This window comes from Achromobacter sp. DH1f (assembly GCF_000633435.1).
GTDB lineage: Bacteria > Pseudomonadota > Gammaproteobacteria > Burkholderiales > Burkholderiaceae_B > Achromobacter > Achromobacter deleyi.
This window is the reverse complement of record NZ_AYMF01000010.1, coordinates 228,499-283,436: the sequence shown is the minus strand read 5'-3', so window position 1 is coordinate 283,436 and position 54,938 is coordinate 228,499. Positions and strand designations below refer to the sequence as shown.

The 54,938-nt window shown below is 66.7% G+C and carries 55 protein-coding genes, 4 tRNA genes and 1 riboswitch (2 of these 60 only partly in view); of the genes, 30 read left to right on the top strand and 29 right to left on the bottom strand.

Annotated elements, in window-relative coordinates:
- A protein-coding gene (gene murB / locus U858_RS0109125; RefSeq protein ID WP_025136857.1) for a UDP-N-acetylmuramate dehydrogenase crosses the window boundary here: on the bottom strand, positions 1-953 show its 5' portion. 85 nt of this gene lie to the left of the window's left edge; only the first 953 of its 1,038 coding nucleotides appear in the window; its start codon is at positions 951-953; its stop codon lies beyond the left edge, outside the window.
- 36 nt (positions 954-989) lie between these two features.
- Positions 990-1,226 (bottom strand): hypothetical protein, encoded by a 237-nt coding sequence (locus U858_RS35900; protein ID WP_198529711.1) that lies wholly within the window; start codon positions 1,224-1,226, stop codon positions 990-992.
- A gap of 21 nt (positions 1,227-1,247) precedes the next feature.
- Between U858_RS35900 and U858_RS0109120 the strand changes: the two genes are divergently transcribed.
- Together U858_RS0109120 and U858_RS0109115 are read left to right on the top strand one after the other, a co-directional pair.
- A tRNA-Gly gene (locus U858_RS0109120) sits at positions 1,248-1,323 on the top strand.
- Positions 1,324-1,434: 111 nt separating this feature from the next.
- Positions 1,435-1,749, top strand: a complete 315-nt coding sequence (locus tag U858_RS0109115) for a hypothetical protein (RefSeq protein WP_029953676.1) — start codon at positions 1,435-1,437, stop codon at positions 1,747-1,749.
- A 48-nt stretch (positions 1,750-1,797) separates the two neighbouring features.
- Here U858_RS0109115 and U858_RS0109110 read toward each other — a convergent pair whose 3' ends face one another.
- Together U858_RS0109110 and U858_RS0109105 are read right to left on the bottom strand one after the other, a co-directional pair.
- The gene (locus U858_RS0109110) at positions 1,798-2,412 is read right to left on the bottom strand and encodes an FMN-dependent NADH-azoreductase (protein WP_025136856.1); all 615 of its coding nucleotides are present in this window, start codon (positions 2,410-2,412) and stop codon (positions 1,798-1,800) included.
- Positions 2,409-2,855, bottom strand: a complete 447-nt coding sequence (locus tag U858_RS0109105; RefSeq protein WP_025136855.1) for a GNAT family N-acetyltransferase — start codon at positions 2,853-2,855, stop codon at positions 2,409-2,411. Before U858_RS0109105 ends, U858_RS0109110 begins: the two co-directional genes overlap by 4 nt.
- A 130-nt stretch (positions 2,856-2,985) precedes the next feature.
- Between U858_RS0109105 and U858_RS0109100 the strand changes: the two genes are divergently transcribed.
- Positions 2,986-4,401 carry a PLP-dependent aminotransferase family protein gene (locus tag U858_RS0109100; RefSeq protein WP_025136854.1) on the top strand — a complete coding sequence of 472 codons (1,416 nt, stop codon included), beginning with the start codon at positions 2,986-2,988 and terminating at the stop codon, positions 4,399-4,401.
- Positions 4,402-4,464: 63 nt separating this feature from the next.
- Here U858_RS0109100 and U858_RS0109095 read toward each other — a convergent pair whose 3' ends face one another.
- Positions 4,465-4,944, bottom strand: a complete 480-nt coding sequence (locus U858_RS0109095) for a carboxymuconolactone decarboxylase family protein (protein WP_025136853.1) — start codon at positions 4,942-4,944, stop codon at positions 4,465-4,467.
- Between the two features lie 188 nt (positions 4,945-5,132).
- On the opposite strand from U858_RS0109095, the gene U858_RS0109090 reads away from it, so the two are divergent.
- The 5 genes from U858_RS0109090 to U858_RS0109070 all read left to right on the top strand — a co-directional run bounded on the left by U858_RS0109090 (position 5,133) and on the right by U858_RS0109070 (position 6,664).
- A tRNA-Gly gene (locus U858_RS0109090) sits at positions 5,133-5,208 on the top strand.
- Positions 5,209-5,395: 187 nt separating this feature from the next.
- A tRNA-Gly gene (locus U858_RS0109085) sits at positions 5,396-5,471 on the top strand.
- A 54-nt stretch (positions 5,472-5,525) separates the two neighbouring features.
- Positions 5,526-5,599: transfer RNA gene (locus tag U858_RS0109080), tRNA-Cys, on the top strand.
- A gap of 133 nt (positions 5,600-5,732) precedes the next feature.
- A complete protein-coding gene (locus U858_RS0109075) occupies positions 5,733-6,047 on the top strand; it encodes a hypothetical protein (protein ID WP_232786518.1) in 315 nt (104 codons plus the stop codon).
- Positions 6,048-6,049: 2 nt separating this feature from the next.
- Entirely contained in the window at positions 6,050-6,664 is a 615-nt protein-coding gene (locus U858_RS0109070; protein ID WP_025136851.1) for a DUF2946 family protein, read from the top strand.
- 35 nt (positions 6,665-6,699) lie between these two features.
- On the opposite strand, the gene U858_RS0109065 is transcribed toward U858_RS0109070, so the two are convergent.
- Both U858_RS0109065 and U858_RS0109060 read right to left on the bottom strand, forming a co-directional pair.
- The gene (locus U858_RS0109065; RefSeq protein WP_025136850.1) at positions 6,700-7,152 is read right to left on the bottom strand and encodes a nuclear transport factor 2 family protein; all 453 of its coding nucleotides are present in this window, start codon (positions 7,150-7,152) and stop codon (positions 6,700-6,702) included.
- Positions 7,153-7,254: 102 nt separating this feature from the next.
- Positions 7,255-7,656 carry a DoxX family protein gene (locus U858_RS0109060; protein WP_025136849.1) on the bottom strand — a complete coding sequence of 134 codons (402 nt, stop codon included), beginning with the start codon at positions 7,654-7,656 and terminating at the stop codon, positions 7,255-7,257.
- Positions 7,657-7,790: 134 nt separating this feature from the next.
- Here U858_RS0109060 and U858_RS0109055 point away from each other — a divergent pair, with 134 nt between their 5' ends.
- From U858_RS0109055 to U858_RS0109035, 5 genes are all read left to right on the top strand, one after another.
- Positions 7,791-8,723, top strand: a complete 933-nt coding sequence (locus tag U858_RS0109055) for a LysR family transcriptional regulator (RefSeq protein WP_025136848.1) — start codon at positions 7,791-7,793, stop codon at positions 8,721-8,723.
- A 10-nt stretch (positions 8,724-8,733) separates the two neighbouring features.
- Positions 8,734-9,315, top strand: a complete 582-nt coding sequence (locus U858_RS0109050; RefSeq protein ID WP_006393199.1) for an NUDIX hydrolase — start codon at positions 8,734-8,736, stop codon at positions 9,313-9,315.
- Entirely contained in the window at positions 9,312-10,094 is a 783-nt protein-coding gene (gene aat, locus U858_RS0109045) for a leucyl/phenylalanyl-tRNA--protein transferase (RefSeq protein ID WP_025136847.1), read from the top strand. Before U858_RS0109050 ends, aat begins: the two co-directional genes overlap by 4 nt.
- Positions 10,095-10,172: 78 nt before the next feature.
- A complete protein-coding gene (locus U858_RS0109040; RefSeq protein ID WP_025136846.1) occupies positions 10,173-10,928 on the top strand; it encodes an arginyltransferase in 756 nt (251 codons plus the stop codon).
- A 52-nt stretch (positions 10,929-10,980) separates the two neighbouring features.
- Entirely contained in the window at positions 10,981-12,024 is a 1,044-nt protein-coding gene (locus U858_RS0109035; protein ID WP_025136845.1) for a quinone-dependent dihydroorotate dehydrogenase, read from the top strand.
- A 121-nt stretch (positions 12,025-12,145) separates the two neighbouring features.
- Here U858_RS0109035 and phaP read toward each other — a convergent pair whose 3' ends face one another.
- The gene (gene phaP / locus U858_RS0109030) at positions 12,146-12,724 is read right to left on the bottom strand and encodes a TIGR01841 family phasin (protein WP_006393195.1); all 579 of its coding nucleotides are present in this window, start codon (positions 12,722-12,724) and stop codon (positions 12,146-12,148) included.
- 383 nt (positions 12,725-13,107) lie between these two features.
- Between phaP and U858_RS0109025 the strand changes: the two genes are divergently transcribed.
- A complete protein-coding gene (locus U858_RS0109025) occupies positions 13,108-14,085 on the top strand; it encodes a tripartite tricarboxylate transporter substrate binding protein BugD (protein ID WP_025136844.1) in 978 nt (325 codons plus the stop codon).
- A 123-nt stretch (positions 14,086-14,208) separates the two neighbouring features.
- On the opposite strand, the gene U858_RS0109020 is transcribed toward U858_RS0109025, so the two are convergent.
- The 3 genes from U858_RS0109020 to U858_RS0109010 form a co-directional block, all read right to left on the bottom strand.
- On the bottom strand, positions 14,209-15,072 hold the full coding sequence (locus tag U858_RS0109020) for an IclR family transcriptional regulator (protein ID WP_025136843.1): 864 nt from the start codon (positions 15,070-15,072) through the stop codon (positions 14,209-14,211).
- A gap of 160 nt (positions 15,073-15,232) precedes the next feature.
- Complete coding sequence (locus U858_RS0109015; RefSeq protein WP_025136842.1) at positions 15,233-16,045, bottom strand: molybdopterin-binding protein; 813 nt, start codon at positions 16,043-16,045, stop codon at positions 15,233-15,235.
- 46 nt (positions 16,046-16,091) lie between these two features.
- Positions 16,092-16,895 carry an EI24 domain-containing protein gene (locus U858_RS0109010; RefSeq protein WP_025136841.1) on the bottom strand — a complete coding sequence of 268 codons (804 nt, stop codon included), beginning with the start codon at positions 16,893-16,895 and terminating at the stop codon, positions 16,092-16,094.
- A 63-nt stretch (positions 16,896-16,958) separates the two neighbouring features.
- On the opposite strand from U858_RS0109010, the gene U858_RS0109005 reads away from it, so the two are divergent.
- Complete coding sequence (locus U858_RS0109005) at positions 16,959-17,342, top strand: thioredoxin family protein (protein ID WP_025136840.1); 384 nt, start codon at positions 16,959-16,961, stop codon at positions 17,340-17,342.
- Between the two features lie 92 nt (positions 17,343-17,434).
- On the opposite strand, the gene U858_RS0109000 is transcribed toward U858_RS0109005, so the two are convergent.
- The 3 genes from U858_RS0109000 to U858_RS0108990 all read right to left on the bottom strand — a co-directional run bounded on the left by U858_RS0109000 (position 17,435) and on the right by U858_RS0108990 (position 20,400).
- Positions 17,435-18,937, bottom strand: a complete 1,503-nt coding sequence (locus U858_RS0109000) for a DEAD/DEAH box helicase (RefSeq protein WP_025136839.1) — start codon at positions 18,935-18,937, stop codon at positions 17,435-17,437.
- A 381-nt stretch (positions 18,938-19,318) separates the two neighbouring features.
- Complete coding sequence (locus U858_RS0108995) at positions 19,319-19,654, bottom strand: AzlD domain-containing protein (RefSeq protein ID WP_025136838.1); 336 nt, start codon at positions 19,652-19,654, stop codon at positions 19,319-19,321.
- Positions 19,651-20,400, bottom strand: coding sequence for an AzlC family ABC transporter permease (locus U858_RS0108990; RefSeq protein ID WP_025136837.1), 750 nt, complete (start codon positions 20,398-20,400; stop codon positions 19,651-19,653). The genes U858_RS0108995 and U858_RS0108990 overlap by 4 nt, the downstream gene beginning before the upstream one ends.
- A gap of 183 nt (positions 20,401-20,583) precedes the next feature.
- Here U858_RS0108990 and U858_RS0108985 point away from each other — a divergent pair, with 183 nt between their 5' ends.
- The 4 genes from U858_RS0108985 to U858_RS0108970 all read left to right on the top strand — a co-directional run bounded on the left by U858_RS0108985 (position 20,584) and on the right by U858_RS0108970 (position 23,373).
- Positions 20,584-21,504, top strand: a complete 921-nt coding sequence (locus U858_RS0108985) for a branched-chain amino acid transaminase (protein WP_025136836.1) — start codon at positions 20,584-20,586, stop codon at positions 21,502-21,504.
- 77 nt (positions 21,505-21,581) lie between these two features.
- A complete protein-coding gene (locus U858_RS0108980; RefSeq protein ID WP_025136835.1) occupies positions 21,582-21,800 on the top strand; it encodes a zinc-finger domain-containing protein in 219 nt (72 codons plus the stop codon).
- A 35-nt stretch (positions 21,801-21,835) separates the two neighbouring features.
- The gene (locus U858_RS0108975; RefSeq protein WP_025136834.1) at positions 21,836-22,258 is read left to right on the top strand and encodes a nuclear transport factor 2 family protein; all 423 of its coding nucleotides are present in this window, start codon (positions 21,836-21,838) and stop codon (positions 22,256-22,258) included.
- 14 nt (positions 22,259-22,272) lie between these two features.
- The gene (locus U858_RS0108970) at positions 22,273-23,373 is read left to right on the top strand and encodes a YheT family hydrolase (RefSeq protein ID WP_025136833.1); all 1,101 of its coding nucleotides are present in this window, start codon (positions 22,273-22,275) and stop codon (positions 23,371-23,373) included.
- A gap of 41 nt (positions 23,374-23,414) precedes the next feature.
- Here U858_RS0108970 and U858_RS0108965 read toward each other — a convergent pair whose 3' ends face one another.
- Complete coding sequence (locus tag U858_RS0108965) at positions 23,415-24,938, bottom strand: M48 family metalloprotease (RefSeq protein ID WP_025136832.1); 1,524 nt, start codon at positions 24,936-24,938, stop codon at positions 23,415-23,417.
- Between the two features lie 57 nt (positions 24,939-24,995).
- Between U858_RS0108965 and galU the strand changes: the two genes are divergently transcribed.
- Positions 24,996-25,847 carry a UTP--glucose-1-phosphate uridylyltransferase GalU gene (gene galU, locus U858_RS0108960; RefSeq protein WP_025136831.1) on the top strand — a complete coding sequence of 284 codons (852 nt, stop codon included), beginning with the start codon at positions 24,996-24,998 and terminating at the stop codon, positions 25,845-25,847.
- Positions 25,848-25,917: 70 nt separating this feature from the next.
- Here the strand turns inward: galU and U858_RS0108955 are convergent, their stop codons facing one another.
- From U858_RS0108955 to U858_RS0108930, 5 genes are all read right to left on the bottom strand, one after another.
- Entirely contained in the window at positions 25,918-26,787 is an 870-nt protein-coding gene (locus U858_RS0108955) for a cytochrome c oxidase assembly protein (RefSeq protein WP_025136830.1), read from the bottom strand.
- Positions 26,788-26,873: 86 nt separating this feature from the next.
- The gene (locus U858_RS0108950; protein ID WP_025136829.1) at positions 26,874-27,980 is read right to left on the bottom strand and encodes a porin; all 1,107 of its coding nucleotides are present in this window, start codon (positions 27,978-27,980) and stop codon (positions 26,874-26,876) included.
- 57 nt (positions 27,981-28,037) lie between these two features.
- Positions 28,038-30,839, bottom strand: a complete 2,802-nt coding sequence (gene mgtA, locus U858_RS0108945; protein ID WP_025136828.1) for a magnesium-translocating P-type ATPase — start codon at positions 30,837-30,839, stop codon at positions 28,038-28,040.
- 422 nt (positions 30,840-31,261) lie between these two features.
- Complete coding sequence (locus tag U858_RS0108940) at positions 31,262-31,594, bottom strand: hypothetical protein (protein ID WP_029953673.1); 333 nt, start codon at positions 31,592-31,594, stop codon at positions 31,262-31,264.
- A gap of 455 nt (positions 31,595-32,049) precedes the next feature.
- Positions 32,050-33,054, bottom strand: a complete 1,005-nt coding sequence (locus tag U858_RS0108930) for a sodium:calcium antiporter (protein WP_025136826.1) — start codon at positions 33,052-33,054, stop codon at positions 32,050-32,052.
- A 2-nt stretch (positions 33,055-33,056) separates the two neighbouring features.
- Positions 33,057-33,296: riboswitch (yybP-ykoY riboswitch) on the bottom strand.
- Between the two features lie 134 nt (positions 33,297-33,430).
- Between U858_RS0108930 and U858_RS0108925 the strand changes: the two genes are divergently transcribed.
- Positions 33,431-34,774, top strand: a complete 1,344-nt coding sequence (locus U858_RS0108925; protein ID WP_025136825.1) for an aminopeptidase P N-terminal domain-containing protein — start codon at positions 33,431-33,433, stop codon at positions 34,772-34,774.
- Positions 34,775-34,802: 28 nt separating this feature from the next.
- Here U858_RS0108925 and U858_RS0108920 read toward each other — a convergent pair whose 3' ends face one another.
- Entirely contained in the window at positions 34,803-35,267 is a 465-nt protein-coding gene (locus U858_RS0108920; RefSeq protein ID WP_025136824.1) for a hypothetical protein, read from the bottom strand.
- Between the two features lie 80 nt (positions 35,268-35,347).
- Between U858_RS0108920 and U858_RS0108915 the strand changes: the two genes are divergently transcribed.
- The 6 genes from U858_RS0108915 to ruvA all read left to right on the top strand — a co-directional run bounded on the left by U858_RS0108915 (position 35,348) and on the right by ruvA (position 40,804).
- Positions 35,348-36,517, top strand: coding sequence for a UbiH/UbiF/VisC/COQ6 family ubiquinone biosynthesis hydroxylase (locus U858_RS0108915; protein ID WP_025136823.1), 1,170 nt, complete (start codon positions 35,348-35,350; stop codon positions 36,515-36,517).
- A gap of 82 nt (positions 36,518-36,599) precedes the next feature.
- Entirely contained in the window at positions 36,600-37,622 is a 1,023-nt protein-coding gene (gene dusB / locus U858_RS0108910) for a tRNA dihydrouridine synthase DusB (protein WP_042884647.1), read from the top strand.
- A gap of 36 nt (positions 37,623-37,658) precedes the next feature.
- On the top strand, positions 37,659-37,898 hold the full coding sequence (locus tag U858_RS0108905) for a helix-turn-helix domain-containing protein (RefSeq protein ID WP_006217670.1): 240 nt from the start codon (positions 37,659-37,661) through the stop codon (positions 37,896-37,898).
- A 99-nt stretch (positions 37,899-37,997) separates the two neighbouring features.
- A complete protein-coding gene (gene purH, locus U858_RS0108900; RefSeq protein ID WP_025136821.1) occupies positions 37,998-39,587 on the top strand; it encodes a bifunctional phosphoribosylaminoimidazolecarboxamide formyltransferase/IMP cyclohydrolase in 1,590 nt (529 codons plus the stop codon).
- Positions 39,587-40,135 (top strand): crossover junction endodeoxyribonuclease RuvC, encoded by a 549-nt coding sequence (gene ruvC, locus U858_RS0108895; RefSeq protein WP_025136820.1) that lies wholly within the window; start codon positions 39,587-39,589, stop codon positions 40,133-40,135. Before purH ends, ruvC begins: the two co-directional genes overlap by 1 nt.
- Positions 40,136-40,231: 96 nt before the next feature.
- The gene (ruvA, locus tag U858_RS0108890) at positions 40,232-40,804 is read left to right on the top strand and encodes a Holliday junction branch migration protein RuvA (protein ID WP_025136819.1); all 573 of its coding nucleotides are present in this window, start codon (positions 40,232-40,234) and stop codon (positions 40,802-40,804) included.
- Between the two features lie 31 nt (positions 40,805-40,835).
- Here the strand turns inward: ruvA and U858_RS0108885 are convergent, their stop codons facing one another.
- From U858_RS0108885 to U858_RS0108865, 5 genes are all read right to left on the bottom strand, one after another.
- Positions 40,836-41,756 carry a complex I NDUFA9 subunit family protein gene (locus tag U858_RS0108885; protein ID WP_025136818.1) on the bottom strand — a complete coding sequence of 307 codons (921 nt, stop codon included), beginning with the start codon at positions 41,754-41,756 and terminating at the stop codon, positions 40,836-40,838.
- A gap of 115 nt (positions 41,757-41,871) precedes the next feature.
- The gene (locus U858_RS0108880) at positions 41,872-42,837 is read right to left on the bottom strand and encodes a threo-3-hydroxy-L-aspartate ammonia-lyase (RefSeq protein ID WP_025136817.1); all 966 of its coding nucleotides are present in this window, start codon (positions 42,835-42,837) and stop codon (positions 41,872-41,874) included.
- Between the two features lie 93 nt (positions 42,838-42,930).
- Positions 42,931-44,004 carry a Holliday junction branch migration DNA helicase RuvB gene (gene ruvB / locus U858_RS0108875; protein ID WP_025136816.1) on the bottom strand — a complete coding sequence of 358 codons (1,074 nt, stop codon included), beginning with the start codon at positions 44,002-44,004 and terminating at the stop codon, positions 42,931-42,933.
- A 103-nt stretch (positions 44,005-44,107) separates the two neighbouring features.
- Positions 44,108-45,664, bottom strand: coding sequence for a sensor histidine kinase KdpD (locus tag U858_RS0108870; protein ID WP_025136815.1), 1,557 nt, complete (start codon positions 45,662-45,664; stop codon positions 44,108-44,110).
- Complete coding sequence (locus U858_RS0108865) at positions 45,664-46,365, bottom strand: response regulator (RefSeq protein WP_025136814.1); 702 nt, start codon at positions 46,363-46,365, stop codon at positions 45,664-45,666. The genes U858_RS0108870 and U858_RS0108865 overlap by 1 nt, the downstream gene beginning before the upstream one ends.
- 254 nt (positions 46,366-46,619) lie before the next feature.
- Between U858_RS0108865 and U858_RS0108860 the strand changes: the two genes are divergently transcribed.
- Both U858_RS0108860 and recQ read left to right on the top strand, forming a co-directional pair.
- The gene (locus tag U858_RS0108860) at positions 46,620-47,879 is read left to right on the top strand and encodes a hypothetical protein (RefSeq protein ID WP_025136813.1); all 1,260 of its coding nucleotides are present in this window, start codon (positions 46,620-46,622) and stop codon (positions 47,877-47,879) included.
- Positions 47,880-47,973: 94 nt separating this feature from the next.
- Complete coding sequence (gene recQ / locus U858_RS0108855) at positions 47,974-49,803, top strand: DNA helicase RecQ (RefSeq protein ID WP_025136812.1); 1,830 nt, start codon at positions 47,974-47,976, stop codon at positions 49,801-49,803.
- Positions 49,804-49,818: 15 nt separating this feature from the next.
- On the opposite strand, the gene U858_RS0108850 is transcribed toward recQ, so the two are convergent.
- Positions 49,819-50,874: a cytochrome d ubiquinol oxidase subunit II gene (locus U858_RS0108850; protein WP_025136811.1), complete on the bottom strand. Its 1,056-nt coding sequence runs from the start codon at positions 50,872-50,874 to the stop codon at positions 49,819-49,821.
- Positions 50,871-52,214: a cytochrome ubiquinol oxidase subunit I gene (locus U858_RS0108845; protein ID WP_025136810.1), complete on the bottom strand. Its 1,344-nt coding sequence runs from the start codon at positions 52,212-52,214 to the stop codon at positions 50,871-50,873. Before U858_RS0108845 ends, U858_RS0108850 begins: the two co-directional genes overlap by 4 nt.
- Before the next feature lie 137 nt (positions 52,215-52,351).
- Between U858_RS0108845 and U858_RS0108840 the strand changes: the two genes are divergently transcribed.
- Complete coding sequence (locus tag U858_RS0108840; protein WP_025136809.1) at positions 52,352-54,118, top strand: glutamine--tRNA ligase/YqeY domain fusion protein; 1,767 nt, start codon at positions 52,352-52,354, stop codon at positions 54,116-54,118.
- Positions 54,119-54,685: 567 nt separating this feature from the next.
- Here the strand turns inward: U858_RS0108840 and U858_RS0108835 are convergent.
- Positions 54,686-54,938, bottom strand: partial view of a tripartite tricarboxylate transporter substrate binding protein gene (locus U858_RS0108835; protein WP_025137201.1) — the 3' portion only. 743 nt of this gene lie beyond the right edge of the window; 253 of the gene's 996 nt are visible here — the last part of the coding sequence; its start codon lies off the right edge, out of view; it ends in the stop codon at positions 54,686-54,688.

Below are 54,938 nucleotides of genomic sequence, written 5' to 3'. Positions count from 1 at the left end.
TCGGCAGCCGTAGCCCCGCCCCGGTTCACCAGCACCAGCGCCTGGCGGTCATGCACGCCGGCCGCGCCCAGGCTGCGGCCCTTCCAGCCGCATTGGTCGATCAACCAGCCGGCCGCCAGCTTGTAGCGCCCGTCCGGCTGCGGATACGACACCAATCCTGGGTGTTCGCCTGCCAGCGCGTCGCGCTGCGCGGCCGAGACGATCGGATTCTTGAAGAAGCTGCCCGCATTGCCGGTAACCGCAGGGTCAGGCAGCTTGGCGCGCCGGATCTCGCAGACGGCTTCGAAGATATCGCGCGCCGTCGGCTCGCCCTGGGCCAGCCGTGGATGGCGTTGCAAGTCGGGATAGCCCAGCACCGGCTGCCACGGACGCGGCAGGCGCAAGCGCACCGACACGATCACCCAACTGCCCGGCGGCTGATGCTTGAACACGCTGTCGCGGTAGGCATAGCGGCAATCCGCCGCGCGCATCTCGACATAGCGGCCGGCATGCACATCCCAGGCGGTCAGGCTGTCGAACCGGTCGGCCAGCTCGACGCCATAGGCGCCGATGTTCTGCACGGGCGCCGCACCCACCGTGCCGGGAATCAAGGCCAGGTTTTCCAGGCCGTCCCACCCCTGCCGCACACATTCGGCCACGAAGCCATGCCAGGTCTCGCCGCCCGCGGCCTCCACCAGCCAGGCATCTGGCGTGGCCTGCAACAGGCGCACTCCGCGCAGCGCCACCCGCGCCACCAGCCCCGGCATGGCCTGCGGCAACACCAGGTTGCTGCCGCCGCCCAGCACCAGCAGCGAACCGCTGCGAGCCGCCAGCGCGGAAAGCGCCGGCAATTGGGTGGGGTCGTCCACGGACACGTAAGCCTCGGCCATCGCGGCCAGGCCCAGCGTATTCAGGGCGGAAAGGTCCTGTTGCCGGGGTACCAGCACAGGCGCCGTAGCGGGGGAATTTGACATGGATACTACTGGTTATGCTATATTTTTGGTCTTCGCTCATATTACTTGATTGAGCTTGGCAGCACGGCTCAGCCCGATATTGCCCAGTTCAGCGCGATCCGCCAGCCCCGGCAACCGCCTGCGGCCAGCACGATCGGAAAAAATCATGTAGAATGCGCGCCTTCTGATCGATAACCAAGTTGATCGGGCAACACCGGAAAAGGTACCCGCCAAGGGCAACCGAACCGGGGTTGGCAATAAAAAATGGTTTGCACGCCGCAAGGCAACCAGCATCGCTGGACTCTGCGAACCCATGCGGGAGTAGCTCAGTTGGTAGAGCGCAACCTTGCCAAGGTTGAGGTCGCGAGTTCGAGACTCGTCTCCCGCTCCAGATTTTGATGCGCAGCGCGTTTCACCACCGCTGCGTAAATTGACGAAAGGGCCTGCGGGCCCTTTTTTCATTGGTGCGCCAGATCGCCGCATGTAGCGAGGGATTCCCGATATGCAAGCACGCAACGACATCTGCGCCAAATATGGCCTGGCTGACACGCCTCCCGAAGACATGATCGCTGTCGCCATGCCCACGCTGGGCCAGATGCCCATCTACGGCACCCGTATCGCCCTGCCGCAAAGCGGCACTATCAGCTGGTTCATCCATTGCGGTGCACACTCCGATGCGCAAGACTTCTACCAGCCGGTCCACACCGCGCACCTGACCGAGCTGCTGCCCCAGGCCATCAACTACCTGCACCTGCCACCCGGGGCGAAGTTCATCATTGACGACCAGGGCTACGAAGACGTGTGGATGGATCAGTAGCCGGCAGCCCGCCGCTGACCCGATAGCGGCATGGGCTGCGAGCCGGCCCTATTGCGAGAAATGTCCGACGATCTGCTCCTGCGCGCGCAGCCTGGCCGCCTCCAGTGCCTGGCCACCCATGGCGGTGCCTTCCACCGAAAAGAAGGTCAGGCTCTTTAAGCCGATCGTGGCCAGGGCCACTTTCAGGTATGGCGTCAGGAAGTCGGGCTGCCGCGCATCCGGCCCCGAGAACAATCCGCCCGACGACGCGGCGACAAACACCGGCCGGTCGGCCAGCACGCCGATCTTGCCTTCGCGCGTCACGCTGAAGGTGCTGCGCACCCGCACGACGTGATCGATCCAGACCTTCAGCGCCGACGGCACGGTGTAGTTGTGCATCGGCGTGGCGATGACGACATAGTCCGCATCAGACAATGACTGGATCAGTTGATCGGATTGGCGCAGCGAGCCGCGACCGCACACATCACTGGCGGGGTCGGCGGGCGAACCCAACGCGCGGGCGTAGTCCACATCCACATGCGGCAGCAGGTTGGCGTCGATTTCGACGATATCGCGGCCGCGCACGAGGTCGTGCCGAGCCAGGTGCTCCACCACGATTTGGGACAGCCGATGGCTTTCCGAGCCCACGCCGCGCGGGCTGCAAGTCAAACGCAGGATGCTCATGCCGCCTGGCCTCCCAGCACTTTCGAGAAACGCATGGCGCCGGTCAACAGGCCCTGGCGGAAATAGAAGCGCTGCGCCAGGGCGTTGGCCAGGCCGGTGTCCAGCACCAGCTTGGCGCACCCGGCCTCGCGGGCGATGCCTTCCAGCGCCTGCAGCAGGCGGGCGCCGTGGCGGCCACCGCGGCTGCGCTCGGTGGTGACCAGGTCGTCCACATACAGGAAACGGCCGTAGATCAGGTTTTCCTGGTAGCGATAACCCGCCAGCGCCACCGGCTCGCCATCTTCCCAGACGGCCAGCAGCGCGTAGTTTTCAGCGCGCATGCGGGCGACGCGGGCGGCGAAATCGACCGGGTCGGCCAGATGCGGGCGCAATTGCTGCATGACCGGAAAAGCAGCGCGCAGCTCGTCGGCGGTTTCTAGGTGGCGGATGTTGGGGTCACTCATATCTTGATCGTCCTGTCCTGGCAGTCTTGCCGTGAATCGGGCCTGCGGCCGGAACCGACCGAAGCAGACACCATGCTAGTCAGCCCATGCCATAATTTGAAGAACCATAAATTGAACTTTGGACTAGGCCATGACGCGGTCTCCCATTGACAGCCTTCCGCCTGCCGCCGCCAGCGACGAACCGCTCTACCGCCAGATCTACGACCGCTTTCGTGGGTCCATCGCCCAGGGCACCCTGAAGCCGGGCGACCGGATTCCGTCGGCGCGAGCACTGGCCAAGGACCTGGGCGTGGCGCGCGGCACGATCGAGATGGCCTACTCGCTGTTGCACGCCGAAGGCTATGTGCAGCCGCGCGGCCAGGCCGGCACCGTGGTGACGCCGGGGCTGCAGGCGCAAACCGTGACCAAGCCGGCGCCCACCCCGGTCAAGCCGGACCCTGACACCTGGCGCCACCCGCCGTCGGTATTGCCCTTCCAGATGGGACTGCCAGCGCTGGATGCATTTCCGCGCAAGATCTGGGCGCGGCTGGGCGCCCGCCACCTGCGCGCCACGCAGGCGGCCGACCTGTCATATCCGCCGGCCGACGGGCTGCCCGCGCTGCGTACCGCAATCGCCGCCCACCTGCAGGTGGCGCGCGGCATCCATTGCACGCCCTCGCAAGTGTTCATCACCTCCGGCTATCGCGAAAGCCTGAACCTGGTGATCCAGGCCTTGCTGCAACCGGGCCAGCAAGTGTGGGTCGAAGATCCGGGCTACCCGCCCACGCGCGAACTGCTGACCCACGCCGGCCTGGAACTGGCCCCGATCGAGGTGGACGCCGAGGGCATCATGGTCGCGCGCGGCATCGAGCAAGCGCCACAGGCCAGTGCCGCGGTCGTGACGCCCGCCCACCAAAGCCCGCTGAGCGTGACCTTGTCGCTGACCCGGCGCCAGGCGCTGCTGGAGTGGGCCGAACGCAACCAGCGCTGGATCGTGGAAGACGACTACGACGGCGAATACCGCTACATCAGCCGGCCGCTGCCGGCGCTGAAAAGCCTGGATCGCCATGGCCGCGTGCTGTACGCGGGCACGTTCAGCAAGGTCATGTTTCCCGGCATCCGCCTGGCGTACCTGGTCGTGCCCGAAGCGCAGATCAGGCGTTTCGAGGACGTCAATCGCGTGCTCGGCAATGGCATCCCCGGCCTGACCCAGGCGCTGGTCTGCGCGTTCATGACCGAGGGACATTTCGCGCGGCACATCCAGCGCATGCGGCGGCTGTATTCCGAGCGCCGCGAGGCTACGGCAGCCGGATTGTCCCAGGTATTCGGTCCGGACATGCCCATCAATCCACAACCGGGCGGCATGCATCTGCTGGTCAGGATGAAGGGACACCACATCGACCGCCCGCTGGCCCGCCGCATGGTCGAGAACGGCATCTATGCGCACGCGCTGTCGCGCTGGTCGACGGCCGCGCCCTGCGGCTCGGGACTGTTGATGAGCTTTACCAACATCGAATCGCAGGAACGGGCCGAACAGCTGGGCCGCAGGATTCTTGCGCTGATGTGAACAAGGCCTGCCCCGACGGGCAGGCCTTGGCAGACCACGATACGGGCCAACGCCCGCCGCGCCTCAGTTCAACCCGGCCTTGTCCAGGCCGAATGCGGCATCCGCCGAGCCTGGCTCGGTGCGGAAGGCGACGTTCAAGCGATTCCAGCCGTTGATGCCCACGACCAGGAAGGTCAGGTCCGAGATTTCCGCTTCGGACAACTGGCTGCGGACCTGTTCGTAGACCGCATCGGACACGCCATGCGGATGCAGCACGGTCAGGGCTTCGGTCCATTCCAGCGCGGCGCGCTCGCGTGCGCTGAACAACGTGGACTCGCGCCAGATGGCGATATGGTGCAGGCGCAGTTCGCGCTCGCCGCCGATCTTTGCCTGCTTGACGTGCATGTCCAGGCAGAAGCCGCAGCCATTGATCTGCGAGGCGCGGATGGTCACCAGGTCATTGAATTCCTTGATGACGGCCTTCTTTTTCAGGGAGGCGCTGAAATCCAGGTAGTGCTTGGACAGTTCGGCGGACACCTCGAAGTAATTCAAACGCTGGCTCATTTCACTCGTACCTTTCTTCAATGGGTTGCGGACGACACCGCGTACCGACATAGTGCAATGCCACCGCCTGGCGAGAAAGCGCCAAGAAGCGCAATTTGGGCTGGGCCATGATGCGCCCCCGCTTCGTTGACCCTTGGCGGATTTGATGTATACTCTCGCCTCTTCAAAGCAGTACCGCAGTGCCCCGCGCGGGAGTAGCTCAGTTGGTAGAGCGCAACCTTGCCAAGGTTGAGGTCGCGAGTTCGAGACTCGTCTCCCGCTCCAACACTTACGCAGCAGGCCGTTTTCATTTCGGCGGCGACGTTGTTGGAAGATCCGGTTTCCGGCTCACGCATCGGCACAATTCGGAAAACTGTGTATAATCGCTGTCTTTGGTGGACACGGCCTTTTTTTATAAAGCCCCGCCAAGACAAGTGAAGTCAGGCTTGAAAACAAGCCCAGCAGTACCCAAGCGGGAGTAGCTCAGTTGGTAGAGCGCAACCTTGCCAAGGTTGAGGTCGCGAGTTCGAGACTCGTCTCCCGCTCCAAATACAAAAAGGAAGCACCGGCCAACACCGAGCTTCCTTTTTTCTTGCAGTACTGGCGCAATGGCAGAGTGGTTATGCAGCGGATTGCAAATCCGTGTACGTCGGTTCGATTCCGGCTTGCGCCTCCAGTATCTCCCCCTCCTGCAGTACCCCTCCCCTGCATCTCGTTACCCATCCCTACGCCCGGTCAATCGATTGGTTGCTAAGGTGACGCCGTTTTCATTGAACGACGAAGCCATGCCCCACAATCAGAAAAAACCTATGCTGCGACGCGCCCCCTCCACCCTGCTGGCGCTGTCGGCCGCGACGTTGATGACGCTGGCGCCCCTGGCGGCCGAGGCGGATTCCGATCGTCACCACCACCGCCATAAGCATGGCCGCGGCGAGTATAAAGAGAAGTACTGGGACGGCGCCTGTGAGGTCGAGCGCAAATGGAAGCGCAATGGCGATTACCGCGAAAAGCGCAAGTGCCGCGACGACTACCGTTACGGCTACGGCGCGCCGCAACCGGTCGTGGTGCCGATGCCCGCCCCCGCCATCGTCATCAACCCGCCGCCCATCATCATCCGCCCCTGACCATGGACCCTTCGGTGAAAGACGCCATCGCCCGCTGGCCCGACGTGCCTGCGGTGTTCGGCTGGCTGTCGCTGGACGCGCGCGGACGCTGGCGCCTGCATCCGCAAGGCCAGGCCGCGCAAGGCGGTCCGGGCGAGTCCATCACCAATGCGCAGATCCTGGGCTTCATCAACCGCAACTACGAACACGACGAGGCCGGCCGCTGGTTTTTCCAGAACGGCCCGCAGCGCGTGTACTTGCGGCTGGATGCGGCGCCGTACGTGTTCCGATTGAGCGATGACAGCCGCACACTGGTGACACACACCGATGCCGCAGTGGATACCGTCAGCGGCTGGTGGCTGGACGACAGCGGCCAGCTCTATGCCATGACCCCGCTGGGGCCGGGCATCGTGCTGGACCGCGACCTGCCTGCGCTGCTGGACCGGCTGGCGACGCCAGACGGCGCGCCGCTGCTGGACGCGCTGGATTCCGGGCAAGCCCTCAGCGTCACGCTGCCGCACGCCTATCCCGCCGCGCCGCTGCGCCAGATCGCTCAGCGCGATCTGGCCGCCACGTTGGGCTTTCAAGCAAACCCCATCGACCAGGCCGCGCCAGGCGAGCCGGAGCGCGGCGAATAAGGCACGCGCCGCGACGCCTCTCGCGGCGAGCCGCTTCAGAACATGCCGTTGGTGTTGGCCGATTGCTCGGGAATCGGCTGGACCGCATCCCAGTGCTCGACGATCTTGCCTTTTTCCAGACGGAAGATGTCGATGATGGCGTTGCCGCGCGAGCCGGGCTCACGCACCGCGTGCACGTGCAGGATCACGTAGTCGCCGTCGGTGAAGACGCGCTTGATCTCGCTTTTGGACTGCGGGTACTTATCGCGCAGGAAGGCGACGAATTTGCGAAAGCCTTCGGGGCCGTCGGCCGCGTTGGGGTTGTGCTGCACATAGCGGTCGCCCACGTATTTCAAGGCGGCATCCGCGTCTTTCTGGTTCAAGCCCTTTTCGTAGAAGGCCAGCACGGCCTCTTTGTTGGCGGCTTCCTGCTCGGGCGAAGCGTAGGCCACGGGTGACAAAGCGGCGGCAATCAGGACAGCGCCAAAGGCGCGCTTCATGAACGTCATGGAATCTCCAGATAAAAAATACCGGGGCGGCCGGACCATTCTAGGGGCCGGCCGCCCCGGGGGCGACGTCCAATCCGGTAGACAGACTGATGCGCGAGACGATCAGCCGCGGCCGCTCTTGACCAACGCGAACTTGCCATCGCCCAGCAGCGCCAGCACGGCGGCTGCGACCGACAGAAAGATCGGGTATTCCCAACCGCCGTTCGGGTTGCTGAAGCCCCAGCCATTGCCGAAGTGGACGGTGGACGCCACGAACAGCTGGACAGTGGCGATGACGGCGATCCAGCGCGGCACCACGCCCAGGATCAACAGGATGCCGGCGCCGATTTCAAAGAAGGTCACCGGATAGGCCAGCCAGCCGGCAAAGCCGATCTTGGCAAAGAACTGCGCGGTGCCCGGCAGGGTGAACACCAGCAGCTTGGTCAGGCCATGGGCCAGGAACATCACGCCCAGCGCGATGCGGAGCAAAAGCGCGGCATAAGGCGCGGTACGGGTATCGATCATTGCACTCTCCGTGAGCGAATCGCCCAGGACGGGAAGATTCTTCATGGCCGCTATTCTTGCGATTCCAAAAACAAAGATAAACATGCAAAATCGCAACTTATTGTTCCCCGATTGGTAACAATACCGGACACGCCATGGACACTCACACCGCGATGCAGACCTACGCCCGGGTCGTCGAACTGGGCTCTTTCGCGGCCGCCGCGGACAAGATGGGCCAGGCCCGTTCCGTGGTCACGCGCCAGATCGCCTACCTGGAAGAAAAGTATGGCGTGCGGCTGCTGAACCGCACCACCCGCAAGCTCAGCATGACCGACGCGGGCCGCGCCTTCTATGAGCGGGTACGGCCGATACTGGCGGAAGTGGCCGACCTGGAACTGTCGCTGCAGGCCGAAGGCCAGGCGCCCAGCGGCCGCTTGCGAGTCAGCGCGCCGGTGTCGTTCGGCATCCTGCACCTGGGCCCGGCCATCGCCGAATACCTGCTGCGCTACCCGAACGTGGTGATCGACCTGGACCTGAACGACCGCGTGGTGGACCTGGTCGAAGATGGCTACGACGTGGCGGTGCGCATCGGACCGCTGCAGGATTCATCGCTGGTGGCGCGGCCGTTGGCTGCGCAGCACCTGCTGGTGTGCGCGGCGCCCGCCTACCTGGAACGCCACGGCGTGCCGCAGACGCCCGACGACCTGAAGCAGCACCGCTGCCTGCACTATGCCTATGCCAGCACGGGCAACGAATGGCATTTCGAGAAAGACGGCATCACCCACCTGGTGCGGGTCAATGCCGCCTTGCGGGCAAACAACGGCGACGTGCTGCGCACCGCCGCGCTGGCCGGGCACGGGGTGATCCTGCAGCCCGAGTTCCTGGTGGGCGACGATGTGCGTGCGGGCCGGCTGGTGGCGCTGCTGCAGGATTACGGCCACACTCCGATCTCCATGTATGCCGTGTACCCGCACCGGCGCTTCCTGTCGCCCAAGGTGCGCTCGTTCGTCGAGCACCTGGAAGAGCGCTTCGGCAGCCGGACCCCGGCGCCCCCGGCCCGGCGCGCCAGCCGGCGCCGCAGCCGGTAGAATCGACCCCATGACCGCCAAATCGCCCCTCGAATACTTCCCCGCGCCCCGCCGTGCGAATTTCTGCAGCCAATGCGGCTCGCCCGTGAACCGCCGGGTGCCCGAGGGCGACAACCGCGAACGCGACATCTGTGACCACTGCGGCGCCATCCATTACCAGAACCCCCGCCTGGTGGTGGGCACGGTGCCGGTGCTGGACAACCGCGTGCTGCTGTGCCGCCGCGCCATCGAGCCGCGCTACAACACCTGGACGCTGCCGGCCGGCTTCATGGAGCTGGGCGAAAGCACGGCACAGGGTGCCGGCCGCGAAACGCTGGAAGAATCCGGCGCGCGCATCCGGCTGGGCGAGATCTACACCATCATCGACGTCCCGCAGATCGAGCAGGTGCACGTCTTCTACCTGGCCGAGGTGCTGGGCCCCGAGCTGGATCCCGGCCCGGAAAGCCTGGAAGCCCGCTTCTACGACGAGGCCGACATTCCCTGGGACGACCTGGCGTTTCGCACCGTGGCCACCACGTTGCAGCGCTATTTCGAGGACCGCAAGCGCGGCACGTTCGGCCCTCACCACTACACCCTCGAATCGCACCGTTGAAGCTGCCCTGGCTTGCTGCAGACACGCCGTTTCCGCCGGCCGAATTCGCGCTGACGGATCCGGACGGCCTGCTCGCCGCCGGCGCCGACCTGACCACCGACCGGCTGATCCAGGCCTATTCCAACGGCATCTTCCCCTGGTACTCCGAAGGCGAGCCCATTCTGTGGTGGAGCCCGAATCCGCGCATGGTGCTGGCCTGCAAGGACTTCGCCCCTTCGCATTCGCTGCGCAAGCTGCTGCGCCAGGTCGCCAGCCAGGAAATCGCCCCGACCCCGCGCATCGAAGTACGGGTCGACACGGCGTTTACCGACGTGATGGCGGCATGCGCCGCGCCGCGTGACGGCCAGCCGGGCACCTGGATCACCGGCGCCATGCGCCAGGCCTATCGCGCCTGGCACGACGCCGGTTATGTCCACAGCATCGAGACCTGGATCGACGGCGAATTGGCCGGCGGCCTGTATGGCATCAGCCTGGGCCGCATGTTCTTCGGCGAATCGATGTTCACGCGCGTGCCCAATGCGTCAAAGATCGCGCTGGCCTACCTGGTGCGCTATGTGACGGCCCAGGGCGTGCAATGGATCGATTGCCAGCAGCAGACCCGCCACCTGGCCAGCCTGGGCGCCAAGCCCGTGCCGCGTTCGCGCTTCCTGGCGCATGTGCGCGCCGCGACCGCCGGGCCCGCCATCCGCTGGACGCCCGGCCGCCTGGACAGTGCCGGCCGGCTGATCCCCCTGGCGCGCCCGGGCGCGGCCCCGGACTATCCCGCAGCCGGCGCCTGAGGCCACATGGGTCTGCGGGTTAAGCGTTAATATGTACCCATCCCGTCACGGACTTGGCGCCGCACGCCGGGACCCCAGATGAGCCAGCTTAAAGAATTACCCTTCTCCACGCTGCAGTTCTACGCGACCGCTCCCTACCCTTGCAGCTACCTGCCAGGACGCCAGGCACGGTCGCAGGTGGCCGCGCCCGGCCACCTGATCAACGCCGGCACGTATTCCCAACTGGTGGAACAGGGCTTTCGCCGCAGCGGCCTGTTCACCTACCGCCCGCATTGCGACAATTGCCACGCCTGTGTGCCGGTGCGGGTCGACACCGCCGGCTTCGCCCCCAACCGCAGCCAGCGGCGCGCCTGGCGCGATCACCGCAACCTGCAATCGTTCGTGGCGGAACTGGCCTGGTCGCCTGAACACTATCGGCTGTACACGCGCTACCAGCAGGGCCGCCACCCGGGCGGCGGCATGGACGAAGACAGCCGCACCCAGTACGCGCAGTTCCTGCTGACCAGCCGCGTCAATACGCGCCTGGTCGAATTCCGCGACCCGGGCGGCATCCTCATGATGGTGTCCATCATCGACGTGCTGGATGACGGCCTGTCATCGGTCTACACCTTCTACGACCCCGACGTGCCGGGCAGCCTGGGCACCTACAGCATCCTGTGGCAGATCGAACAATGCCGCACGCTGAACCTGCCATGGCTGTACCTGGGCTACTGGATCGAAGACAGCCGCAAGATGTCGTACAAGGCCAGCTTCCACCCGGCCCAGTACCTGATCGACGGCAACTGGCGCGAAGCCCCTACGCCCGCCGCGCCGCCGCCCGCCGATCCGGCCTGACCCCGGCCGAGTGGCGCCAGGGGCGGCCAAAGACGCTTTACAATCCCGCTCCATGTCGATCCTCTTCCACGCCTATCCCCTGGCCCGCCCGGCGCTGTTCGCCATGGACGCGGAAACCGCCCACGAAGTCACCCTGTCGGGACTGCAACGGGCCTACGATTGCGGCGCCACGCGCAAGCTGCTGCACGCGCAGCCCAAGGCGCCCTGCACCCTGATGGGCATGCAGCTGGCCAACCCGATCGGCCTGGCCGCCGGGCTGGACAAGAACGGCGCGTATATCGACGCGCTGGGCAATCTGGGATTCGGCTTCGTGGAAGTGGGCACGGTGACCCCGCGCGCGCAACCCGGCAATCCCAAGCCGCGCATGTTCCGGCTGCCGCGCGCCAATGCGCTGATCAACCGCCTGGGCTTCAACAACCAGGGCCTGGACGCCTTCCTGGCCAATGTGCAGCGCAGCCAGTGGCGCAAGCAAGGCGGCATCCTGGGGCTGAACATCGGCAAGAACGCCGACACCCCGATCGAACGCGCGGCGGACGACTACCTGATCGGCCTGACGGGCGTGTACCCGCATGCCGACTACGTAACGGTGAACATCTCGTCGCCCAACACCAAGAACCTGCGCGCGCTGCAAGGCGGCGACGAGCTGTCGGCCCTGCTGGCGTTGCTGGCGGACAAGCGCCGGGCGCTGGAAGACCAGCACCAGCGCCGCGTGCCGATGGCCGTGAAGATCGCTCCCGACCTGACGACCGAGCAGATCGACGCCATCGCCGATGCCCTGCCGCGCCACGGTATCGACGGCGTGATCGCCACCAACACGACGCTGTCGCGCGAGGCTGTCACGGGCATGGCGCATGCCGACGAGGCCGGCGGTCTGTCGGGCGCACCGGTGCATGAATTGTCGTTGGCAGTGATCCGCCGCCTGAAGGAACGCCTGGGCGACAGCCTGGCGATCATCGGGGTGGGCGGGGTGCTGTCGGGCCGCCAGGCCCAAGAGAAAATGCAGGCCGGCGCCGATGCGGTGCAACTGTATACGGGCCTGATCTACCGCGGCCCCGCCCTGGTGGGCGAATGCGTGCGCGCGGTCGCGCGCCCCTGAGCGCAAGCCAAAACGCAGGCAAAAAAAGAGGCCACCCGAAGGGTGGCCCTAATTCCAGCTCTGCTCTGTCACTCAACAGTACTACATAACTGCGATTTGCGCAGCACTGCGCGCCAAATACTTAGGCGCTGCGGCGGCTGCGGCTGGCAACCTTGGTGGCGGCGTCGGCGGCATCCGTCGCAGCCTTGAAGGTCGCATTCGCGGCGGCATTCAGGTTGGACTCGGCGACTTCGGCGGCCTGCTTGGCGGCCTTGGTCAGCGAATCGTAGGCGCTGTTGGCGGTGGCCAACGACGACTTGATCAGGGCAACGGCGCTTTCCGAACCCGTGGGGGCGTTCTTGGAGAACTGCTCGACGGCGTCGGTCAGTTGCTGTTGGCCTTCGGCGATCTGTTCTTCGGTCAGCTTGACCAGGTTGCCTTGCACGCCGGCAACGATGTCATACACGTGCTTGGTGTACGCCAGGGCCTTTTCGGCGCCCGGTTGCAGCAGGCCGGAGGCGAACGCCGCGGCTTCTTGCGGGTCCTTCACTTCGGCGGCTTGTTGCGACTTCTGGGCGACTTCGTCCAGGGTGGCGCGCACGACCTTCAGGTTCAGCTCGACCAGCTTTTCGAAACCGGCGAACACAGCCGACTGGGCGGCCACGAAGGTGTTGATGCTGGCTTTTTGACGGTCCAGGACTTGTTGCGGGATAGCGCTCATAGAATTGCTCCTTTTAGGGGTAGCCGGAGGCTTTCCGGCAGGTAAGGATGGTGTCTGCGACGAAATTAACAACGTGCGCGGAAACTGGTACTACAAGCTACCGCCGGCCCGTTTGATGCACTGCACAATTCACATTCTACGGGCCAAAAAAAACCTGTCAAGCAATATTGGTGCAACGCAACAACTATTTGCACTTTAACAGTGCACGCCCCTGCGCGCGTTTGATCCCGCGCAAGGATTTCCCATGATTCGGGAAATACCGGACATGACGGCGTATCAATTCTTTTCTACACTGCTTGCACGCTGATGACAGACAAACACAAACGATAAGTCAGCGATCAAAAACACATCGCAGCAAGCAAAACCCTGCAATCGGAGACTTCATGACCTTCATCCCCCGCACGCTTTCGGCCCTGCTCGCGGCCAGCGCCATGCTCGCGGCCGGCGCCGCCCACGCGGAATTCCCGGAACGCCCCATCAACATGGTGGTGCCTTTCGCCGCTGGCGGTCCGACGGACAACGTTGCGCGTTCGCTGGCAGAAGCCATGCGTCACTCCTTGGGCCAGACCGTCGTGGTCGAAAACAAGGGCGGTGCGGGCGGCACCATCGGCACGACGCAAGTGGCACGGGCTCAGCCGGACGGTTATTCCGTACTGCTGATGCACGCCGGCTTCTCGACCGCGCCGTCCCTGTACAAGAATCCGGGGTATGACCCCTACAAGAGCTTCGAGCCTATCGGCCTGGTGGTCGATGTGCCCATGACCATCATTGCGCGTTCGGACTTCCCGCCCAACACCATCCAGGAACTGGCCGAGTACGTCAAAAAGAACAAGGACAAGGTTTCGCTCGCCAACGCCGGCATCGGCGCGGCCAGCCACCTGTGCGGCACCATGCTGGTCGAAGCCCTGGGCGTGCAACTCCTGACCATTCCCTACAAGGGCACGGCGCCGGCCATGAACGACCTGCTGGGCAAGCAGGTGGACCTGCTGTGCGACCAGACCACCAACACCACGCAGCAGATCGACAGCGGCAAGGTCAAGGCCTACGCCGTCACCAGCCTGCAACGCGTGCCGACCCTGCCGAAGCTGCCGACCATGGACGAGTCCGGCTTCAAGGGCTTCGAAGTCGGTATCTGGCATGGCATGTGGGTGCCGAAGGGCACGCCCAAGCCGGTGGTGGACAAGCTCATCAAGAGCCTGCAGGCTGGCCTGGCGGATCCGAAGTTCCAGGAACGCATGAAGCAGCTGGGCGCCACGGTGCTGACCGCCGAAGCCAATCCCCAGTCGCTGGACGCCAAGGTGAAGCAGCAGGTGCCGCAGTGGGCCGAGCTGTTCAAGAAAGCCGGCGTCGAGCAGCAATAACGCGGGTGCGCCTGCCGGACACGTCCGCCACGGCGGGCGTGTTTGCACGGCGCCCCGTCCGGCTTGCACCGGCATTGAAAAAGCCCCTTGCGGGGCTTTTTTTCGTTCCGTAGCAAGCGCCGGTCAGGAGCGCATGGCTTCGGCCGCCAGGCCCAGGCCGCTGAAGCCGCTGGAAACGGAAGGCTCGTAGCCCAGCGCTTCGGAAATGCTGGCGGCGGTATCCACCAGGGCCTTGATCCAGTCGTCCTGCAGCCGTTCGGCGGGAGCCGAGATCGACAGGCCCGCCACCAGCTTGCCCGTGTCGTCGAAGATGCCGGCGGCGATGCAGCGCACGCCCAGTTCCAGCTCTTCGTTGTCGCGCGCATAGCCGTGGCGCCGCACCAGCGCCAGCTCGCGTTCGAGGCGATCGAGATCGGTCAGGCTGTTGCGGGTGTGACCGGCCAGGCCCGTACGCAGGGCATAGGCGCGTACCTGGCGGGTGTCGCCGGTGGACAGGAACAGTTTGCCGGTAGACGTGAGATGCAGCGGTGCGCGTCCGCCGATGGCCCGCACCACCTGCATGCCGGAGCGCTCGCTCCAGGCGCGGTCGATATAGACGATTTCGTCGCCCTGCTGCACCGACAGGTTGATGGTCTGGCCGGTCAGCTTGTGCAGCGAACGCATGGCCGAAATGGCGGCCTCGCGCACATTGAGCCGCCCCTTGACCAGCGAGCCCAGTTCCAGCAGCCGCATGCCAAGCTGGTACAGGCCGTTGTCCACCCGTTCGACGTAGCGGCCGACGACCAGGTCGTTCAGGATGCGGTGCGCGGTCGAGGCATGCAGCCCCGTGGTCGCGGACAGTTCCTTGAGCGTGACGGGTTCGGGCTGCGCGGCCAGCGCATCGAGCAGGCGCATGGCGCGCTCGATGACCTGGATGGCGATGGGATGGGACGACGCGCCATCGGCCTCGGCGTCCAGGGCATTGCGGGTGGTGGGAAGACGGGACATAGGAAGGGAAAGGGGCTCGTGCGGCGCCACCGAAAGAGACCAGTCTTGCGGCAACGCAGCAAACAGTTCTTTCCCGTATTGTGAAATTTGCGGGAAGATTTGGCAACCGCTTTTTTATCGATCAAAACGGGGACATGCCCCGTTTTGATCCCGCCGAACCCTAATTGGCGGGAGGCGCCAGCTTGCCGCCCAGCCGCAGCACTTCGCCCCGCAGGAACTCCAATGCCTCGGCGGCGGCCCCCGGTTCGCCCTTGACGCCCAGGTCGATGTGCGGGGTGCCACCGGCTTCGCCGACGCTGGGCAGGCTGAAGGCGCGCACGCCCGGCCAGCGGGTTTCGACCGTTTGCATGGCCGGGGTGATGCGCGATTCGGGCATGCTGAACACCAGGAAGGAATGCTCGGCGTGCTGGCGCACATGCTGCAATGCACGATAGCGCGTATCGAGCGTCCATTCGAGCATCGGCCAGGCCATCACCGGAAACCCCGGCACGAACGTGTGGTCGCGGATGAAGAAGCCCGGGATACGGTTGTAGGGGTTGGGAACGATCTCGCAACCCTGTGGAAAGACGCCCATCTGCAGGCGCTGCTGGTTTTCGGGGGCGCTCATGTCGGCCGTGCCCTGCCCCTTGGCCGCCATCTCGGCGGTGCGCAGGGCGATGGCCTGCTCGGCCTCGGGATGCAGCGCCAGCGGCAGATCCAGCGCCGCGGCCGCCGCCTGGCGGGTGTGGTCGTCGGGCGTGCCGCCGATGCCGCCGCACGAGAACACCACGTCGCCCGTGGCAAAGCTGCGCCGGTAGGCGGCCACCAGCGTATCGCGCTCGTCGGGCAGGAATTCCGCCCAGCTCAGTTGCATGCCGCGCGCGGCAAGCAGTTCGACGACCTTGGAGAAATGCTTGTCCTGGCGGCGGCCCGACAGGATTTCGTCGCCGACGATGATGAGGCCGATGCGGCGGGAGGCAGATTCTGCAGCCATGTCCGGTTCCAGATTGAGGCGGTTGAATGAGGGAAAGGCAGGAGCGTCAGTCGACGTCGATCGTGCGTTCCTGGCGCAGGCGCTGTACGGCGTCCAGCCCGTAGTGCGCATAGACCAGCGCCGAAAACACCGGCAGGATGATCCAGGCGGGCGGCAGCAGGTTCAGAAGCGAGCAGATCAGGCCGATGATCCAGAAGCCGCCGTTGTTGCGCTTGAGGATGATCTTGCGTTCGGCGGGACTGGCGTGTTCCACGATGGCGTCCAGGCGCATCATGCGCGAGAACGCAAAGGCCCACCAGAACACCGACAGCACCACGGCCATGGGCGGCACCAGCCACAGGGGCAACGTGAGCAGCCAGCCAGCGGCGAATGCCGCCGACACCCAGACTGCGTTCCAGACGCTGACGGCAGTGGAAAACTTGCCCTGCCGCCCCAGGCCGGCGTATTCGCGCTGGCCGACATGGCGCAACACCAGCGGCATGACGAACACGGCCGCGATGGCCAGGCCCAGGATGCCGGACACCGGCAGCAGGATGGCGGCCGCGATCACCGGGATCAGGTAGATCTTGAGCGAAAACAGCCCCATCGCCACGAGCCATTCGTCGGTGCGGTTGACGAAGTCCCAGTGCGAAGCCTCGACACGCAGCCAGTCGGTCAGGGGCGTCCAGAACAGCCAGAGCAAGAGGAAGGCGCCGACCAGCGCAATCAGGAAAGGCAGCAGCACCGCGAACAGCATCGACGGGTGGCATTGGGAGACCAGCGCGCGCTTGAAGGCCTGCGCGACGCTGCCCGCGGGTCCGGCAAAACGGCCGGCGCCGGGGGCTTGGGAATCAGTGCGCAAGGCGGTCATGGCATGGCAAATATAAGGTGGGCATCCCGGGTATGATAGTCAAACACGCTTGCCTTCGCTCGTATGACACTCCTGGTACCTGGTTCCGATCTGACCGCCCTGCGCGCCCAACTGGCGGCCTCGCCGCAGTCGTGGCTGATTGCCTGTTTCTGCGCCGCCTGGTGCGACACCTGCGGCGAATACCGGCCCAAGCTGCGCACGCTTTCCGGCACCCTGCGCCAGCATGTATTCGCCTGGATCGACATCGAAGACCACGCCGAATTGCTGGGCGAAGTCGACGTCGAAAATTTCCCTACCCTGATGGTCCAGATCCAGGGGCGCGTGGTGTTTTATGGCCCCATGCTGCCGCATATCGGCCACCTGGAACGCCTGCTGGAAAGCCTGAACGAAGACAGCCCGGCAGTGACATCGGACCTGCCCGACCTGCCCCGGCTGCTCGCGGCCTGATTCGTCAGCGAACGACCTGCAAACAAAAAGCGCCCGGCCAGGGCGCTTTCTCTTTGCGGCATCGGGCGCATACCGGATGCGCCCCGTCTATTTCACTTTCGGCTACCGCCCAGCAACACGGCGATCTGGCGCTTGGGCGCGGACGAATTGCCATTTTGGCGCGGGGCCTGCTCTTGCGCCGGGGCCGGCGCGGCCGAGGGTTCGTAGGGCTTGAGGAAGAAATCGTCCACGGGCTGGCGCGACGAACTGGAACCATAGCCGCCGCCCGAACGGCGATCCGACGAACGGCCACGCTCGCGGCCGCCTTCGCGGCTGTCACGGCCTTCACGACCTTCACGACCTTCACGCGACGAAGCACCGCGTTCGCGGTCTTCACCGCGGCCGTGGCTGCGGGCCACCAGGTCGGCCGGCACATCCAGCGTGCCACGCGGCACTTCGCGCTTGATCAGCTTTTCGATGTCGAGCAGGAACCGTTCTTCGTCGGGTGTGAACAGGGCAATGGCTTCACCCGAGGCGCCCGCGCGGCCGGTACGGCCGATGCGGTGCACGTAGTCTTCGGCGTTGTACGGCAGGTCGTAGTTGATGACGCAAGGCACGCCGGCCACGTCCAGGCCGCGAGCGGCCACGTCGGTGGCGACCAGGACTTCGAGTTCGCCGGCCTTGAAGGCTTCCAGCGCCTTCATGCGGTCGGCCTGGGTCTTGTCGCCGTGGATGGATTCGGCCTTGACGCCGTCGCGTTCGAGTTCGCGGGCCAGGCGCGCCGTGCCGATCTTGGTGTTCGAGAACACGATGACCTGCTTCAGGCCGCGCGACTTCACCAGGTGCACCACCGCGGCGCGCTTCTTGTCGCCCGCCATCTTGTAGGCGATCTGCGTGATGGTGGTGGCCGTGGCGTTGCGCGCCGCGACTTCGATTTCAACGGGGTGGTTCAGGTACGAACGGCCGAGCTTGCGGATTTCGTTGCTGAACGTGGCCGAGAACAACAGGCCTTGGCGCTGCGCGGGCAGCAGGCGGATGATGCGTTCCAGGTCGGGCAGAAAGCCCATGTCGAGCATGCGGTCGGCTTCGTCCAGCACCAGGATGCCGACCTGGCTGAGGTTCACGTTCTTCTGTTCGACGTGATCGAGCAGGCGGCCCGGCGTGGCGACCAGCACTTCGCAACCGCGGCGCAGCGCTTCTTTTTGCGGACCGATGTCGACACCGCCGAACACCACGGCCGAACGCAGGGGCGTCTGCTTGCTGTAGCGCTTGACGCTTTCGTAGACCTGGTCCGCCAATTCGCGCGTGGGCGTGAGGATCAGTGCGCGCACCGGGTGCCGCGCGGGCGAGGCGCTGGTGTTGGCCAGCGGCATCAGGCGATGCAGGATGGGCAACGTGAACGCGGCGGTCTTGCCGGTGCCGGTCTGGGCGGCGCCCATGACGTCGCGCCCTTCGACCACGACGGGAATGGCTTGCGCCTGGATCGGGGTGGGCGTGGTGTAGCCGGTTTCGGCGATGGATTGCAACAGCAGGGGATGCAGCCCGAAGTCGGAGAACGTGGGCGTAGGCGCGGGCGCTGCGGCGGTGGGTGCTGCGGATTGAGTGGATTCAGTCATCAGGGTTTGGCAGATACCGGGACCAGTGAAAAAGAACAAAACGAGAGTGCTGCGAGCACTGCACATGCATACGCATCAGGACAACCGGAACGCGCGCCACGCTCGCGCGGCCACGTGCAAACCACCCTGACGCGCGGGCGCGTCGCGGGCAATCTGCACCCTGCCTTGCAGGCCAGGTGGCGCATTCTGGTTTCGATACTTATGAGGGGCAGTACCAGGCCCGGATTGCTGTGGATAAGTTGATTTTAGCGCAGCCGGCCTACCACACGCGCAAGCGCGTGTCAGGAAGGCCCCCCGAACGGTCCGCCAGCCCGCCCAGGCAGCCCTGGCGCGTGCCGGACGTGTCCACCTGGTGGACATTCACTGTGCAATTGGCGGCCGTCAGCCTGCCAGCCAGCGCAGCCCCCACAGGACCACCATACCGACCACGATGACCAGCACCGCGCTGCGGGTGCGCAGGAACACCAGGATGGCCACGATACCGGCCACCAGCTTGTAGTCGAAAATCGGACCCAGCCCGGCCTTCCAGGGCAGCAGGTCCGGCACCACGATGGCGGTCAGCGCGGCGGCCGGCGCATAGCGCAAGGCCCGGCGTACGCCGTCGGGCAAAGGAATGTAGTCGCCAAACAGCATGAAGCCGGCGCGCGTCAGCACGCTGCACAGCGCCAGCAGCAGAATGGCGGAATAGACGTAGATCTCGGACGGCCAGAGAGTCATGCGCGCGCCTTGAAGAAGCGTTCGGCCCACATCCCGGCCACGACGCCGGCAATGACCGCCGCCGCCAGGCCCAGGCGTAGCGGCAGCACCTGGCCGGTCCAGGCAACCACGCCGGCCGCCAGCATCGACACCAGCATGGGCTTGGAATTGGCCAGCGGCACCGTGATGGCCAACAGGGCCAGCACCGCCGCGAAATCCAGCGACCAGCCGGCCGGCACCATGGTGCCCAGGTAGATGCCGACAATGGACGAGGACTGCCAGACGAGCCAGCCGGGGGCGATGGCGCCGATGAAATACCAGAGCTGCTCGCGGGTGCCGCGTTCGGCCGCATCCCCAAAACGAGGCATGAACAGCACGAAACCCATGTCCGTGGTGAAGTACCCCAGCCCCAGGCGCTTGGGCCAGGACAGGTGGCGGAAATAGGGTTGCAACGCCGCGCCGAAGATCAGGAAGCGCAGGTTCACCACGCAGCCCGCGGCGAAGATCAGCCACAGCGGCGCGCCGGTGGCGATCAGGGGCAAGGACGTGAGCTGGGCCGAGCCGGCATACAGCAGCAGGGTCATGGCCAGCGCCATGGATTCGGTCAGGCCCGACTTGACCATGGCCACGCCGGTCACCAGGCCCCAGGTCGCGGTGGCGATCAGGGCCGGCACGATGGCGTGCACCCCGGCCCGGAACGCGGCGACGCGCTCCTGGCGGACCACCCGCGGGTCTTCGGTTTCGGGAAACGCGGACTCAGAGGACAACGGCAGGCCCCTGGGTATTCGGACAGGACGACATGGGAACTCTATGGAAGGAAACTCACGACAACCTGCTCGCCCGCCGGGGCCGCGGCGGCCCGAAGGCACCACGCCGGTGCGCGAATAGGGGCCTATTGTAACCTCGCCGCTTGATACAATACGGCCCTCACATTGAGAGGGGAGCAGACCATGTCGATGGCTGACCGCGATGGCTTCATCTGGTATGACGGCAAACTCGTGCCCTGGCGCGACGCGACCACGCACGTCCTGACACACTCCCTGCACTACGGCCTGTCGGTCTTCGAAGGCGTGCGCGCCTACCATGCCGAGATCGGCACGGCGATCTTCCGCCTCGAAGACCACACCAACCGGCTTTTCAATTCGGCGCACATCTACCAGATCCCGATGCCCTTCGATCGCGACACGATCAACGAGGCCCAGCGGATGGTGGTGCGCGAAAACAAGCTCGAATCCGCCTACCTGCGCCCGCTGGTGTTCTACGGCCCCGAAAAAATGGGCGTATCGCCCAAGGGCGCCAAGGTGCACGTGGCGATCGCCGCGTGGCCCTGGGGCGCCTACCTGGGCGAAGAAGCCCTGTCCCAGGGCATCCGGGTCAAGGTGTCGTCGTTCGCCCGCCAGCACGTCAACGTGACGATGCCGCGCGCCAAGGTGGCCACCACCTACGCCAACTCGATCCTGGCCAATACCGAAGCCCTGCAGGACGGCTACGACGAAGCCCTGCTGCTGGACACCGAAGGCTTCGTGGCCGAAGGCTCCGGCGAGAACCTGTTCATCGTCAAGGACGGGGTGCTCTGCGAGCCCGAGATCGCCTCGGCCCTGACCGGCATCACCCGCTCGACCATCCACGCGCTGGCCGCCGACTTCGGCTTGCGCATTGTTACCAAACGCCTGACGCGCGACGACGTCTACATTGCCGACGAGGCGTTCTTCACCGGCACCGCTGCCGAAGTCACGCCGATCCGCGAGGTCGACAACCGCCAGATCGGCTCGGGCCGGCGCGGTCCCATCACCGAGAAGCTCCAGAAAGCGTTTTTTGACATGGTGAATGGCCGCAACCCGAAGTACCATCACTGGCTGAGCAAAGTCTGATTCGCGCCGCCCTGCCCGCCAGGGCGGCATTACTGCCCCAACCTACCGATCACCGGTATTTTTATTCAGGAAATTCCATGACCGCTGCTGCCCCGGCCGCCGTCCCGCACCCCCACGAAGTCATCGAAGTCGGCGCCGAAGACCTGCCCGTCTTCTGTCCGGGTCCCAAGGCCCCGCTGTGGAGCATGCACCCGCGCGTCTTCCTGGACGTCGCCCGTAGCGGCTCGGCGCGGTGTGCCTACTGTGGCGCGGAATACCGGCTCAAGCCCGGCACCGTGCTGCACGGCCACCACTGAGCCTTCGCCGCAACCGCCAAACCATTCCCGCCATCATGTTCGCCACGCCCGAAGAAGCAGAACACGCGTTCTACGAAGCCCTTGAGCAGGGGGACACCGTCCGCCTGATGCAAGTGTGGGCGGACGACGAGGAAGTCGTCTGCATCCATCCGGGGGGCCTGCGCATCGTCGGCCACTCGGCGGTGCAGGAATCCTGGCAACACGTGCTGGCCAACGGCCCCCTGCACATCCGCCCGCTGCGTCCGCTGGTCATGCTGAGCATGATGTGCGCGGTGCACGTGCTGGTCGAGCAGGTGGCCGTGCGCACGCGGGAAGGCACGCAGTTCGCCAACTGCTACGCCACCAACATCTACCACAAGGGTCCCACCGGCTGGCGCATGGTCATGCACCATGCCTCGTCGGCGCCCACGGAAGCCGGGGTGCTCGATTTGCACGACGTACCCGACATGCTGCACTGAGGCGGGTGGATTTGTTGGCTGCTGCTCGTTTCGATTCAACGCCCTGCCCTGTTCCCTCCTGGCTGCCCGGAGGCGATGCCCAGACGGTCTACGCCGCGCTGTTCGCGCAGTACCACCGTATTGCCTTCGTGCGCGACCGCGTTGAAACGCCCGACACCGATTTCGTCGATTTCGACTGGACCGGCCCCGGCCTGTTCCCGCACAAGGCCGCCGATGGCGCGCCGGTAAGCGGCCAGTTGCCCGTGGCCAACGGCAAGACCGCCGCTGCCCGCTGGATGACCGACGCCGACTGGAAATCCCTGCCGCAAACGGCCGACACCCCGGCCCTGCTGCTGTTCCACGGTCTGGAAGGCGGCAGCAACAGCCGCTACGCGCAGTCCATCGCGCATCACTTTCGCGCACGCGGCTGGATTGTCGTCATCGCGCACTTTCGCGGCTGCTCCGGCGTGCCCAACCGGCTGGCGCGGGCCTATTACTCCGGCGACTCCGCCGAAGTCGGCTTCCTGCTCAAGACGGTGCGCGACCGCATTCCGCACGCGCGCTGGCACGCCGTGGGCGTGTCGCTGGGCGGCAATGCGCTGCTGAAATACCTGGGTGAGCACCACGAAGACACCGCCTGGCTGACCGCCTGCGCGGGCGTCTCGGTGCCGCTGGATCTGGTGGCCTGCGGCAAGACGCTGTCCACCGGGTTCTTCAACCGCAAGGTGTACACGGGCCATTTCCTCAAGACGCTCAAGCACAAGGTGCTGGAAAAGGCCCATCGCTACCCGGGCGCCATCGACGTCATGCGCATTGCCCATGCGCGCGACCTGCGTGATTTCGATGACGCCTACACCGCGCCGATGCACGGGTTCCGCAATGCGCTGGATTACTGGACGCGCGCGTCCAGCAAGCCGTGGCTGCCGCAGATTTCCGTGCCGACGCTGGTGCTCAATGCGCTGAACGATCCGTTCATTCCGGCCAGCGCCCTGCCCAAGCCGGACGAATGCTCGTCCAGCATCCTGCTGCATCAGCCCACCGATGGCGGCCATGCCGGCTTTCCGACGGGCGCATTCCCCGCGCACCTGGGCTGGCTGCCGCAGCGGCTGGGACGCTTCTTCGAGACCGGGCTGTAAGGCCACAGGCGCCGGCGCCATGCCGGCACCGCGCGCCCCGATCAACCCGACTTGAAACGTTCCAGCAGCTGGCGTTCTTCAGCCAGCTTGTCTTTCACTTCCTTGATCTGCACGTCGATCTGCGACTGCTCGTAGAAGTCGGTCGACATGCCGCGCGCCTGCTGCAGCTGTGACTCGGCCGCGGCGAACGCGCCGGTCATGACGTAGTAGCGGGCCAGGTCGCGGCGCGCCTGCACCGGCTTGCCCGTGCGCTCTTCGCTTTGCGCCAGCATCTGATAGAGGCTGGGCTCGTCCGAGCCCCACTGCTTGATCTTGGCGCGCAGGTAGTCCTGCGCCTCGGCATGGCGGCCATTGCTTTGCAAAGCCGTGGCATAGGCCAGCCCCAGCGCCCGCTGCTCGGGCCAGCGCCGGGTGGCGGTCTGGGCCAGGTCCTGAGCGCGCCGGTAATCCTTGCGGGCCAGGGCGATGTCGACGGCCAGCTTGGCCATCTGGGGCGAATCGCGGCCATCGGCCGAGGCCTGCCCCAGGAAGCGCTCGGCGTCGTCCAGACTGTTGCGCTGGAAGGCCTGCAACGACAGCCCGTAGTAGGCGGCCGAACGGCGCACGCCGGACAGGGCCTGGGCCTCGTCCTGCAATTGCTGGGTCGCCGAGCGCAGGCTGACCGCGTCACGCCCCTGCACCACGCGCATCTTGGCGCGCACGTACCAGAAGTCGTCGCTGTCGACATGGCGCGACGGCGGCAGCGAGCGCACGCGGTTCTGCACATCGGACATACGCTCGATGGACAGCGGGTGGGTGCTGGCCCACGAGCCGCCGCCCGCGCCTTCGTTCAGTCGCGAGGCGTTCATCAGGCGCGAGAACATCTGCGCCATGCCCTGGGCATCGAAGCCGGCCTTGGTCAGCATGGTGAAGCCGGCCCGGTCGGCCTCGCGTTCGGCATCGCGTGAAAAACCCAGCTGGCGGTTGATGGCCGCAGCCTGGCCGAAGGCGGCCACGCCCATGGCCAGGTTGCCCCCGCCGCCGGCCAGCGCGGCCAGCAGCGCGCCGGCCAGGCTGGCCAGCATGACCATGCTGTTCTGGCTCTGCTGCGTCATGCCGCGGGCGATGTGCCGCTGCACCACGTGGCCAATTTCGTGCGCCAGCACCGCCGCCAGTTCGGATTCGCTGCCCGAAGACACGATCAGCCCGGTATTGACGCCGATGAAGCCGCCCGGCATCGCGAACGCGTTGATCTCGGGATCACGCACGCCGAACATTTCGACGTCGGGCACCGCCCCCGGCGAAAAGGACGCCAGCTTGCGCCCCATGCTGGTGAGGTACTGGCTGAGTTCGGGGTCGTCGATGTAGGTGGGATCGCGCCGACCTTGCGACATGATGGCTTCGCCCAAGCTGCGCTCGAGCATGGGCGATAGATCCGCGGCGGACGCGGCGCCCATGGTGGGCAGGCCCACGGGCTGGGCCCAGGCGGCCACCGGCAAGGTGGGCGCGACCAGGGCGAGGCAGATTCCGGCGATCGCGCCCCGTTGCGCAATCGAGCAAATGGATGGCATTTTCCTGCGGTTCATATGCCTATGATAGCGATGCGCTTAAAATGTTTCATCGTTACCCCCTACGAGGTTTCAATGCGTCCCGTCCGTAAAGCCGTTTTCCCCGTCGCTGGCATGGGCACGCGCTTCCTGCCCGCCACCAAGGCGATGCCCAAGGAAATGCTGCCCGTGGTCGACAAGCCGCTGATTCAATACGCCGTTGAAGAAGCCGTGGCTGCGGGCATTACAGACCTGATCTTCGTTACCGGTCGCAACAAGCGCGCCATCGAAGACCATTTCGACTCCGCCCCCGAGCTCGAATCCGACCTCGAAAGCAAGGGCAAGCACGAGCTTCTGGCCATGGTGCGGGGCATTCTACCTGCCCACGTCAATTGCCTCTATATCCGCCAGTCGGCCCCGCTGGGCCTGGGCCACGCCGTGCTGTCGGCGGCGCCGGCCGTGGGCGACGAACCCTTTGCCGTACTGTTGGCCGACGACCTGATCGATGCCGACACCCCGGCAATGAAGCAGCTGGTGGACATCGCCATCGCCCAGAACGCCAGCGTGCTGGGCGTGCAGGACGTGCCGCGTGAAGACACCCGCAAGTACGGCATCGTGGCCACCCGCGCGGGCGACGCGCGCGCCGACGGCCGCACCGAGCGTGTGACCCACATCGTGGAAAAACCCGACCCCGAGGCCGCGCCCTCGACGTTGGCGGTGGTGGGCCGCTACGTACTCGAAGCCGCCATCTTCGACCACCTGCGCTCGACCAAGATGGGCGCCGGCAACGAAATCCAGCTGACCGACGGCATCGCCTCGATGATGCGCGAACGCGCCGTGTATGCGCACCGCTACGAAGGCACGCGCTACGACTGCGGCAACAAGGCAGGCATGTTCCAGGCCACGGTGGCGCTGGGCCGGAAGTACCACGGCCTGCTGACGGATTGACCCGGCTGCCGCGGCAAGCGCCGCGGCGCGATTTCCCGCAAAGACTTCTGGACAGCCCCGCCGCCAGGCCCTAGACGGATGCCGCGCGGGCCCGGGCCTTCGCCATGGCATCGCGATCAGCCTTGCGCAGGCGTCCCTTGGACGACAGGCGCATCAGCGTGCCCAACGCGACCATCAAGCCGATCACTTCGACCAGCGCGGCCGGTATCCACATGGTCAGGCCGCCGATGGTCTGGTCGGTTTGCGCGGACATCGCAATCGCACGGCCACACAATTCGAACAAGGGATAGATATCGCTTTCCGTGAAGGCGATGACCGCCCCCGCCACCATCTGCGGCAGCATGGTCAGGATGGGAGAAATGACGCGTCCGCCCGGCGTCATCGCGGCAGGCGGACTGGGGCGGCGGTCCAGGATCAGGTTCCAGTACATGAAGCCGCTGATCACCACGGACCAGTTCATCACGCGGTACAGGCGCCAGTCGAGCATGGAATAGAACTGCACCGACGGAATCAGCCAGACCAGCACCAGGAACACGAACAGGGTCGGCACGAAAATCTTGTGGGTCAGCACCGTGACGGTGGCGCGGCCCGCGCCCGTGCGCAGGAAATCACGCAGCCGCAAGCGCCAGCGCATCGGCAGCCCCGCCCGCATGACCTGTCCGGGAAACGCCGCCATCACCAGCAACGGCCCCAGGTGGTGCAACACCAGGTGCTGGATGCGGTGGATGAAGAACATGCGCTCGGCGTAGTAGTCCAGGCGGGTGTGCATGGACAGGTACAGCAGCACCATGCCCGCCCAGAACAGCACGCGCCGCGCGGCCGAGACGTGATGGACGCGTTGACCGCGCACGAACAGCACGATGGCCACCAGGAAGGAGGCCACCAGCGTGGGAGAGAACTCCCAGGGTATGAGCCATTCGAGACTGTCCATGCGTGTCATCCGGAAATTGCCGGCGGGGGGAGCCGCCCGGGCCTAAAACGCGCAACCGGGTCGATTGTAGTAGACCCGGGCGGCCCCCGTCCGGCTCAGAAGCGGTGCGAAATCCCCGTGCCAAAACGCGACGTGTGGGAATGGCCCGGATCGAACTGGTTATCCAGGGTGTAGTTGGACGTGTAGCCGGCGAACGCATAGAGCGTGGTGCGCGGCGACAGGTCGTAGGTGTATCCCAGCGTCACCAGCTGCGCGTTGCGCGCCTTCGCGCCGTCGTCCCATTTCCAGTCGGGGTTGGCCAGCGACCACTGCACCACCACGGCGCCATGCCCGACCGGCACGCTGGCGCCCAACAGCCAGGCGTTGACCGTGCCGCCGCGCGCGAACGCCGCCGGCCCCAGGTTCTGACCCAGGTTGTCGGGATCGCCGCCGTCCAGGCCGACATAGCCGTTGCGCTGGCGCGACCAGGCCAGCGATACCTTGACGACCTCGAAGTCGTAGGACGCGCCCAGCTGCACGGCCTGCGGCCGCCCGCTGTTGCCGGCCAGCGGTTCGGCCAGGCGCATCTGGTCCCAGGTCGCAACCGCCAGAAGCGGACCATCCTCGTACTTCAGGCCCAGGCTGATCGCCCGGTTGTTGGCGGCGGTCTGGAAGCGGTCGCGGCCGTCGGCGTCGAACGAATAGCCGATGCCCGCCTGGAAACCCTGCCAGGTCGGCGTGTAGTAATTGACCAGGTTGCTGAACTGGTAGTTGTCGGACGCCTTGAAGGTGGCGCCCATGCCCATTTCCTTCCAGGAAGCGAGTTCCAGCGCATTGCCGTAGGTCTTGCCGACGGTGTACTGGCGGCCCAGGCGTAGATCGCCATAGGCCTCGTGCGCCAGCCCGACCCAGGCGCCATAGTTGAACAGGCGGTCGTCGTCGGCGCGCTTGCCGGTGGAGGGGTCGAAGCCGCTTTCCAGCTGGAAGCGCGTGCTCCAGCCGTCGCCCAGGTCTTCGCTGCCGCGCAGGCCCCAGAGGGAATCGGTCAGCCCGCCGTTGAGCAGGCCGCTGTGGCTGCCTTGTCCCGACGTGTGGGTGGTGGCGATGCCCGCATCGACGACACCATAGAGTTGCACACCGGGGCCATCGCCCGCCGCATGCGCCATCAAGGGGAACCCTGCCGCGCCCGCCATCAGCGTCTTGGCAACAGTCGTGATTTTCATAGCTATCTCCTGAGTGCGCGGCGGGCGCCCTGCCCGCCGCCAGGTGGTTCGGTTTGACTATTGCCAGCCGTAGCGGCGGACCCAGATGCCCTTGAGCAGTTGCGTCAGGACGCAGTAGCTCAACAGGATCCCTGCCAGCCACGGGAAGTAGGACCACGGCAGCGCCTGCAGCTGGAAGTACCCCGCCAGCGGCGAGAACGGCAGGAACAGCCCCAGCCCGACGACCATGGCCGTCATGGCCATCAGGGGCCAGGCGGCACGGCTTTGCAGGAACGGGATCTTGCGTGTGCGGATCATATGCACGATGAGCGTCTGCGACAACAGTCCTTCGACGAACCAGCCCGACTGGAACAACGTCTGGTGCTCAGGCGCATTGGCCTGGAAGACGTACCACATGAGTGCGTACGTGGCGATGTCGAAAATGGAACTGATGGGGCCGAAGAACACCATGAAACGGCCCAGGCCGGCCGGGTCCCATTGCTGCGGCTTTTTCAGGAGCTCTTCGTCGACATTGTCGAACGGAATCGCCGTCTGGGATATGTCGTACATCAAATTCTGCAGCAGCAGGTGGATCGGCAGCATCGGCAGGAACGGCAGGAAGGCGCTGGCCACCAGCACCGAGAAGACGTTGCCGAAATTGGAGCTGGCGGTCATCTTCAGGTACTTGAGCATGTTGCAGAAGGTCTTGCGGCCTTCGATCACGCCGTCCTCCAGCACCATCAGGCTTTTTTCCAGCAGGATGATGTCGGCGGCTTCCTTCGAAATATCGACCGCCGAGTCCACCGAGATGCCCACGTCGGCAGCCCGCAGGGCCGGCGCGTCGTTGATGCCGTCCCCCATGAAGCCCACGGTATTGCCCTGGGTCCGCAGCATATGGACGATGCGCTCCTTGTGCGCGGGGGTCAGCCGGGCGAAGACGTTGGCCTCGCGCACGGCCAGGGCCAGCTGGGTATCGTCCATGGCCTCGATCTGGTCGCCCAGGTAGACCTTGCGGACCTCGAACCCCACTTCGCGGCACACTTTCTGCGTCACCAGTTCGACGTCGCCGGTCAGCACCTTCACTTCGATGCCGGAATCGCGCAGGGCTGCCAGCGCCGGGCCGGTGGATTCCTTGGGCGGGTCCAGGAAGGCGATGTAGCCCACCAGCACCAGGTCGGATTCATCGGCCACGCCATAGGCTTGCTGCGTGGGCGGCAGTTCGCGCACGCCCACCGCGATGACCCGCAATCCGTCGCGGTTCAGATCGGCGGTGACCCGGCGGATGTCCGCGCGCCGCGCGTCCGTCAGCAGGTGCACATCGTTGCCCACGCGCAAGCGGGTGCAGACCGACAGCATTTCCTCCAGCGCGCCCTTGCAGATCAGCTCGTGGTGCTCGCGGCCGTTTTCGGTTTCGCTGACCACCACCGACATACGACGGCGCGAGAAATCGAACGGAATCTCGTCGATCTTGCGATAGCGCGCGGCCAGGTCCAGCTTGCGCTCGACCTCGGCATGGCGCAGCACAGCCACGTCCAGCAGGTTCTTCAGGCCGGTCTGGTAGTAGCTGTTCAGGTAGGCATAGGCCAGCACGTCGTCGCTGGTGGCGCCATACACATCGGTGTGGCGCTCGAGCACGATACGGTCCTGCGTCAGCGTGCCGGTCTTGTCGGTGCACAGCACGTTCATGGCGCCCAGGTTCTGGATCGCATCCAGCCGCTTGACCACCACCTTGCGCCGCGACATCCGTACCGCCCCTTTGGCCAGGGTGGCCGTGACGATCATGGGCAGCATTTCCGGGGTCAGGCCCACAGCGATCGCCAGCGCGAACAGCAGCGCTTCCAGCCAGTCTCCCTTGGTGAAGCCGTTGATCAGCAGCACGATCGGCGCCATCACCAGCATGAAGCGGATCAGCACCCAGCTCACGCGGTTGATGCCCTGCTGGAACTGCGTGGGTAGGCGCGAGGTCTGCGTCACGCGGCCCGCCAACTGGCCAAAATAGGTGCCGGCGCCAGTCGCCACCACCAGGGCGCTGCCGGACCCGCTGACGACATTGGTGCCCATGAAGGCCATGTTCTCGAGTTCGAGCGCATTGGCGGTGTCGACACGCTGCATGGCGTACTTTTCGACCGGCAGCGATTCACCGGTCAAGGCCGCCTGCGCGATGAACAGATCCTTGGCGCCCAGGATGCGGCAGTCGGCCGGGATCATGTCGCCCGCGGACAGCAGCACCACGTCGCCCGGCACCAGTTCGGCCAGCGGCACTTCGATCTGGCGCGAACCGGATGCGTGCAGCGTGGCGCCGAAAAAGCGCCGGGCGTCGCCCTCGGCCATGCCGGCAGCGTCGCTGCGCAACACGGTGGCCGTGTTCTGCACCATCGCCTTCAAGGCTTCGGCTGCGCGATTCGAGCGCCGTTCCTGCACAAAGCGCAGCAGCGTCGAGATCACCACCATCGAGCCGATGATGATGACGCCCTTCCAGGACTGGTCATCGGGCTCGGCCATGTAGACGTCAGTCACCCAGGACAGGCTGGCCAGGCCCGTCAGGAGCAGGTTGAAGGGATTGCGGAAGGATTGCCACAGATGGGCATACCAGGTCAGCGGCTTTTCGTGGTCGACCTCGTTGGCGCCGTAGCGCGCCCGGGCCTCGTCGGCCTGAACTTCCGACAGGCCGCCCCGGCCACTGCGGAACAGGGAAAAAAGCGCATCGAAGTCCATGCGGGACACGTCCAGCATGCGGCGGTTGGCACGACGCGACGCGTCGGAGGCGGTAGCGGCCACCGCCTGGCCGGTGCCTTCAAGCATGGGGGAACGCCGGAAGTGGCGCCCCGACCGCCGCAGCCCGGCGGCGGAAGAGAAAAAGGTCTTGAGGAATTTAAACATCGGAGTGCTCGGGTTCTTGGTGTTGTTCTGGGAGACACGGACGACAGGCAGCCGGGCCGGATCGCAGGCAGCACGGGGCCACGACCTGTGCAAGACAGGCCGAATCCGCCACGTACAGGCGTGCGCAGGCACCGGGGCGATGTTGCCGGTGTCCGGATCGCGTCGATGGGCGCGCCGGGAGTGCGTGAAGCGGAACGGGAAACTAGCGGAAGAACCGGGGCCGGCGGAACGGGCGCGCGCGGGGCGGGCCTGGCCGGGGGTTCAGGGCTGCGGATTCCGTACGGACCGGGAGACTATCCGGCCAGTCGGCTCGCAAGGAGAGGACAGGTCAGACAGGCAAGCGGGCGCCACGCACGTGGCGCAATCGAGGCTCGGGGTCTATGGCACTGGGCATGGTCTCTCCTGGGTGGATAGGGGCGGATTCAGGCCGCCAGCGGTTGGGCGCCGAAATGCACGTGGCGCACGGCGGGGTTGGCGCTCAGCCGACGGGCTTGCGACATCAGTTCGCCGCGCAGTTCGGGCGGGCAATTGACGGTGATGCAGGCCGAGGCCATGCCGGGGTCGGTGCCCTGGTCGATCTGCACCTGCGAAACGTCGAGTCCGGCGGCGCTGAAGTCCAGGCAGATCTGCTTGCGCAGGGCGCCCAGCTCGTCGCGCGGACAGATGACCGTCAGGCGCGAGGTGCCGCGGCGGCGGCCCAGGGCGGTGGCACGGTCTACGCCTGCGCGGCGCAGGAACAAGTCGAAGAAACGCATAACGACCTCCATTGCAAAATGGGGAGCGGTATCGCGGATACGCGCGCACACACGCACGGCGCTGGGCGGGCGGGCACGAAAAAGACGTGCACGAACGCTGGCGCTGCGACTAGCGGCGGTTCTGGCGGATGATGTTGGGGGAGAATCCCGGCAAGCCGTGGGCTTGCGCTGCCGCCCCGGATGCTGCCTGGGGCTTGGGATACAACCGCAACCTGTTCAACAGGCTGCGGCAGACGGAGTTCTGCGTGGACCTGTTAAACAGCGACGTCGATGCAAGATCGACTACTTTCGCCGGAATCGGTATTCACGAAGACTGCTCCTGAGATGGATAACAGCGGAATTTTACGCGGGTTTCCACTGATGGACAAGGTTTAGGGGCAGAAAAGGCCCGCTTTGTGCGAAAAAGGACGCAGACCGCTTGCGGCCTGCAATCCCCCCTGCACCAAGACCTTGCGTCAGGCGTAGAAATGCCAGCCCAGGTAGGCCGCGAACAAGGCGTAGAAACCGCCCACCGCGGACAGCGCCGGCACGCTCATGACCGAACGGCGGAAACGCAGCCACAAGAGACTGATGGACAGCATGGTGAACAGGCCGGCCGCCAAGAGCGGGCCATCGAGCAGCCAGGGCGTCATGAAGATGCCCAGCGCGCTGGGAATGGTGGCCTGGATCATCATGGCGCCGGAAATGTTGGCCAGCGCCAGGCGTTCCTTGCCCTGGCGCACCCAGATCAGCGCATTCATGATCTCGGGCAGTTCGGTGGCGACGGGCGCCAGCAGCAAGGCCGCCACGTGCGGCGAAGCGCCCATGGCCACGCCCAGCAATTCGATCTGGTTGACGAACACGTGCGAGGCGCCCGCGATCACGACCAGGGCCAGGATGGTCTGGGTGGCCGCCCAGAACATCGACGGGCTCTCATCGCGCGGGCGCAGCTTGAGCGGCTCCAGGTCCTCGCTGTCGATGGTTTCCTCGTCGTTGCTCAGTTCGCGCTTGATGTACAGGCCGTAGGTGGCCAGGAACAGGATGCCCAGCCAGGGCTTCCAGGCAAAGGCCAGCAGGCCCAGCCCGACCTTGAAGACGAAGATGCCCATGAACCAGGCCTGGTCGCGGGCCAGCCGGCGCTGGTCCGCGTTGATACAGTTGGCCTGTGCGGATTGGCCGCGGCGGGCGCGCCACAGGGCGAAGCCGACGACGGCGTAGGCCAGGGTCGCCAGCACCAGCGGGCCGCCCATGGCGGCGCCGACGCCGATGTCTTTCTGTTCGGGAGTCTCGCCGAAGACCACGGCCATGAAGGTCACGGCGCTTTCGGGCAAGGCGGTGCCAAAGGCTGCCAGCACGGTGCCGGTGGCGGTGGCGCCCAGATGGAAGCGATGTCCGACCCATTCGACGCCATTGACGAAGAATTCGCAGGCGAAATAGATCACTGCCGCGGACAGGAAAAACAGGAAAAGGGTGAGCAACATATAGACGCAGCCGGACGAGCGGAAACCAATTGGCGCGACGCAACGGCTCGCCCGGCTAGGGTGAACGCTACGCGGCCAAAGGTCTCGCCTGGCTGATTCGTGCGCGGGCGGGCCGCGACACGAAGACCGTTAGCGCCATGGAGTTCTGGCAACCGCTACGCGGTACCGAACCACCAAGTCTGTTGACGCTAACTCCTTTGGGGACAAAGGATGGCTACTCCCCAATGACAGAGCCGCGATTGTAGCAGCGCCCGCATGACAGTCCAGTGAATCCCCGCGCCGCGCGTGGCAATGCGGCCGCACTGTCGCATCGGCGGCACGGCGAGTAAAGTAAATGGCATTCCAGCTTCCCGCCGGCGCCCCGCGCCCGTTACCCATGAGCCTGCCTCCCGACGACATCGCCCCCTTCGCCGCCCGGCGCCAGCGCCTGATGGACCGGATGCGCGCGGACGGAGGTGGCATCGCCATCCTGGCCACCGCGCCCGAAGCCATCCGCAACCGCGACGCCGAATACCCGTATCGCCACGACAGCGACTTTTTCTACCTGACCGGCTTCACCGAACCCGGCGCCTGGCTGGTGTTGGTGGCCGGCGCCACCGACCGCGCCGTGCTGTTCTGCCGGCCGCGCCACATCGAACATGAAATCTGGGAAGGCCACCGGTTCGGCCCCGAGGCGGCAGCCGAGCATTTCGGGTTCGACGACGCCCAGCCGCTGGACGCCCTGGACGAACTGATGCCCAAGCTGCTGCTGGACCAGCCGACGCTGTATGCGCCGCTGGCGGGCGACAAGCGCACCGACGGCCGCCTGCACCGCTGGCTGGCCGCCGCGCGCGAGGCCAGCCGCGGCGGCCACGTGCCGCCGCAGCGGCAACAGGACATCCGCCCCATCCTGGCCGAGATGCGGCTGATCAAGGACCCCTCGGAAATCGCCGCGATGCGCCGGGCGGCCAAGATTTCGGCCGGCGCCCACGCCCGCGCCATGCGCGTGGCGCGAGCCGGCATGCGCGAATACGAACTGGAAGCGGAACTGCTGTATGAATTCCGCCGCCATGGCGCGCAGGCGGTGGCCTACAACAGCATCGTGGCCGCGGGCGCCAATGCCTGCGTGCTGCACTACCCTGCCGGTGAAGCCGTCCTGCGCGATGGCGACCTGGTGCTGATCGACGCCGGCTGCGAGGTCGACAGCTACGCCAGCGACATCACCCGCACCTTTCCCGTGAACGGCCGCTACAGCGGACCGCAGCGCGCGCTGTACGACCTGACGGTAGCCGCACAAGAGGCCGCGGCGCAGGCCACCGCGCCCGGGCGCGGCTGGAACGACGGCCACGAGGCCGCGGTGCGCGTGCTGGCGCAGGGCATGCTGGACCTGAAACTGCTCAAGGGCTCACTGGATGGCGTGATCGAATCGGGGGACTACAACCGCTTCTACATGCACCGCACCGGCCACTGGCTGGGCCTGGACGTGCACGACGTGGGCGACTACCGCCAGCCGGGCGCCGGACATGGCGCCGACCGCCCCTGGCGCACGCTGCAGGCCGGCATGATGCTGACGATCGAGCCGGGCATCTATGTGCGCCCGGCCGACGACGTGCCCGAGGCCTACTGGAATATCGGTATCCGCACCGAGGACGATGCGCTGGTGACGGACGAAGGCTGCGAGCTGATCACGCGCGGCGTGCCGGTACAGGCCAGCGAGATCGAGGCGCTGATGCGCGAATAGGGCCGGCCGGGATCGCGACGGCAGAACGTCAGAGCGTCAGGCCGTCCAGCCAGCCCATGGCCACCCACACGTACACCACCACCATGGCGATGGCGAACATGGACACCGTCGCCCCGACCAGGCAGGCCAGGATGGCCACCAGCACCGGGCCCCAGCCCGTCTTGCTCGACGGCGGCAGGCCCGGGTTGTAGAGACGGTCGAATTTCTCGTCGGGCATCAGCGAGAACACCGCGCTTTCGATGAAGCCGTCGATCATGGGGATGAACAGCACGAAGAACGCCGGGTTGTCCCACCAGACCGGGTAGTAGCGGAACGCACAGAACAGGCTGACCAGCGCCACGGCCGTCACCAGCCAGGCGTGGCGGCGGCCCAGGTACCACCAGTGCGCCCCCAGCCAGCCGAACAGGCAGGCCAAGAGGCCGACGGCGACCTTGCCGCGCGGACGGCGGGCGATGGCGGCGGAAAGCGAAGAAGAAGCCTCGAGCTGCGTCATGTCGTTCAACCGGTAGAAAGGTCTCTGGCGCCAAGCCGCGCCGGCTGCCCCGGATTGTAGTGGACGGGTAAAATCCGGGCATGACTATCTCCGCCTTCGATATTGCGATTCTTGGCGCTGGCCCCGTGGGCCGGGTGCTGGCGCTGATGCTGGCACGCGTGGCGCCGGACCCGGCCCGCATCGCGCTGCTGGCCGGCGCATCGCCGGCACCGGTCACGCCCGACGCCGCCATCCCCGCAGCCGATCCCCGCGTGCTGGCCATGAACCACGGCAGCCGGGTGCTGCTGGAATCCCTTAACGCCTGGCCCGCGAAGGCGGCGGACATCCTCAATATTCATGTGTCGCAGCGCGGCCGGCTGGGCCGCAGCGTCATCCAGCACACCGATTTCGACGTGCCGCAACTGGGCTGCGTGGTCGCGTATTCGGCGCTGCACGCCAGGCTGGAAGAACGCGTGGCCGCCAGCGGCGTGACGCTGCTGGCCGGCCCCCCGGCCCAGATCGACGGCCAGGACGGCGACGGCGTGCGCATCAGCCAGGGCGAGGCCGCGCTCAGTTGCCGCATCGCCGTGCAGTCCGACGGCGCCGGCGCCAGCGACCTGCGGCGCGACTACGGCCAGCACGCCTTGCTCACCACCGCCCACGCCACCCTGCCGCGCCGCGGCTGGGCCTGGGAACGCTTTACCGCCGAGGGCCCGCTGGCGCTGCTGCCGCACCCGCAACTGCCCGACGCCTATTCCGTGGTCTGGTGCAGCGCGCCCGAACGCGCCGCCGAACTCGCCGCGCTGGACAACGCCGCGTTCTCGCAGGCGCTGTCCGCCGCTTTCGGCGACCGCCTCGGACGCCTGTCGTGCCACGCACCGCGCCACGTCTTTCCCCTGGCGCTCAGCGCCCGTCGCGCGCTGGTGCAGGGCCGCGTGGCGGCCATCGGCAATGCGGCGCAGACGCTGCACCCCGTGGCCGGCCAGGGCCTGAACCTGGGGCTGCGCGACGCCGCCCGGCTGGCTCAGGCGCTGGGCGGCTGGCTGGCCCAGCCGAACGCCAGCCCCACCGCCGCGCTGGCCGATTTCGGCCGAGCACGCCAGTTCGACCGCGTGGTGACGGCCGGCCTGACCGATCTGATGCCGCGCATCTTCGCCACCGGCCTGGCGCCGGTCGAGCACGCCTGTGGCCTGGCCCTGCTGGGGCTGGACCTGGCCGCGCCGCTGCGGGCGCCGCTGGCGCAACATCTGCTGACGGGTTTCCGCGCCTGATCGCCCCTGTTTTTCGTCCACTTGTTACCAAGCTGTTGCAGGACGAAAAAGAGGGTTCGATCGAGCCGGTTAAAATGTGAGCATGCGCATAGGCCCGTGGACCCTTCCCAACAACGTTCTTGTCGCGCCCATGGCGGGCGTGACGGACCGTCCTTTCCGACAGCTCTGCAAGAAATTGGGGGCAGGTTATGCCGTCTCGGAAATGGCCGCCAGCAACCCCAAGCTGTGGGATAGCGTCAAGACCTCGCGCCGCCTGAACCACGACGGCGAGATTGCCCCGGTGTCGGTGCAGATCGCCGGCGCCGACCCGGCCATGATGGCCGAGGCGGCGGCGTTCAACGCCAACAAGGGCGCGCGCATCATCGACATCAACATGGGTTGCCCGGTGAAAAAGGTCTGCAACGTGGCGTCGGGCTCGGCCCTGCTGCGCCACGAAGACCTGATCGCCCGCATCCTGGACGCCGTGGTCGAGGCCTGTGCCCCGCTGGGCGTGCCGGTCACCCTGAAGACCCGCACCGGCTGGGACCGCGACAGCCGCAATGCCCTGCGCGTGGCCCGGATGGCCGAAAACGCCGGCATCGCCGCCCTGACGCTGCACGGACGAACGCGCGCCGACCTCTATACGGGAGAGGCGGAATATGACACTATCCGCGCCGTCCGCGCCGAGCTGAAGATTCCGTTGATCGCAAACGGCGACATCGACTCGCCGGAAAAAGCCAGACGCGTCCTGGATTACACTGGCGCCGACGCGGTCATGATCGGCCGGGCGGCCCAAGGCCGTCCCTGGATCTTCCGCGAAGTCGACCACTACCTGCGCACAGGCGAAACACTGGCCCCTCCCAGCTATGGGGAAATGCGCGAACTGCTGCTCGAACATCTCGACGACCACTACCGCTTCTATGGCGAACACACCGGCGTACGCACGGCGCGCAAGCACATAGGATGGTATCTGGACGGCCTGCCGGATGCGGACTCGTTCCGCGACCGCATGAACCTCATCGACAACACCCGCGACCAGTGGCGGGCGGTGTCGGACTGGTTCCTCACTATTTCTCGCGACGGCAACAACCCGGCGCCTGTCGCGAAAGCCCTGCTGGCGGCATAACCGCCTCAACACCAACATAAAAATATCTGTACTCAAATGAGCAAGAAAGATGTCCTGGAAGAATGCGTGCGCGCCAGCCTGGAGCGCTATTTCGAAGACTTGGGTGAATCCGAGCCCCACGATATGTGGGACATGGTGATGCGCTGCGTGGAGCGCCCGGTGCTTGAAGTGGCGTTGGAACGGTCGGGCGGCAACCAGTCGCGGGCATCCGAAATGCTGGGCATCACGCGCAACACCCTGCGCAAGAAGCTGCTGGCTCATAACATCCAGGTATAGCGTTGCCTTGAGGCCGGGCCCGTCGGCCCGTCCCTTCCCCGTTTTTCCATCCCGACCTGAAGCGAGAAAGGCGTACGCGCCCCACTCCCGTCCCTCACCATGAAAATCGAAACCGCCCTGCTTTCGGTGTCCGACAAGACCGGCATCGTTGAATTTGCCCGCGCGCTGGCCGCGCGTGGCGTGCGCCTGCTGTCGACCGGCGGCACCGCCAAGCTGCTGGCCGAATCCGGCCTGACCGTCACCGAAGTGGCCGCCCACACCGGCTCGCCCGAGATCCTGGACGGCCGCGTCAAGACGCTGCACCCGAAGATTCACGGCGGCCTCCTGGCTCGCCGCGACAGCGCCGAGCACATGGACACCATCAAGGCGGCGGGCATCGATCGCATCGACATGCTGGTGGTCAACCTGTATCCGTTCCGTGAAACGGTCGCCAAGCCTGACTGCACGTTCGCCGACGCGGTCGAGAACATCGACATCGGCGGCCCGGCGATGCTGCGCGCCGCCGCCAAGAACCACGGCACCGAAGCCGGTGGCGTGACGGTTGTGATCGACCCGGTCGACTACTCGCGCGTGCTGTCCGAAATGGACAACGGCGGCGCCACCTCGTACGGCCTGCGCCTTGCGCTGGCGGCGAAGGTCTACGCGCACACCGCGGCCTATGACGGCGCCATCGCCGCCTACCTGACCAGCCTGACCGAAGCCGAGCCCGCGCAGGACGCCGTGCCGGCCCGCCAGGAATGGCCGGGCACGCTGACCCTGCAGGTCAAGCAGGAACAGGCGTTGCGCTATGGCGAGAACCCCCACCAGACCGCCGCGTTCTACGTCGACGCACAGCGTTCGGCCGGGCTCCTGGGCAACTACCGCCAGCTGCAAGGCAAGGAACTCTCGTACAACAACATCGCCGACGCCGATGCCGCCTGGGAATGCGCGCGCAGCTTCGAAGCGCCCGCCTGCGTCATCGTCAAGCACGCCAACCCCTGCGGCGTGGCCGTGGCGGCCAACACGCTGGGCGCGTACCAGCAGGCGTTCAAGACCGACCCGACGTCGGCCTTCGGCGGCATCATCGCCTTCAACCGTCCGGTGGACGCCGCCACGGCCGAAGCCGTCAGCGCGCAGTTCCTGGAAGTGCTGCTGGCGCCGGCCTATGACGGCGCCGCGCTGGCCATCCTGGCCGCCAAGAAGAACGTGCGCGTGCTGGAAGTGCCGATGGGCACGGGCCAGAACGCCTTCGACGTCAAGCGCGTCGGCGGCGGTTGGCTGGTGCAAAGCCCGGACGCCTACAACGTGCCGCGCGAAGCGCTGAAGGTCGTGTCCAAGCGCCAGCCCACCGAACAGGAAATGAGCGACCTGGCGTTCGCCTGGAAGGTCGCCAAGTACGTCAAGTCCAACGCCATCGTGTTCGTGGGCGGCGGCATGACCCTGGGCGTGGGCGCCGGCCAGATGAGCCGCATCGACTCGGCCCGCATCGCGTCGATCAAGGCGGAAAACGCCGGCCTGACCCTGAAGGGCTCGGCCGTGGCGTCGGACGCGTTCTTCCCGTTCCGCGACGGCCTGGACGTGGTGGTGGCGGCAGGCGCGACCTGCGTGATCCAGCCCGGCGGCAGCATGCGCGACGATGAAGTCATCGCCGCGGCCGACGAGCACGGCATCGCCATGGTGCTGACCGGCACCCGCCACTTCCGCCACTGATGCGCGTCCTCGGCATCGATCCCGGCCTGCGCCGCACCGGCTTCGGTGTGATCGATGCCGACGGCTCGCGGCTGCGCTATGTGGCCAGCGGGACCATCGTGGTCCCGCCGGCGCTGACGCTGTCTGAACGCCTGAAGGTCATCCTGGACAACCTGCGCCAGGTGGCCCGCGACACGCAACCGGACGTGGCCGCGCTGGAAATCGTCTTCATGAACACCAATCCGGCGTCGACGCTGCTGCTGGGCCAGGCCCGCGGCGCGGCGTTGTGCGCGCTGGCCGACAGCTCGCTGGCGGTGCACGAGTACACCGCATTGCAGATCAAGAAGGCGGTGGTGGGCACCGGGCGCGCGGCCAAGGAACAGGTGCAGATGATGGTGCAGCACCTGCTGGCGCTGGACGGCACCCCCGCCCCCGACTCGGCCGATGCACTGGCCTGCGCCATCTGCCACGCCCACGTGGGACCGCTGCAGGACAAGCTCGAACGCCTGGGCACCAGCCTGCGCATGAGCGGCAAGACGCGCATCCGCAACGGCCGCCTGATCGGCTGAGCCCCCCCCCGGCGCCCACGCGCCGCGCGGACCCGTATAGAATCCCGGCATTCACCGCGGCTTTCGCGGCCCCCTCTTCTGCCAGGCCATCGCCCCATGATCGGACGCATTACCGGAACCCTGATCGAAAAACTGCCGCCCACCGTCTGTGTGGACGTCAACGGTCTGGGCTATGACATCGACGTGCCCATGAGCACGCTGTACTCGCTGCCGGAAACCGGCGCGCGGGTCACGCTGTACACGCACCTGACGGTGCGCGAAGACGCCCACATCCTCTACGGCTTCGCCACGGCAGGCGAACGCAGCGCCTTTCGCGAGCTGATCAAGGTCAGCGGCATCGGCGCGCGCACCGCGCTGTCGGTGCTGTCGGGCCTGTCGGTGGCCGACCTGGCCCAGGCCATTACCTTGCAGGAATCGGGCCGCCTGACCCGCGTGCCGGGCATCGGCAAGAAAACCGCCGAACGCCTGCTGCTGGAAATGCGCGGCAAGCTGGGCGCGGACATCGGCGCCGCCTCGCACGCTACGCCGGACAATCAGTCCGACATCCTGAACGCGCTGTTGGCGCTGGGGTATTCCGAGAAAGAATCGCTGGCCGCCCTGAAGACGCTGCCTGAAGGCGTGGGCGTGTCGGACGGTATCAAGCAGGCCTTGAAGTCGCTGGTGCGCTGAACGGCGTCAATCGGACCGGTCGCGCCGCCCGCTAACGCACGGGCGCCAGGTAACCCGGCGCCACCGCTTCCAGGCCGGTGGGCACCACGTTCAGTTCAGGCGCGATCGGCCCCAGGCAGATATTGTCGCGGCGCAGGGAATCCAGGTTGTCGCGCGACATCAGCGGCCTGCCGGGCAGGCATTCGAACAGCAGCGCCTGCAAGCGCCCCACGCCCATCGGCACGCCGATCACCGGGCGCGGATGGCCGCCCCAGGCCGCGCACAGGCGGGCGATCTCACCCATGGTGTAGACCTGCGGGCCGCCCAGTTCGTAGGCCTTGCCGCAGGTGTGCGTGTCGCCCAGCGCGGTGACCATGGCCGACACCACGTCGCCCACGTACACCGGCTGCATGCGCGCCTGCGCCCCCGCCAGCGGCAGCACCGGCAGCCAGCGCGCCAGCCGCGCGAACATATTGGTGAAATTGTCGTCGGGTCCGAACACCACGGACGGGCGGAATATCGTCCAGCCACCCTCGCGCCAGTCGGCCAGTTCTTTCTGGATGGCGGCTTCGCCGTCGCCCTTGGAGCGCTGATACATGCTGGCGCCGGCGGAATCGGCGCCCAGGGCGCTGACATGCAGCAGGCGGCGCACGCCCTGGCGGCGGCAGGCCCGTGCGATGCGTTGGGGCAGGTGCACGTGCGCCTGGGCGAAATCCGACCCGTACGGACGGCCGGATTTGCCATGCAGGATGCCCACCAGGTTCACCACCGCGTCACAGCCGCGCGTCAGGTCGTCGAGCGCGGCATCGTCGTGCACGTCGCGGTCAAGCAAGGTGACGGTCGGTAGAAGCTGGAGGTCTCGCCCCTGGCCGTAGCGGCGGGTGGGCACCAGGATCTGGTGCTGCGCGCCGGACAGCCGGGCGATGAGGTGACGGCCGATGAAGCCGGTGCCGCCGATGACAAGGATACGCATGGAGCAGCCCCTGTTCTTCAGGATTCAAGCCCGATTCTGCCCTGCACGGGCGTTGGCCGCAAGCACGCAGGCGGCCATGCCGGGGCGATGAGGCACCCCGGCGGCGCGCGCGGGTTCAACCCGCCAGCAACTTGCCGTAGGCCGGAAGGTCGACGTTGCCGCCGCTGATGATGACGCCGACGCGCGCCCCGCGCACCGGCACCACGTTCTGCAACACGGCCGCGGCCGCCAGGCAGCCCGTGGGCTCGACCACCATCTTCATGCGCTCGGCGAAGAATTTCATGGTGGTCACCAACTGGTCGTCCGTGACGGTCACGATATCGCGCACGTACTTCTGGATGAGGGGGAAGGTCAGGTGGCCCAGGTGGGTGGTGGCAGCGCCGTCGGCCAGCGTCTTGGGCGCCGGAATTCGGACGATTTCACCTTTGCGCAGCGATTGCTGGCCATCGTTGCCAGCTTCGGGCTCGACGCCGTAGACCAGACAGCGCGGGCTGAGCGCGAACGCCGACAGGGCCGAGCCGGACAGCAGGCCGCCCCCGCCCAGGCAGACGAACAGGTAGTCCAGTTCGCCGACTTCCTCGAACAGTTCCTTGGCGGCCGTGCCCTGGCCGGCGATGACGTCCTCGTGGTCGTAGGGCGGAATCAGCGTGGCGCCGGTCTCGGCCTGGATGCGGCGGGCGATGTCTTCGCGGTCTTCGGTGTAGCGGTCGTAGGTGACGATATGGCCGCCGTAGCCTTCGGTGGCGGCGCGCTTGGCCGCGGGGGCGTCCAGCGGCATGATGATGGTGGCCTTGACACCCTGCAGCTTGGAGGCCAGCGCAATCGCCTGCGCGTGGTTACCCGACGAGAACGTGACCACGCCGGCGGCGCGCTGTTCGGGTGTCAGGCGCGCGATGGCGTTGAAGCCGCCCCGGAACTTGAACGCCCCCATGCGCTGGAAATTCTCGCACTTGAAGAACAGCGAGGCGCCGGCGATGGCATCGGCCGTGGTCGAAGTGAGCACGGGCGTGCGGTGCGCATTGCCGGCCAGGCGTTCGCTGGCGCGGACGACATCGTCGAAAGAGGGCAGTTCGGGCAGCATGGAAACGGTCCTTTGATCGCGGAGAGAGTCGGAATCGAAACCCTCGGATCATAAACCCGCGGCGGCATTCGCGCCGCCGCCCTGCCCGCCCGCTTACTTGCCGAACAGCTCGCCGCTGCCGCTGGCCGCGCCGGCCGGCGGGGTCAGGCCCAGGTGGCGCCAGGTGGTCAGCGTGGCGGTGCGGCCGCGCGGCGTGCGTTGCAGGTAGCCGTGCTGGATCAGGTAGGGCTCGATCACGTCTTCGATCGTGTCGCGCTCTTCGCCGATGGCGGCGGCCAGGCTGTCCACGCCGACGGGGCCGCCGTCGAACTTGTGGATGATGGCTTCGAGCAGCTTGCGGTCCATCAGGTCCAGTCCCTGGGGATCGACTTCGAGCATGGCCAGCGCACGGCCGGCGACGTCGGCGTCGATGGTGCCGCTGGCCTTGACCTCGGCGTAGTCGCGCACGCGGCGCAGCAGCCGGTTGGCGATACGGGGCGTGCCGCGGGCGCGGCGCGCGACTTCGGCGGCGCCGTCGGGCGTGATGCCCGCGTTGAGCAGGCCGGCGCTGCGGGTCACGATGTGGCCCAGGTCGGTAGCGTTGTAGAACTCGAGCCGCGAGACGATGCCGAAGCGGTCGCGCAGCGGGTTGGTCAGCATGCCGGCGCGCGTGGTGGCGCCGACCAGCGTGAAGGGCTGCAGGTCCAGCTTGACGCTGCGCGCGGCCGGGCCTTCGCCGATCAGGATGTCGATCTGGAAATCTTCCAGCGCGGGGTAGAGGATTTCCTCGACCACGGGCGACAGGCGGTGGATTTCGTCGATGAACAGGACGTCGTTCTTTTCCAGGTTGGTCAGGAGCGCGGCCAGGTCGCCGGGGCGTTCGAGCACGGGGCCGGAGGTCTGGCGCAGCTGCACACCCATTTCATGCGCAATGATGTGAGCCAGCGTGGTCTTGCCCAGGCCGGGGGGGCCGAACAGCAGCACGTGGTCCAGGGCTTCGCCGCGCTTGCGGGCGGCGGCAATGAAGATTTCGAGCTGTTCGCGGGCGCGCTGCTGGCCGACGTACTCTTGCAGCGCCTTGGGCCGCAGGGCGCGCTCGATCGATTCCTCGTTGGGCGACACCGGTTGGGGCGCCACGATGCGGGGAGCGTCGGGTCGGGAAGAGAGCGAATCGGACTGGATGGCCATGGTGCGGAAAAACGGGATGCGAAGCAGGATGCTGCATCGTACCGTAATGGCCGCGCGCGGGACCGGCCTGTCTCGAAAACAGGGCCATCCCCCGCGGCCGGCCCTAGACCCCTTCGGCCACCGGCAGCTTGACCCGCACGCACAGCCCGCCGGATTCGGCCTGCAGCAGCTCGAGCGAACCACCGTGGGCGCGGGCGATGGCCTCGGCCAGGGCCAGGCCCAGGCCGACGCTGCCAGTGCGGGTACGGGCGTCGTCCAGCCGGCTGAAGGGCCGCAGGGCCTCCAGACGGCGTTCGGGCACGATGCCGGGGCCGTGGTCGGATACATCCAGCACCGCGAACGCGTCCTCACGCCGCAGGCAGACGTCCACCGGCGGTGCGCCGTGGTTCAGGGCGTTGCCGATCAGGTTGTCCAGCAGGCGGCCCAGCGCCACGGCATCGCCCTGCACCACCAGCGCAGCGTCATCGCCCGTGGTCTTGAGGTGGATGTCGGTGCCGGCGCCCTGCCAGGCGTTGACGCGTTCGGTCAGCCAGTCGGGCAGCACCATCGAGGCGTAGCGGTAGGCCGCGGGGTCGGTGCCGCGCACGAAGCCGATGAACTGGTCGACCATGTGCTGCATGTCCTGCAGGTCGGTGCGCAGCCCTTCCTTCAGGGCGGAATCGTCGGCCAGCTCGATGCGCAGCCACATGCGCGACAGCGGCCCCTTCAGGTCGTGCGGCAGGCCGGACAGCAGGGTGCGCCGCACCGAGTCGGACTCGGCCAGCGCGTCGAGCATGGCATTGAAGCGCTCGCCCAGCACCCGGGTTTCGTGGGGGCCGGAGGGTTCCACCCGCTGCGGCTGGCCGGCGGCCAGACGGTCGGCGGCATCGGCCAGGCGGGTGATGGGCCGGGTGATGTGCCACGAAAAGCCCACCGCCAGCAACAGCAACAGGCCCAGCCCGCCCAGCCAGGCGGCGATGAAGGGCGTGGCCACCGGCGGGTCCAGGCGGTCCAGCGGGATGACCAGCCATTCGCGCAGGCGCGGCGCGTCTTCGCTGGCCGGGTTGGGCGCCAGCGAGATGAAGATTTCCGGCGTGGGGCCGCGCGACAGCGCCACCCGGGTGCCATCGTTCAGGCGTTCGTTCAACTGCTGCACCAGCGCCCGCAGGTCACGGCGCACGTCGTCGGGCTCGGGCTTGTAGCGGCGCACGTGCTCTTCGCGTTCACGCTCGCGTTCGCGCTGTTCGTGGCCGTTTTCGACCTCGCGTTCGTCGACGCGCATGTCGGGCGGGGGCGGCGGCCCCTGGAATTGCGTGGACGATGGCGGGGGCGGCGGCGGCGGAGGCGGACGCTGCGACGAATGCGGCGGCGGCCGGCGGCCGTTGAAGCGCTGCAGCTTGGCTTCGGCGGGCAATACCCGGGACCACAGGCGCCACTGGTTCTGCGAGGCGGCGCGCACGAAATCGGCCCGGTCTTCGGCGGGCACCTGCGACACGGCGGCGCGCAGGGTGCGGATGGTGGTGGTGATGTAGCCGATGGCCACATCTTCCATGAACTTGTGGCGGAAGTAGGACACCGTGACCAGCGTGGCCGCCTGCGTCAGCAGCACGGACCCGAGGATCAGCAGGATCAGCCGCGCGCGCAGCGACCGCGGCACCAGGAAACCGGGGGACAGGCGCATCAGGGCGAGAACCGGTAGCCGATGCCCCAGACGGTCTGGATCCAGCGGGGTTGCTTGGGATCGTCTTCGATGACGCGGCGCAGGCGCAGGATCGCGATGTCGATGGCGCGGTCGTTGCGTTCGCCGGCATCGTCGTCACGGGCCAGCGCCAGCAGGCGTTCGCGCGACAGCGGCTTGCCGGCGTTGCGCACCAGGGCTTCGAGCAGGTTGATTTCGCCGCCAGTAAGCTTGACCACGGTGCCCTCGCGCGACAACTGCCGGGTGGAGGGGTCGAACAGAAACGGGCCGAACGACACGGGCGCGTCCTTGGTCAGGGCCGACGGGCCGCGCTTGCGCCGCAGCACGGCTTCGATGCGGGCCAGCAGCTCGCGCGGATCGAAGGGCTTGCCGACGTAGTCGTCGGCGCCGGCTTCCAGGCCGATGATGCGGTCGACGGCTTCGTCGCGGGCGGTCAAGAGGATGACGGGGATGTCTTCGCCCTGTTCACGCAGGCGGCGACAGGCGTCGGCACCATCGCCGCCGGGCAGCATGCGGTCCAGCACCAGCAGGTCAGGGGCATAGCGGGTGATGCGCGACGGCAGGTCGCTGGCGTCGGGCGCCAAAAGGGTGTCGTAGCCGTGGCGGTTCAGGTAGTCGGCCAGCAACTGACGCAGGGCCGGGTCGTCGTCGACGACCAGCAGCTTGGTGTGGTGAGTGTCCATGGTTGCCATAGTGGAGCCGTCCGCGCCCCGGGGCAAGGGGCAAGAAATCATCTGAAATATACCTGTTGCACGATGTTTGCCGGCGTTGGCGCCCACTTGGCGCCGGCATGGCGGACCGGCGGCAACTGGCCCTAAAATGATCGGCACTGCCCGCATTCCCTGGTCCGGTTTACTAAAGATCGTTTACAGCTGCGGCAGCGTCCCCTTTCTACACTGTCGTTATGGTCGCCCCTGCAATCTGGCGCAGACGGCTGTTGCACGCGGCGTTGACGGCAGGCCTGGCCTGCCCGCTCATGCCGGCGTTCGGCGGCTCGCCCGCAGCCTCCTCTCCCCCGGCTCCCGCCTACGTGGCGCGCGGTATCGGCGTGCTCTCGCCGGTGCAGCCGATGCCCGTGCGCCCCGCGCCGTCGATCGAATCCCGGGCGGTGCCGCTGGACCCGACCCCCTGCGACCTGCAATCGGCCGAACCCGCCATGGACACCAGCGTGGTCGGCGCCGCCGACACGGACTTGATACCGGGGACGGGCTCGATGTTGTCGGGCGAGGACACGACCGCCGCGCTGGGCTGCACCCCGGCACAGGCCACCGCGGATCCTCCCGAATACACCTTCGACCTGCAAAGCGGGGACATACCCAGCGGCCCTGTCGTCGTGGTGTCCGGCGTTTCGCGCCCCAGCCGGCCCTGGTTCGCCTCGGTCAGCGGGCAGGACGGCCTGCGCTACGGCGGCGACCGCAACTGGGTCTACAACAACACCAGCGGCCCGACGGTCGCCGTGGGCAACATCAGCGCCAATGCCCCGGCCTGGGGCAGCAGTGCGCCGGTGGGCGGGCTGCAGATTTCCAATTCGCTCGGCGCGGGCAACACCCTGCCCGCCGGCGGCTTCGGTTATTCGTCGTCGCTGGGCAAGCTGAACCGCATGGACCCGTCGGCCACGTCCGGCGCGGTGGACTATGGCGCCTCGGTCGGCAGCGGTACCGTGCGCTATGGCTTGACGCCCGTGCTGACGCTTGAGGGCCAGATGCAAAGCGCCCCGTCCCTGACCACCCGCGGCATGGGCACCACGTATGCCGCCGGCGACTACGGCACCTTCCAGGCCGGCGCCACCCAAAGCTCGTACGACGCGGCCAGCGCCTGGCGCTACCGCTTTGGCTACAGCGTGGATGTGGCCGACGCGGTCAACCTGGGCTACACCAACGAGCAGATCGGCGCCGGCTATGGCGACCTGTCCAATTATTCGGGCGGCGTGGCCGCGGCGCCGCAGACGCGCAACACCCTGTCGGCCGGCGTGCCCATCACTGGCTGGGGCACGCTCAGCGGCACCTATTCGGGGCTGCACGAAGGCTCGGCGCTGGCCGAACAGCGCGTCGGGCTGTCGCACAGCATGTTCGTGGCGCCCAAGGTCAAGCTGGCCGTCGGCGCCGACCGCGACATCATTTCCGGCAATTACGAGTGGCGCGCCAACCTCAGCATGCCGGTCGACACCTTCATGCGCGGCACCTGGCTCAGCTGGTGACGCGGCCCGCCCGGCGGACGGAAATATCCCGCTCGGACCGGCCATCCGGATTTGCGGCTTAAAATCCCTGCCATGATGCTCACGGCCTATCCCCATGTCTGACGCGCGCGCCCTAGGTGTCCTGCAGCGCGTTTTCGGTTACGAATCCTTCCGCGGCGACCAAGAAGCCATTGTCCAGCAAGTCATCGACGGCGGCGACGCGCTGGTCCTGATGCCCACGGGCGGCGGCAAGTCGCTCTGTTATCAGATCCCGTCCCTGGTGCGCGAAGGCACCGGCATCATCGTGTCGCCGCTGATTGCCCTGATGCAGGACCAGGTCGACGCCCTGACCGAACTGGGCGTGCGCGCCGCGTTCCTGAATTCCACCCAGGAATGGCGGGTCGCGCGCGACGTCGAAGAAGCCTTCGTGGCCGGCGAACTGGACATGCTGTACGTCGCCCCCGAACGGCTCCTGACCGACCGCTGCCTGCAATTGCTCGACCGCGGCAACATCGCGCTGTTCGCCATCGACGAGGCCCACTGCGTATCGCAATGGGGCCACGATTTCCGGCCGGAATACCTGGGCCTGTCGATGCTGCACGAGCGCTGGCCCGACGTGCCGCGCATCGCGCTGACCGCGACCGCCACGGCCGAAACCCGCACCGAGATCGCCCACCGCCTGTCGCTGGACGACGCGCATCACTTCGTTTCCAGCTTCGACCGCCCCAACATCCGCTACCGCATCGTCGAAAAGAACGAAGTGCGCAAGCAGCTGCTGGACATGATCCGCACCGAGCACGAAGGCGAATCCGGCGTGGTGTATGGCCTGTCACGCGCCCGGGTCGAGGAAACCGCCGAATTCCTGTGCAACCAGGGCATCGACGCCATGCCCTACCACGCCGGGCTCAGCGCCCAGGTGCGGGCGGCCAACCAGTCGCGTTTCCTGCGCGAAGACGGCGTGGTGATGGTGGCCACCATCGCATTCGGCATGGGCATCGACAAGCCGGACGTGCGCTTCGTGGCCCACATCGACCTGCCCAAATCGGTCGAGGGCTACTACCAGGAAACCGGCCGCGCCGGCCGCGACGGCCTGCCCGCCACGGCGTGGCTGGCCTATGGCCTGCAAGACGTGGTGCAGCAGCGCCGCATGATCGACGAATCCCCCGGCGACGAGTCCTACCGCCGCCGCCTGGGCCAGCAGCTGGACGCTATGCTGGGCTTGTGCGAAACAGTGGAATGCCGCCGGGTGCGGCTGCTGGCGTATTTCGGCCAGCAGATCACCGCCTGCGGCAACTGCGACGTCTGCCTGGACCCGCCCCAGGCCTGGGACGGCACCGTGGCCGCGCAAAAGGTGCTGTCGGCCGTGTACCGCCTCTGGAAAGAACGCGGCCAGCGCTACGGCGCCGGCCACATCATCGACATCTTGCGCGGCAAGGTCACCGACCGCACCCGCCAGCACGGCCACGAAACGCTGAGCGTGTTCGGCGTGGGCGAAGACCTGAGCGATACCGCCTGGCGCGGCGTGCTGCGCCAATTGCTGGCGCAAGGCCTGCTCACGGTGGACACCGAAGGGTTCGGCACCTTGGCCCTGACCGAAGGCAGCCGCGCGGTGCTCAAGGGCGAACGCCAACTGATGCTGCGGCGCGAATCCGAAAAGAAGGCCCGTTCCAGCAAGTCCGGCGGCACCCGGGCCAAGGCCGCGGCGGTGGACCTGCCGGCCGAGCTGCAGCCGGTGTTCGAAGCGCTGCGCGCCTGGCGCGGCGAAGTGGCCAAGAGCCACGGCGTGCCCGCCTATGTCATTTTCCATGACGCCACGCTGCGGGAAATCGCGCTGGCCCAGCCAGAATCGATGGATGCGCTGAGCCACATCAGCGGCGTGGGCGCGCGCAAGCTGGAAGCCTACGGCGAAGAGATCCTGCAGCGGGTGGCGCGGCCGGTGCTGTAGCGCGTGCGGCGCCCGTCAGGGTGACGGCGGCGGCAGCAGCGGCACGGGTGCGCGCTCTTTGCCGAACACCGAGCGGTAGGCCAGGATGTTGAACACCAGCACCACCGGGATGCCCACCACCGCGCCCGCCATCACCAGACGCATCGAACCGAGCGCGCCAGCGCCGTCCCACAGCGTCATATCGTCCAGGATCAGGTAGGGGAACAGGCTGTAGGCCAGGCCGCTGAGCATCAACAGGAACAGCGCCACGCACAGCACGAACGGCAGCCAGCTGAAACGGTCGGCGCGGCCCGGCAGGCGGGCCAGCAGCATTTCGGCCGCCACGAAGCCGGCCAGCATCAGCACCCAGACCGTGGCCGCCAGGCTCAGGTGGGCGATGTTGCTCCATTTATAGAAGATGCCGGCGTTGGCCAGGCCCAGCGTGACGGCGATGGCGACCATGCCGACCGCGGTCCAGCGGATCGCGTGGCGCGCCCAGTTGGCGGCGCGGCGTTGCAGGTCGCCGTCGACCCGCATCACCAGCCACGACGCGCCCAGCAGCACATAGGCCGCCACCGCGCACAGGCCGACGAACATTGCGAACCAGCCATAGCCGGCGTCGGACTGGTAGCCAGTGGCGATGCGCCCCAGCAGCATGCCCTGGCCGAAGGCGGTGATCAGCGACCCGGCCCAGAATGCGAAGATCCAGCGCGGCTTGGCCTCGGTGCGGGCGCGGATGCGGAATTCGAACGCCACGCTGCGCAGCACCACGCCCAGCACCATGAAGGTGAGCGGCCCGTAGAGCTTGCCCAGCACCGCGCCCCAGGCGAACGGAAACGCCGAGGCGAACAGGCCCATGCCCAGCAGCAGCCAGAATTCGTTGGCATCGCGCCAGGGGCTGAGCAGGCTCATCATGCGGCCGCGCTCTTGCTCGGGCGCCAGTTGCAGCAGGATGCCCACGCCCAGGTCGAAGCCGTCCAGCACCATGCCGGCGGCAATGACGACGAACAGCAGGCCCATGAACGCCAACGGCATCCAGAAGGAAGGGTCTTCGGGGCTGAGGCCTTGCGACGCGGCCAGCATGGCGATCATGGCGTGCCTCCGGCGAGTTTGCGTACCGGCACCACACCGTAGCGCGCCGCGTGGAAGAGCATGCCGGCAAAGGCCGCCAGCAGCAGCGAGTAGAGCAGGCTGTAGCCCACCAGGCCGTACGCCACGGTGCTGGAGGACACCGCGCCCAGCACTTCGGACTGCGTGACGGTGCCGTTCACGGCAAAGGGTTGCAGGCCGATGACGGACACCCACCAGCTGGCCACGACGGCGATGCCGCCCGAGAACATCATGCCGCACAGCACCCGCTGCCACCATTGCGGCAGCACGGCCACGTCCAGGCCCCGGCGCCAGGTCCAGAGGAAAGTGATCCAGGACACGGCCAGCATCAGCAGGCCCAGGCCAGCTGCCACCCGCAGCGACCAGAAGGTCAGCGCCACCGGCGGCAGCATGCCGGAATACTTGTCCAGGCCCTGGTAGGTGCCGTCTTCATTGCGGTGCAGCCACATGCCGCCGGCATTGCGCAGGGTCCAGTCGGCCACGTTGGTATGGGCGCGGGCGTCCGGCCAGCCGAACAGCACCAGGCGCGGCTCAGTGCCGCTTTCCCAGTAGCCGGCCGCGGCAGCCGCCTTGGCGGGCTGGTATTGGGCCACCATCTGCCCGGCGCCCGTGGCCACCGGCACCTGCAGCACGGCGGCCAGCGCGGCGATGGCCAGGCCGGTCTTGAAGGTGCAGCGTTCGCCGTCGTCCAGCGGGCGGCGCAGCGCTTGCAGCGCAGTCACGCCCATCATCAGGAAGGCCGCCGCCAGCGCCGATCCCACGACCACGACGCCCATGCGCCAGCCGACGGACGGGTTCAGCACCACGGCCACCCAGTCGTAGACTTGGTAGCGGCCGTCGACCAGCACGGCGCCGTCAGGCGTCTGCATCCAGGATTGCAGGGCCAGCACCCAGAACAGCGCGACCAGTTGGCCCACCGCCACCATCAGCACCGCCAGGGTGTGGGCGCCGTCGGACACGCGGCGCTGGCCGAACAGCATGACGCCCAGGAAGCAGGACTTGAGGATGAAGACGGACAGGATGCCGTAGCCCAGCAAGGGGCCGGCGATGTTGCCGATCTTGTCCATCAGGCCCGCCCACAGGCTGCCCAGCTGGATCAGCACCGGCACGCAGGCGGCCAGGGTCAGGACGAAAGACAGGGCGAAGATGCGGACCCAGAAGCGGTAGGCGGCCGTCCAGCCGCCCTGCCCGGACACGCGGGCGCGAATCTTGAAGAACAGCAGAACCCAGGCAAGCGCCAGGGCCACGGCCAGGAACAGCGCCAGGAAGCTCAGGCTGGCCACGAATTGCGCACGGGCCAAAGATAGGGTGGAAATATCCATGATGGCCCGTAGTGTAGAGCCAGTTACATGACGATGGGGGACAGTTTGAAACCGCTTGCGCCCCCCCTGGAAATGGTCCTTCTCAGGAACGTGGCAAAATTGACGCTTTGTCGCTGCTTTTTCCTATTCTTTCAAGAATGACCTCCGCCACGACGCCGACCCCCGCTGCATCCAATTTCCTGCTCAACATCGTCGAAGACGACCTGCAAGCCAACCGCTTCCAGGGCAAGCGTTGGGCGGGCAAGCCTGGCCCGGCGGCCGTGCAGCAGCAGGGCGAGCCCGATCCGGCCCGCATCCGCACGCGCTTTCCGCCGGAGCCCAACGGCTACCTGCACATCGGCCACGCCAAGAGCATCTGCGTGAATTTCGGGCTGGCCCGCGATTTCGGCGGCGTCTGTCACCTGCGTTTCGACGACACCAACCCCGAGAAAGAAGACCAGGAATACGTCGACGCCATCATCGAGGCCGTGCACTGGCTGGGCTTCGACTGGAAGGCCGACGGCCGCGACAACCTGTATTTCGCCAGCGACTACTTCGGCTATATGTATGAGTTCGCCGAGGCGTTGGTCGAGGCCGGCCACGCCTATGTCGACGAGCAAAGCCCCGAAGAGATCCGCGCCAACCGCGGCACGCTGACCGAACCCGGCACCGATTCGCCCTGGCGCAACCGCCCGGCCGCCGAGTCGATCACGCTGCTGCGCGAGATGCGCGACGGCAAGCACCCGGACGGCAGCCTGGTGCTGCGCGCCAAGATCAACATGGCGTCGCCCAACATCAACCTGCGCGACCCGGTCATGTACCGCGTGCGCCATGCGACCCACCACCGCACGGGCAACCAGTGGTGCATCTACCCGATGTACAGCTGGGCGCACCCGGTGGAAGACGCGCTGGAAGGCATCACGCACAGCGTCTGCACACTGGAATTCGAAGACCAGCGCCCGTTCTACGACTGGATCCTGACGCGCCTGGCCGAGCTGGGCAAGCTGGCCCAGCCGCTGCCGCACCAGTACGAATTCGCCCGCCTGAACCTGAGCTACGTGGTCACCAGCAAGCGCAAGCTGCTGCAACTGGTGCGCGAAGGCCACGTGGACGGCTGGGACGACCCGCGCATGCCGACCATTTTCGGCCTGCGCCGCCGCGGCTACACGCCGGCCTCGATCCGCCTGTTCTGCGACCGCACGGCGGTGTCGAAGTCGGATTCGCGTATCGACTACAGCCTGCTGGAACAAGCGGTGCGCGACGACCTGGACCCGATCGCTGCGCGTTCGGTGGCGGTGCTGGACCCGATCAAGCTGGTGATCACGAATTACCCGGAAGGCCAGACCGAAGTCTGCACGGCGCCGCGCAATCCGCACGATCCGGAGGCGGGCGTGCGCGAATTCCCGCTGTCGCGCGAGCTGTGGATCGAGCGTGACGACTTCCGCGAGGAAGCGCCGAAGAAGTATTTCCGCCTGTTCCCGGGCAATACGGTGCGCCTGAAGTACGGCTACGTGGTGCGCTGCACGGGCTTCACGAAGAACGAGGCGGGCGAGGTGGTCGAGGTGCAGGCCGAGTACCTGCCGGAGACCAAGAGCGGTACGCCGGGTGCGGACAGTGTCAAGGTCAAGGGCAATATCACCTGGGTGAGCGTGGCGCATGCGGTGCCGGCGCAGATCCACCTGTACGACCGGTTGTTTGCGGATGCGCGGCCGGATGGCGGGGACAAGGATTTTCTCGCTTGTCTGAATCCGAATTCGAAGCAGACGGTGACGGCGTGGTTGGAGCCGGGGACTGTGGCGACGCCGGGGGCTACCTGGCAGTTCGAGCGGTTGGGTTATTTCACGGCGGACTTGAAGGAGTCTTCTGTTGAAAAGCCGGTTTTGAATCGGGTGGTGACCTTGCGGGATTCTTGGGGGCAGGCTTAGTCGTTGCCGGGGATCTTTTTTGAGAAAGGCGCCTTTATCGGGCGCTTTTTTTATGGGTCGGCCGGGGGCTGGGATGTCGCGGCGTGCGACGGGGCGCGGCCTGGGGGTTGGTTTGGTTTGTGATGTTTGTTCTTCGTAGGTCGCCCCTCGCGCAGGGTGTCTGGGGGGCGGGCGCCCACGATTGCGGTCCGGAGCCTTCGCTCCGGACTGCCCCTGCGTCATCCTCGTCCGCCTTCGGCTACCTACGGATTCCCTTGGGCGCATCGAGGTTGCCCGCCCCCCAGACACCCTGCGCGAGGGGCTACGGGTTGCGAGGATTGAAGCGCTGCTAGGCCGGGGTTGATGGGAGAGGTTTACGGGGCCCGCCCCGGACGGCCGCGCGGGCGGCCTTGCCGGGGCTTACGCGTTTTCGTGCGTCGTAGCGGTGTACGCGGCGCGCTGGCGGAGAGGGAGCTTGTCAGTGCGCCCCTAGAGATGGGGTGGGCAGGGCGCTAACGCGTGTAGGTAGGTCCGGCTTGTTCCTGTGCGCTGCGCGGGCGTCCTGCCTGATTGGTTGTTCTGCCCCGCTCAGTCCATCTTGATATTCGCCGCCTTGACTACGTCGGCCCATTTGGTGGTTTCTGATTTCATGTAGGCCTCGAAGTCGGCGGGGGTGCCGCCCAGGGGTTGGCTGCCTTCGGCTTCCAGGCGTTTGATCAGGTCGGGTTCCTTCAGGACGGTCTGTATGCGGGCGTTGAGTTGGGTGACCATGTCGGGGGGCATGTGGGCGGGGCCGACCAGGCCGGTCCAGGCGGAGGCTTCGAAGCCGGGGTAGCCGGAT

Excerpts from the sequence above, each read along its gene's own strand:
- U858_RS0108985 (WP_025136836.1), top strand. The coding sequence starts at position 20,584 with ATGTCGATGGCTGACCGCGATGGCTTCATCTGGTATGACGGCAAACTC.
- mgtA (WP_025136828.1), bottom strand. The coding sequence starts at position 30,839 with ATGTTTAAATTCCTCAAGACCTTTTTCTCTTCCGCCGCCGGGCTGCGG.
- U858_RS0108865 (WP_025136814.1), bottom strand. The coding sequence starts at position 46,365 with ATGGACACTCACCACACCAAGCTGCTGGTCGTCGACGACGACCCGGCC.
- U858_RS0108995 (WP_025136838.1), bottom strand. The coding sequence starts at position 19,654 with ATGACTCTCTGGCCGTCCGAGATCTACGTCTATTCCGCCATTCTGCTG.
- U858_RS0108905 (WP_006217670.1), top strand. The coding sequence starts at position 37,659 with ATGAGCAAGAAAGATGTCCTGGAAGAATGCGTGCGCGCCAGCCTGGAG.
- galU (WP_025136831.1), top strand. The coding sequence starts at position 24,996 with ATGCGTCCCGTCCGTAAAGCCGTTTTCCCCGTCGCTGGCATGGGCACG.
- U858_RS0109065 (WP_025136850.1), bottom strand. The coding sequence starts at position 7,152 with ATGACGTTCATGAAGCGCGCCTTTGGCGCTGTCCTGATTGCCGCCGCT.
- U858_RS0108975 (WP_025136834.1), top strand. The coding sequence starts at position 21,836 with ATGTTCGCCACGCCCGAAGAAGCAGAACACGCGTTCTACGAAGCCCTT.
- U858_RS0108925 (WP_025136825.1), top strand. The coding sequence starts at position 33,431 with ATGAGCCTGCCTCCCGACGACATCGCCCCCTTCGCCGCCCGGCGCCAG.
- U858_RS0108965 (WP_025136832.1), bottom strand. The coding sequence starts at position 24,938 with ATGAACCGCAGGAAAATGCCATCCATTTGCTCGATTGCGCAACGGGGC.
- U858_RS0109015 (WP_025136842.1), bottom strand. The coding sequence starts at position 16,045 with ATGGCTGCAGAATCTGCCTCCCGCCGCATCGGCCTCATCATCGTCGGC.
- U858_RS0108920 (WP_025136824.1), bottom strand. The coding sequence starts at position 35,267 with ATGACGCAGCTCGAGGCTTCTTCTTCGCTTTCCGCCGCCATCGCCCGC.
- U858_RS0109100 (WP_025136854.1), top strand. The coding sequence starts at position 2,986 with ATGACGCGGTCTCCCATTGACAGCCTTCCGCCTGCCGCCGCCAGCGAC.
- U858_RS0109060 (WP_025136849.1), bottom strand. The coding sequence starts at position 7,656 with ATGATCGATACCCGTACCGCGCCTTATGCCGCGCTTTTGCTCCGCATC.
- U858_RS0108950 (WP_025136829.1), bottom strand. The coding sequence starts at position 27,980 with ATGAAAATCACGACTGTTGCCAAGACGCTGATGGCGGGCGCGGCAGGG.
- U858_RS0109035 (WP_025136845.1), top strand. The coding sequence starts at position 10,981 with ATGTCGATCCTCTTCCACGCCTATCCCCTGGCCCGCCCGGCGCTGTTC.
- U858_RS0109000 (WP_025136839.1), bottom strand. The coding sequence starts at position 18,937 with ATGACTGAATCCACTCAATCCGCAGCACCCACCGCCGCAGCGCCCGCG.
- dusB (WP_042884647.1), top strand. The coding sequence starts at position 36,600 with ATGCGCATAGGCCCGTGGACCCTTCCCAACAACGTTCTTGTCGCGCCC.
- ruvB (WP_025136816.1), bottom strand. The coding sequence starts at position 44,004 with ATGGCCATCCAGTCCGATTCGCTCTCTTCCCGACCCGACGCTCCCCGC.
- U858_RS0109040 (WP_025136846.1), top strand. The coding sequence starts at position 10,173 with ATGAGCCAGCTTAAAGAATTACCCTTCTCCACGCTGCAGTTCTACGCG.
- U858_RS0109075 (WP_232786518.1), top strand. The coding sequence starts at position 5,733 with ATGCTGCGACGCGCCCCCTCCACCCTGCTGGCGCTGTCGGCCGCGACG.
- U858_RS0108845 (WP_025136810.1), bottom strand. The coding sequence starts at position 52,214 with ATGGATATTTCCACCCTATCTTTGGCCCGTGCGCAATTCGTGGCCAGC.
- U858_RS0108915 (WP_025136823.1), top strand. The coding sequence starts at position 35,348 with ATGACTATCTCCGCCTTCGATATTGCGATTCTTGGCGCTGGCCCCGTG.
- U858_RS0108870 (WP_025136815.1), bottom strand. The coding sequence starts at position 45,664 with ATGCGCCTGTCCCCCGGTTTCCTGGTGCCGCGGTCGCTGCGCGCGCGG.
- U858_RS0109070 (WP_025136851.1), top strand. The coding sequence starts at position 6,050 with ATGGACCCTTCGGTGAAAGACGCCATCGCCCGCTGGCCCGACGTGCCT.
- U858_RS0108940 (WP_029953673.1), bottom strand. The coding sequence starts at position 31,594 with ATGCGTTTCTTCGACTTGTTCCTGCGCCGCGCAGGCGTAGACCGTGCC.
- U858_RS0109115 (WP_029953676.1), top strand. The coding sequence starts at position 1,435 with ATGCAAGCACGCAACGACATCTGCGCCAAATATGGCCTGGCTGACACG.
- phaP (WP_006393195.1), bottom strand. The coding sequence starts at position 12,724 with ATGAGCGCTATCCCGCAACAAGTCCTGGACCGTCAAAAAGCCAGCATC.
- U858_RS0109110 (WP_025136856.1), bottom strand. The coding sequence starts at position 2,412 with ATGAGCATCCTGCGTTTGACTTGCAGCCCGCGCGGCGTGGGCTCGGAA.
- U858_RS0108885 (WP_025136818.1), bottom strand. The coding sequence starts at position 41,756 with ATGCGTATCCTTGTCATCGGCGGCACCGGCTTCATCGGCCGTCACCTC.
- U858_RS0109095 (WP_025136853.1), bottom strand. The coding sequence starts at position 4,944 with ATGAGCCAGCGTTTGAATTACTTCGAGGTGTCCGCCGAACTGTCCAAG.
- U858_RS0109010 (WP_025136841.1), bottom strand. The coding sequence starts at position 16,895 with ATGACCGCCTTGCGCACTGATTCCCAAGCCCCCGGCGCCGGCCGTTTT.
- U858_RS0109005 (WP_025136840.1), top strand. The coding sequence starts at position 16,959 with ATGACACTCCTGGTACCTGGTTCCGATCTGACCGCCCTGCGCGCCCAA.
- U858_RS0109050 (WP_006393199.1), top strand. The coding sequence starts at position 8,734 with ATGACCGCCAAATCGCCCCTCGAATACTTCCCCGCGCCCCGCCGTGCG.
- U858_RS0108930 (WP_025136826.1), bottom strand. The coding sequence starts at position 33,054 with ATGTTGCTCACCCTTTTCCTGTTTTTCCTGTCCGCGGCAGTGATCTAT.
- ruvC (WP_025136820.1), top strand. The coding sequence starts at position 39,587 with ATGCGCGTCCTCGGCATCGATCCCGGCCTGCGCCGCACCGGCTTCGGT.
- U858_RS35900 (WP_198529711.1), bottom strand. The coding sequence starts at position 1,226 with ATGCTGGTTGCCTTGCGGCGTGCAAACCATTTTTTATTGCCAACCCCG.
- ruvA (WP_025136819.1), top strand. The coding sequence starts at position 40,232 with ATGATCGGACGCATTACCGGAACCCTGATCGAAAAACTGCCGCCCACC.
- U858_RS0108980 (WP_025136835.1), top strand. The coding sequence starts at position 21,582 with ATGACCGCTGCTGCCCCGGCCGCCGTCCCGCACCCCCACGAAGTCATC.
- U858_RS0109055 (WP_025136848.1), top strand. The coding sequence starts at position 7,791 with ATGGACACTCACACCGCGATGCAGACCTACGCCCGGGTCGTCGAACTG.
- U858_RS0108955 (WP_025136830.1), bottom strand. The coding sequence starts at position 26,787 with ATGACACGCATGGACAGTCTCGAATGGCTCATACCCTGGGAGTTCTCT.
- U858_RS0109105 (WP_025136855.1), bottom strand. The coding sequence starts at position 2,855 with ATGAGTGACCCCAACATCCGCCACCTAGAAACCGCCGACGAGCTGCGC.
- U858_RS0108840 (WP_025136809.1), top strand. The coding sequence starts at position 52,352 with ATGACCTCCGCCACGACGCCGACCCCCGCTGCATCCAATTTCCTGCTC.
- U858_RS0108880 (WP_025136817.1), bottom strand. The coding sequence starts at position 42,837 with ATGCTGCCCGAACTGCCCTCTTTCGACGATGTCGTCCGCGCCAGCGAA.
- purH (WP_025136821.1), top strand. The coding sequence starts at position 37,998 with ATGAAAATCGAAACCGCCCTGCTTTCGGTGTCCGACAAGACCGGCATC.
- U858_RS0109025 (WP_025136844.1), top strand. The coding sequence starts at position 13,108 with ATGACCTTCATCCCCCGCACGCTTTCGGCCCTGCTCGCGGCCAGCGCC.
- U858_RS0109020 (WP_025136843.1), bottom strand. The coding sequence starts at position 15,072 with ATGTCCCGTCTTCCCACCACCCGCAATGCCCTGGACGCCGAGGCCGAT.
- recQ (WP_025136812.1), top strand. The coding sequence starts at position 47,974 with ATGTCTGACGCGCGCGCCCTAGGTGTCCTGCAGCGCGTTTTCGGTTAC.
- U858_RS0108850 (WP_025136811.1), bottom strand. The coding sequence starts at position 50,874 with ATGATCGCCATGCTGGCCGCGTCGCAAGGCCTCAGCCCCGAAGACCCT.